Source organism: Diaphorobacter sp. ED-3 (assembly GCF_027625375.1).
GTDB lineage: Bacteria > Pseudomonadota > Gammaproteobacteria > Burkholderiales > Burkholderiaceae_C > Diaphorobacter > Diaphorobacter nitroreducens.
Genome location: NZ_CP115182.1, coordinates 1,564,429 through 1,617,260 on the forward strand (window position 1 = coordinate 1,564,429; position 52,832 = coordinate 1,617,260).

A 52,832-nucleotide genomic window follows, 5' to 3' on the forward strand; every position below is an offset into this window, starting at 1 on the left:
TCTTTTCGAGGCGGGTTTCCAGCGAGGCGATGCGGCGGGCCTCGCGGGTGGTCGGCTCGCGGCGGTGGCGCGGGGCGTTCTGGAACGCCTGCCGTTCCTCGTAGGCCAGATGCGGCACGGCCTCCACCCATGCCCAGCCCTCGGCACGCACGTCCTCGGCCAGCGTTGCCAGCTTGTCGCGCACCAGCGTTTCCAGCACTGCGGTATCGGTGAGGTAGGTTCCGGCATCGCCTTCCGCGAACAGGTCGCGGCGGATGCCGCCGCCTGCCTGCCGGTAGGCGTCCAGCCCGACGAAGCGCACCAGCGCGTGCGTGGCGTCGATTTCGCGCTCGGTCAGGCGCTCGCGCAGCTTGGACGGGCTGCGCTGCCATTCCGGCGCACCATAGAACGCGGCTTCCTGCGCAGCGTGGTCGTCGGTGATGGTCAGGGCCATCAACTGTTCCAGCGTCACGCCACCGGCCCGGTAATCGGCCATCAGGCGCGGCGAGACGTTCGCCAGCTTCAAGCGGCGCTGCACCACCAGCGGGGACACGCCGAAGTCGGCAGCAATGTCTTCGACGGGCCGGCCTTCCTTGACCAGCGCGGCGAAAGCCGCGAACTGGTCGGCGGGGTGCATGTTCTCGCGCTGCACGTTCTCCGCGAGGCTGACGGTGCGGGCGGACGCATCGGCCACCAGCAGGCACGGCACCTCAACGTCGGCGGGGATGCGCTTCTTCTTCGCCAGCAGCTTCAAGGCGGTCAAGCGACGATCACCGGCCACCACTTCGTAAGCCTCGCCATCGGCGGAAAGGATGACGATCAGGTTTTGCAGCAGGCCGATGCGGGCAATGGAGGACGCCAGTTCGGGGATGGACTGGCGCGGGGTCGTGCGGACGTTGCGCTTGGATCGGCGCGGCAGCAACTGCGACAGCGGAACCAAGATCAGGTTCTTGGTCGGGTCGGCCACTTCCAGCGGTGCGGCGGCTTCGATGGCGACGGCTTCGGTTTTGAGTACAGCGTTCATGGTGATTTCTCCTAGCGGTTGGGATGCAGCAGCGAGAGAAGCGGCAAGGGCTGCTGCCTGCCCCTGCCGCGTGGGGATTCAGGCTTTCAACTGGCGCAGGCCATCGGCCAGCAGCCACAGGGCGCGGTTCAGGCGCACGCTTTGGTCGATGCCCTGCACGGGCCGGGTGGTCTGGCGGCGGCCATTCGCGGCGCGGGCGGACAGGCCGCCTTTGGTCAAGTTCTCCTGCGTGCGGTTGAACACGCTCCACAGGTCGCGGCGGTCGTCGTCATGGCGGCGCGGCATCAGGATTTGCGATTCCGTGATGGGTGCGGGCTTGTCCTCGTCGTACTTCAACGCCAGCGCAGCGCGGGCGAACACTTCCGATTCCCCTGCGTCCAGCGTGATGGCGCGCATGGCATCGCGCGATTCCTGCGCCCGGTCGAAGCCGTGCAGGACTTCGTAAGCGCCTTCGATGACCTGCGCCGCCACGTCGCCCTTGTGCGGCACGCGCACGTCGGCCACGGTGTCGCCGCAGACAAGGCCATTGCTGCAAACGAAGCGGAACATCCCGGCCAGCATCTGATAGCTGCTGGTGCCGTCATGGGAGTTCAGCAGGATGATTTCGTTGGCCTCGCGGCCGTTGATCTGGCTGGCGTGGCGCAGCCGGATCATGTGCTTGGTGTAGTCGCGGCGGTCGTCGTGGCGCACGCGGGTTTGCGTCACCATGAAGGGCTCGAAGCCTTCCCCGCGCAGTTCTTGCAGCACGGTCGCGGTGGGGATGTAGCTGTACCGCTCAGAGCGGCTTTCGTGCGGGGCGTCCGCGAAGATGGACGGGGCCACGGCCCGGATTTGGTCATCCGACAAGGGACGTTCCGAACGCAGCACCGGGGAACGGGAAGCGAAGCGGGATGCGAGTTGCATGGCATTTCTCCTGACAAAGAAAAAAAGGTTTGCTGTTCACACCGCACACCGGATTCCTAGATTCGGAGCCCAGCCTTTCGGCTGTTCGGTGCGGTCGGCACGAGGAACCCGGTTGGCCCTGTTGCCACCGTCTTTCCTGAGTTCATCGCCCGCGACGGTCAGGAGCGCGCGGACGGGGGCCGTCAAGGAGACAAGCGCAGGGTTGGTGCGGCCCGCAGGCGCAGCCGAGGACACGGCCCTGCGCGCCTTGACGGCACACGGCCGCGGGCTACAGTCGCGGACAAGGTGATGGAGTCAGGGAAGACGGCTGAACAAGGCAACGGCCTTCCCCACACGCCGACCGCACGGCAAGCGAAGCGCGCAGGCCCGAAGCTGGAAGCCGGGGCGGAGGCGTCAGCGATGCGGAAGGCTGGCAAAGCCAGTCCCGCCAGGGATGAGCGACTAGCGAACCTGGAGCAGCGCGATCCGCGAAGCGGAGACGCAAAAGGACTCTTCGTTTACCATTTGTTTCGCAAGCAAATGCTGCCAAAGCAAGAACACGGAGGTCCTCGAAATGATCGTCTGCATTAACCGTCTCAAACAGTTCGGCATCTTTAACGACTTCAATGGAACGAAGATCCAGAAATTCGGCCGGTACAACCTTGTCTATGGCTGGAATGGAACGGGCAAGTCAACCCTATCGAACCTATTCTCTTGCTTTGAGCTTCGTTCGATGGTTCCTCGCTTTAGTGCGGGCCAGTTTTCAGTCGCTTTGGAGGACGGCTCAACGATCACGGAAGCGACTCTCCATTCATCCCAATTGAATATTCACGTTTTTAATCAACGCTTCGTGCACGAGAATATTGATTGGGACAAATCTGTAAAAAGCATCCTTCTCATTGCGAAAGAGAAGATTGATGACTTGCAGAAGCTGGAGAAGCTAAAAGGCGAGCTTCAGTCGAAAAAGAAAGCTCACGACGACAAGCAAAGCGAGATCAAAAAGCAGCGTGAGGCATTGGAGAAATTTCTGACCAATGCTGCCAAGAAAATGAAGCTAGGACTTCAGGCGATTGATACGAGCGACAGCTACTACTTGAATTACGACCGCCGTAAGCTCGCTAATTTTATTCATAATAACTGCGAAGCGATTGTCAAAGCTGAGTCGGTTCTTCCAGATGAGAAGGTTATCGACCTTACGAATGCCGCCAAGCCAGATCAGCTTCCAAGCATCAATTTCGCCTCAACGGCCATTGAGCCGGATTACTTTAAGAAGGCGGCGGGTCGCATCAGGGACTTGATTGGGACTACAGCGGCCAATCAAGCTGTCCAGCGGCTGACTGACAACCCGGATATCCGCGACTGGGTTCAAACCGGCTTGGAAATCCATAAACACCATGACTCGCAATCCTGCGAGTTCTGCGGCTCTCCGTTCACCCAGCTTCGTGCCGAGGCACTTGCTGCCCACTTCAGTAAAGAGTTCACAGAGTTCCAAAATCGGCTTCAGAACGCCGCAACTTGGATTGAATCTCAAGGCGCGCCAGCCAATCAGTTGCCCGCAGCGGCTGAGTTCTATAAAGAACTATCGGCCGAGGCAGAGAAGCTCCAGAATGAATACGCATCTGCTGCTGAGAAAATCGACCAGCAAATGGAAGGATGGCGGGAAGCTCTGAAAGCCAAAATTACAGACCCCGGAAAGACAGATATTCAGATCACAGATGTGGTTGAACACGATGTCACGAATTTTAATGCGATCCTGAAGTCGATTGTTGCGCTCGTCGGAAAGCACAACAATAAGACTTCAAACTTCAAATCCGAGACCTCAAAAAGCAAGGTAGCACTGGAGCTCCACTTTGCGGCGGCTGAGGTGCAGGAATTTGACTATGCGGGAAGTGAGAAGAAATGCAATGATCTTGAGTCAGAAGCAAAGAATGACTACAAGGAAGTTGAAAAACTTGGTCAAGAGGTGGGAGCCATAGAGGCGCTGCTCTCAAATGAAACGGTTGGGGCGAAGGAGTTCAATGACATCTTGCATCGCTTCATCGGCCGATCTGAGCTTTGCCTGAGCTTTAATCAGAAGAAGAAAGGCTATGAGATCATCAGAAACGGTGTGGGTGAGCATGATGGGAATTTGAGCGAAGGTGAGAAGACCGCCATTGCTTTTGTCTACTTCATCACGAAGCTCAAAGAAAACGGAAACAATATCAAGGACACAATTGTCGTCGTTGATGATCCGGTCTCAAGCTTTGATTCAAATCACCTGTTTCATGCCTATTCGTTTCTGAGAACTCAATGCACTGAAGCCAAACAACTTTTTGTACTGACCCACAACTTCACGTACTTCAAGCTAGTGAGAGACTGGTTCACCGGAACAAATAGGAACCGAGTTGCCAAAGGCAAGGCCGAGAATTGCTTCTTTTATCGCTTGGATGCACCGCCTGGCTCCCCCCGCCACTCCCTACTTGTGGATGCCGATGACTCTCTGAAGAATTACGGTTCAGAGTACCACTATATTTTCAAGAAGCTCTATGAATACAGGGCGCACACGACTCTTAACCGGGACGAAGCATTCTTGACGGCGAACCTCGCACGCAAGCTCGTTGAATCGTTCTTTACCTTCAAATATCCAAAGCGGAGAAGCGACATAAGTCAATTAATGGATGTTGGCCTGAAAGACTGCACCATCACAACACCGGAACTCAAGGAGAAGATCTACCGTTTTATCAACAAGTATTCGCATAGCGATGTAATTGAAATAACCGAGGAGTCGGCAGAAAACTTGGCGGGCGAGAGTCATAGCGTCATCGGGCACATCTTTCAGTGGCTGGAAGAAGTTGACAAGAAACATTACGACGAGATGATTCAGGTTGCGACTGCCTGAGCGCCAGGCCCGTGAGGGCCGGAGTTGTGCCAGCAGGCGCAGCAAAAAGGGGACGAAGCCCCTTGGGCTAGATCAGCCCACGCTCGGCGAATGATGCCGTTGCGTTGCCAGCGACGATGATGTGATCGAGCACGCGCACGTCCACCAGACCCAGCGCTTCCCTGAGCCGCTGGGTCAGCGCCCGGTCAGCCGCGCTTGGCTCGGGGCTTCCGCTCGGATGGTTGTGCGAAACGACGACCGCCGCCGCGTTGAGCCGCAGCGCCTGCTTCACTACTTCGCGCGGATGCACCTCAGCCGAGTCGATCGTGCCGTGGAACATCTCCACGTAGTCGATCAGCCGATGGCGCGTGTCGAGGAACAACACCGCGAAGACTTCGTGCTCGAAGCCGGCCAGCTTGGTGCGCAGGTATTTCTTGACCACCACCGGCGAAGTGAACTCGGCGCCACGCTGCATCTTCTGTTCGATGACCTTGCGCGCGGCTTCCAGAATCTGGTCGGCGTCTGCCGGCCGATACCGCCCACGGCCATCGCGCACCATCAGCGGGGTATCGAGAGAGAGGGTCAGTTGCGACATGATCGTGCTCCGGTTGCTCGGGCGGAATTGCCCGGAACCGGCGCCAGCACGGCGCAGCGCAAGCAGTCAGGGGTTGCAGACGGCCGCGAGGACGCAAGCGCGCAGGGCGCGCGCCGCCCTTGACGGCGAGAACGCCGTGGTACGGTGAAGGGAAACAGCAAGACCGCCCCATGCCATACACGAACCCTGGCAAGCGGAGCGCGCAGGCCCAGCAGGGCCGGAGGCGTCAGCCGAGCGTCGCGAGGGAACGATGGAAGCCCGCAGGGGCGAGACTCGCGCAGCGGGGCTTGATGCGTAGCACGACAGCGCGGCCCGACCGGGGACGCCCGAAATCGGCTATCTTTGAAGGAGATTCCCGCATTGGGTTTCGTAAGGTCAGATAGGCGAGAACACTGAAATCACAAGGAAGAGCATGGCCGTCCTCTATCAACTTGCAGTGCTTGGTTCGCCAACCGACGCCCAGATTTCTGAGCTTGAAGAAATCGTCGGAACTGCCGTAGGCATGTTCAACTTGCGACTAGGACATGAAGTTGGATGGGAGGTGCGCCCGGAAGCGTTTAACCCCGACCAACAGCGCTCATCCGCTGCAGTATTTTTCGGGGGCGACAATCCACCTCTCGCCAACGTGGCGAAGTTGCTGGAGCGAGGCATCCCGCTACTGCCGATAGCATCCGACGTCAATCGAGTTAACGCAGAGATTCCTGAATTACTGCGACCTCTCAACTGCTTAGCCTATGCCGCCAACGGGTCACAGCGTGTCGCGACCGCTTTACTTGAGTGTGCGGGGTTGCTACCTCGCCAGCGTCGAGTGTTCGTAAGTTACCGCCGGGGCGAAGCCCGTGAGGCAGCCTTGCAGCTCTTTGACGCCTTATCTGCTCGGCTATTCGATGTGTTTCTCGATACGCATGGGATTCCACCTGCGGAAGATTTTCAGACGATGCTATGGCATCGCCTTTGCGATTCCGACGTTCTTGTGATGCTTGACACGCCAGGCTACTTTGAAAGCCGCTGGACAAGCGCAGAGTTCGGACGCGCTCTGGCGAAAGGCATAAGCGTCTTACGGGTTGGCTGGCCAGACTGCACGCCATCTGCGCGAACAGCCACCGCCAGTCGCGCAGAATTGTTGCCCGACGAAGTGGATGCGGCCACAGGACGCCTCGCGGACAGCGCTGTGGAGCGAATCTGTCTACAGCTCGAAGAAGTTCGCAGCCAAAGCCATGCGGTCCGTTCCGTCAATCTAGTGAGCAATTTGCGCAACGCTATTCAAACGATTGGCGGTCAACTTGTCGGCGTTGGACCGAACAAGGCGGTCTATATCCGACTGCCGGATGGCCGGAATGTCGTCGTCTACCCAACAGTTGGTGTCCCCACGTCGACCACGTTGCATGACGCATCCACCAATTCGCCAGATCAATCGGTTGCCGTCGTTTACGATCATGTTGGCTTGCATCCCCGGTGGCTGGGGCATTTGGACTGGCTGGGCCAGCATATCCACTCTGCGCGGTGGGTCAAAGCCAGCGAAGCTGGATGGCAATTTGCGGACTGGGAGGCCTGAATCGTGAGCGCAATCTTCCTTTCAGCCAGTGTCCCACTTGTCGGCCGCGGCTCGTATCACGAGACCGCCAATCCATTCCTCATCCAATGCGCTGTGAGGGAACTGGTCATGGCCGTCATTCGTCAGCACAAGATCGTGTGGGGAGGCCATCCCGCTATCACGCCTATGATCTGGAGCATTTGTGAGGATTTGGGTGTCGATTATTCTGGGGCCGTGGTTCTGTATCAGAGCACGTTCTTCAAGGATCGTTACCCGGAAGAAAACGACCGTTTTCACAATGTAGTATTCACCAATGCAGTTGCCGGTGACAGAGAGGCGAGCCTGCTGCTAATGCGGGAAGAAATGCTGTCGCGCGATGATCTCGTTGCCGCTGTTTTCATCGGCGGCATGGAAGGAGTGGAAGCCGAGCATGAACTCTTCAGGCAATTCCACCCCGCCGCCAAAGTTTTGCCCGTACCGTCGCCAGGCGGGGCGGCCTTGAACTTGGCCAAAGATCAAGGTTATTTCGCCGATGCGGATCTTGGTGATGTGGACTTCGCGCAACTCTTTCACACGCACCTCGCATTGAACATTCAAGGTGCAGCGAGTTGAGTCTCCTCTGCAGATTTACATGATCCAACAAAGGACTCGCCATGCCACGGAAAATCTTCTATAGCTTCCACTATCAACGCGACAGTTGGCGCGCCTCCAAGATACGGAATATTGGTGTTGTTGAGGGCAACCAACCAGCAAGCGATAACAAATGGGAAGAAGTGAAGCGAGGCGGCGAGGCCGCAATCAAGCGCTGGATCGACGATCAGCTGCAAGGACGGACATGCACAATTGTTCTGGTCGGAGCCGAAACGGCGAATCGCCCCTGGATTCGATATGAGATTGAGCAGTCATGGAATAGTGGCAAGGGACTCTTAGGGATACGAGTCCATAAGCTGCTGGACCACAACCAGCAACCATCAGTTGCCGGGGCCAATCCATTTGACTCATTTACCTTGAACGACGGTAGAAAGCTATCCACCGTCGTCCGCATGTACGATCCACCAGGGGCCACGAGCAGTGCGGCCTATAACCACATCAGTGACAACCTGTCGGGCTGGATTGAAGCGGCGATCGCTGCGCGCTAAGAAGCCAAGCCTCTCGTCAAAACAACGACCCAGTGCTCATGGGGCGCCCATAGAGCTCCGAGATTTGCCTCTGGAACTGGGTCTGTCCTCCATAGCTAGGATGCCTCACGCAAATCACGGGTACGGAATCCGTGATGCGATGGGCCGCAGCGGCGGCATCGTTGCCGATGGCGACGATGCGAGAGGGACGTAGCAAGACAATGAGCTGTTGGAGCAGTTCTTCGCCGGCTCGCCTCTCACGCGCGTTGTGCTGCCGGTTGGTGAACGGATCTCCTGATTCGTGCGGATGCAGAGGGAAAACGTTCCAGAGGAAGATGCGGGCATCAATATGTTCCAGCATGCCCCATATGACCGCGGCGGTTCGTTCGGCCACAGCACTGCCTATCGTCGGCCGTTCGGCGACCTGGTCGAGATTCCAACGCCTAGCGTGCTGGCTTATGTGAAGGTCGTCGGTCAGGGCTAATCCAGTGCGGCGTCCTCCGCGATATCCGAGGTCTCGTCCAATCCATATCGCGTCTACGGGTTCCTCGGTTGCACGACGCAACATGGCGGACAGTGCAGCAGCACGGCGACGTGGTGCATCGCGTCGATCATGAACTTCACAACGATCCGAATACGGATTGAAGCAGTCTTCGAACTGCAGAGAAGCAACTGCATCAACGAACGGGTGGATCTTCATTTTTCAGACTCAAGTGGCATGTATTTGATGGTGCGTTGTTCTCGGTTTCCAATGATCCAGCCGCCTTGATTTTCCTTGAGCTGGCGAAAGACAGCATAGCCATCCAGGATTGCCTTTTCCCAGAGCTTTAGCGGACATTTCTCCACTTCGTAACCACTCACGAACTCACCAATGGTCTTGAGAACCCCAAGTGAGACCTTTTCCTGATTCTCGAAGAAATTCAGCTCCTTGGCTCTGGAGAAAATCCACGCTGAAAGCCCTTCTTCCACGACGATGGCCCGACCACTGTCCTGCTCTTCATCGTATTTCGGATTGCTCTTTCGCTTGTGCTTGATCAATGCCCGCATCACAGGTGACCAGTGCAGGATTGCTGCATAAGCAAAGTGGAAGACATCATGGAACCGGTAGCCATCGCGATCGGCAATGTTGTCCGTCAGAGGGTCTCCAATGAATACGCCCTTCCATTGGAGGTAACTCTTGCCACTGCCTCGCTGATTGACCCGGATTTTGAAATCCCTGGGTAGCTGTTCCTCAATTCCAAACTCACTGTCGAAATCAAGGCCAGCCAGGTCTTCTGCCTGCGGCTCCAAGAACGCGCCGCGAGCTTTCCGGAGATTTCCGCGAGCCACCTCAGAGAACGCAAGTTCGGCCGCATGAATTGCATCCAGGTAAGCCCGTGCGAAAGCAATCAAGTCTGCGCGTGCAGGCGTACTTCCAAGTAGCGCTGCCGCTGACTGCCCCAAACGCACCAAGGTGGCATCCAACGAAGCAGTCGCGGCGACAGGCACAGCGATATAGGCTAACGCACCTTCGGTGATGTCACTTGCAGCGCCCACATTCTTGAAGTTTCCGTGGTTCGCAGCTTCCGAGAATATCTCTTCGAGAGGAATCTGCAGGCGCCTGCAGATTGCAGCCAAATACCAGAGGGTGTCGCCAAACTCTTCTTCTGCCGCCTTCTTGAAACCCGGGTAAGCCGTTCTCTCTCGAACACTTTTCTTGGCCGTAGCCATTATTCCGCCGACTTCTCCGTATAGACCTTGGAGGACAGGATTGAAGTCATTCGGGTTGAGTACGTCTGTGGCTGCAATTTCCGCAGCGTAATCCGAGAGCAAGAGGGAGCCTTCCTTTTTCATCGGTCACCTGCGAAGAGTCAGCCATTCGAATGGAGCGCCCTGATAACCGCTCACGTCAAAGCTGCGAATCCATTTCTCAAGGTTCGCAATCAGTTGCGCATCGTCAAAGGTGGTTAGACCTATTCCCGTTTTGCATAAGGGCCGATCTTGCTGGTCTTTCAGTTCCTCGGGAAATTCCGGACCCTCGCCCCCGAAGTACACAAAATCATTACTGATCAGGACCCTGTTGACGCCCGTATCACGGGCAACATGGTCCGGGTTGAGCGTGCCATTGGGGCGGGAATGAAATGAGTCTCGCTGCTGCCAAGCGGCTCCAGGCGCGGCCCTGAAGTAGATGTTGTCCCCGCAACTTTGTTTCCGACTCCCATTGCGGTACGGCATCTTGTATTCAAACCGTGGATCTGCGCCATATTCGTCGAATGTCATCGCCTCGGTAACGCGCATCGCGTACACGAGACGCCCGCCACGTCGGACAGTTCTATCATTGCTGCCACTGCCGACCACCCAATCACCGATGTCAGCGGATCGGCGGATATTGGGTTTGCAGGTCGCAAGCGTGCAGTAGCCATAGAAAGGGTTGGGCGCGAAACCACTGTCGTATCGCACCACATAGGAGTGAATGCGAGCCATCAGCAGGGATGCCGCTTGAGTGGAACCGGGTCGCAGGCACCACCGTCTGGCTTTTCCCACGAGTCCTTCCCGTTGATCGCGTCAATGATCGCATCGCCGTTCCACCCAACCAAGGCGTCGGCATATTCTTTCAGGGCCTCTGGAAGGTCGCATTCCTTCTCGCCATGCTCCCAAACACCGACAATGCGCTTGCCCTGTTTGGCCGCATATTCGATTTCCCAGTTCACCCAATCGCTATTCTTGGTCTGGGGCGAAACGTAGCAAATGAACACTCCAGCCCAGTTGATGGCAGGGGCAAGGATCTGCGTCTTTATGTAGTGCTCATCGGTGGCATTGTTGAACTTCCCTGTATGGATGGAGGAATCCCTGACCTCGATCCCTTTTGGAGCTAACAGATCCTTCAGCTTCTGGAGTCCGTGATCGTCCTTATGGACATGGCTGATGAACACGTTCCTTTTCTCTGCCACCTGTCACCTCCATTGTTCTTACATGGTTTGAAGATCGTAACTGTGTTTTCGGCCGCTGTGGCAGGAAATGCTGACCCGTTTGCCTTGATCAAATAATTGCCTGCAAACCCTTGTCGGCGATGACGTTGAGCAGCTTGAGGGCCGGCCCGGTGGGATGGGTTTCGCCTTGCTCCCACTTTCGCACGGTCGACGCGGTGGTGTGCAGGTGAAGTGCGAACACCGGCTGGCTGAACTTCAACCGTTCGCGCAGGTGTTTGATGTCGGCAGCACTGAACTCCCGCACCGGCGGCGGGCAGATCGCGTCGAACTCGCGCATCGTCACCTTGCCGATCGCTCCCGCTTCGTGGAGCGCAGCCAGGTCGCCACGCAGGGATTCAATGATCTTGCTCACAATGCACCTCCAATAACACGCCCGAGTGCAACGCCTTCGACAAAGCCTCGGCGGACAGTTCCAGGAACACCTTGCCGGCGAATTGCAGCGCCTTCTTCTCGTCCTGCGTGATATTCGCCTTGTCGCTCTTGGGGAACCCATGCAGGAATACGTAGCGGCTGCCGATCCGGGCCGACAGCAGCGTGCGGTAGCCGCCGCTCTTGCCGCCGCCGGATCGGGCAACCCGCTTCTTGTAGAGGAAGCCGCCCAAGTCCGCGTCAATCAGACCGCTTTCCATCTCTTGAACCGCCTTGCACAAGGCAGCATCAGGCAGCTTTTCGCCCGCCTGCCACCGTGCAAAGTCCTTCCGCTTGAGGACGTGGGTCATCTTGACCTCCAAACTATACCCGTAACGGGCATACTTTTCCAGTCCCCAGTGCGATGCACAGGCGGGGAGGGCTGCCGAGCCGATTGGCGTAACGGCGACACGGCAATCAGGGCCGACATGCCGAGGCACTGGTCACCGATCATGCGGTCACCTCTTTGGGTTCTTGCCGCGTGCCGACGACCGACTTGCGCCGGCTGGCTACCAACTCGGCTGCCTTACGCACCGGGTCGTCCTCGGTGTGGACGTAGCGCATGAACATCGCCACGGTCTTGTGCGCGGTTAGCGCCATGCCGACCTTGACGGGGATGCCGGAATTGGCAATGTCGGTCGCTGAGCGGTGGCGTATGCCGTGGGTGCCAACCTTCGGCACGCCGGCGCGATCAAGGATTCGGCGCCACGCCTGATAGTAGGAATGGGGGCCGAGCGGCTTGTCATGGTCGAGGATGGCCGGGCATACGTAGGGCGAATTGCCGTAGCGAGGTGCATTCGTCAGCAACCGGCGGGCTTCCTCGCTCAACGGCTTGGACATATCGCCCGTCTTGCTGTCCGGCCAGACAACCCGGCCATTGGGCAAGTCGAGCCAATCCCACTGCAACAGCAGGATCTCCGACATGCGGGCCGCGAACTCGAATTGCAGCCGGACGGCCAGCAGATAGATGGGATGTTCCAGGCCCTCGGCCTCGGCTTTGTCCAAGTAGGCGAACAGGCTGACCATCTGCTCGTCGGTGATAAGGCGGGTCGAGCCTTTCTCCGGGTACTTGGGTACGTGACGGCAAGGATTGGAGCCATCGGGCCGGTAGCCCCACAGTTCGGCCAGGTTGAACATCTTGCGGACGAGCGACAGTACGCGGTTGGCCTGCGTGGGGGACCTCTCCATGCGCTTCATCAGCGCGGTGATGTCGTGGCGCGTGACCTCGTGAACCTTCTTGCTGCCGAAGGCTGGGATGACGAAGTTGTCGATCTGGTACTGGTAGCTGGCCTGGGTGCTGGGCTTGTTGTGCGGCTTGGAGTGGTCATCCATGAACCGGCCGCACAGTTCCTTGACCGTCGGCGCCTTGCGGGCTTCGGCCTTGTCGAGTCCGGGATCGCCCCCGCGCCGGACTTCGGCCAGCCAGTCTTGGGCCAGCGACCGGGCCTGTTCGACCGTCAGCTCGCCGAACTGGCCGAGTGCCGGCTTGCGCCGCACGCCGGAGTTCGTGCGGTACTGAACCATGAAGACCTTGCGGCCCGTTGGTGTTATCTTGCACAAGAAGCCCGGAACGAGCGTATCCCGGAGTTCCACATCGCAGGTTTGCGCCTGCGCCGTGTCAACGACGGACTTGGTGAGTTTGATCTTCGCCATGAGGTGCTCCTGAAAGGCCCCGATTCCAGGGGCCGGCTAGGAGCCAGGCGGAGGGGAACCGGGGCGGTTTGCATCGCGCACCGGGATATGATCGAAGGCACTGGCCTCGGGGAAAACCTGCTACAGCAAGCCTCATCCAAGTCCATCGTTAGCCCGGTGCGGATGCCATGCTCTGGCTTAAAATCCGCCGCTTCCTGAGAAGGGGCGTGCCGGTTCGACCCCGGCTCGGGGCACCATCTGGATTCGCTATGTCACATTACAACGCTCCCTTTGAAATCCACGTCCATGGTCAAGTGCAATTGCGTGCTGATGTGGACTTCAGTCAGCTTCAGGAAGCACTCAAGCCATTGTGGAAGTACGCTGGTGCGCGTTCTCTCGCGGATGGAGCTTCGAGCGCCTATGAGGAGGAGCCGGGCATACAGTTCGATGCCAAGGAGCACATCCTGCAGATGTGCTGGACAGTGCGTGGCGACGAAGACTTCCGCCAGTCTCTGGATGAAATGTGCATGAGTCTCAATGAATTGGCTGAGCAGGGCGCAGCCATCGAGGTGACGTTCTATGATGCCGAGTTCGATGAGGATGAGGCACCCGAGGACGAAGAGGCGCGTGATGATTTCGTGATGCTGTTTGTGGGCCCCACTCCCGCCGCCATCATGCAAGTACAACGTGACCTTCTTGTGCAAGACGTGGTCAATCTGATGGAGCGGCACTTCGACGGCTCGGAGCTCGGTGGCGTTGTCTCAGAGATTGACAAGCTCTTCTCTCAACGTTTTGATGCGCTGGTGAGTTCGCTTGAAATTGGTAAACCGCCACGAGGTCTGGGTGGCAGCGGGCATGGCGGCGGACGCCGGCCGCGTCACCTTCACTAACGTGCTCGACAAATCTCTGTGTCGAGCACCATGGCGTGAGTTGCAGTGCTCCCCTCGCACGGTATAGAAGAGGCTTTCGACGCGTGCCCACAATAGCGTCATGACCACAACCTATTCGGATGAGCTTCTGGCACAGGTGGCGGCGCTGCCACCTTTGCCCGGGGTGTACCGCTACTTCGATGCACAGAATGTCTTGCTATATGTCGGCAAGGCGCGCAACCTGAAAAAGCGGGTCAGCAGCTACTTCAGCAAGCAGCACGGAGGCACGCGCATTGGCCATATGGTGGGCAGAATTGCGCGGCTGGAAACGACGGTGGTGCGCTCCGAGGCCGAGGCGCTCCTGCTGGAAAACAATCTCATCAAGTCCCTGGGCCCGAAGTACAACATTCTTTTTCGGGACGACAAAAGCTACCCTTATCTCAAGATCACCGGTGTCTCGGCAAAGGACGGTACGGGGGATGCTCCGGGACAGTGCTACCCGCGCATGGCGTATTACCGGGGGGCAGTGGATAAACGTCACCGATACTTCGGTCCTTACCCTGGCGCATGGGCCGTCAAAGAAAGCATTCAGCTACTGCAGAAGGTTTTTCGGTTGCGTACTTGTGAAGATACGGTGTTTGCGAATCGCACGCGTCCCTGCTTGCTGTACCAGATCAAACGCTGCTCCGCTCCGTGTGTGGGTTTGATTTCCCCAACGGCCTATGCCGCAGATGTCCGCAGTGCGGAGGCGCTGCTGCTGGGTGAAACCCAGGAACTGCTTCAAACGCTGGAACAGCGCATGCTCGCGTACGCCGAGAAGCTGGAGTTTGAACAGGCGGCCGAGGTCCGCAACCAGATCACGGCACTCGCACGTGTGTTGCACCAACAAGCGGTGGAGACGGCATCGGACAAGGACGTGGACATACTCGCCGTTAAAGTGGCTGGCGGCCGTGCCTGCGTCAACCTGGCGATGGTGCGCGGTGGCCGGCACCTTGGCGACAGGCCTTACTTTCCGGTTCACGTAGAGGAAGCGACAGTTGTCTTCCAAGTGGAAACGCGCGAGGATGCCCCGGATAACCTAATGGTAGAGGAGGCTGGCGGACTCGAGCAGTCGGTGCCGGCGCAGATCCTTGCTGCGTTCATTGCGCAGCACTACCTGGGGGTACCCTTGCCACCGACACTGATTACGAGCGAGCCAGTCGACCCCGCATTGGTTTGGTTGCTGGCACAGCAGACGGGGGTGCGAGCGTCAGTCGTCCACCAGCCGCGCGAACAACGGCGAATCTGGCTGGAAATGGCGGAGCAGAACGCACAGATTCAGTTGGCACGGTTGCTGGCGGAGGAGGGTTCCCAGCGGGCGCGCACGCGTGCCCTGGCGGAAGCGCTGGATCTGGAGGCAGAGAGCTTGGATGACCTCACCATCGAGTGTTTCGACATTTCGCACACTGCAGGGGAGGCGACCCAGGCTTCCTGCGTGGTTTTTCATCACCACAAAATGCAAAGTGGCGAGTACCGCCGTTTCAAAATCGAGGGCATTACCCCGGGCGATGACTATGCAGCTATGCGTCAGGTACTCATGCGTCGCTACAGCAAGGTTGCCGAAGCACAGCTTGAGGCAGGGGGAGCGGAGGTGACAAATGCCCCGCGCTTGCCGGACCTGGTGCTGGTGGACGGTGGCAAGGGGCAAGTAAGCATGGCGCGCGATGTGTTCCAGGAACTGGGCCTGGATATCTCACGCATCGTTGGTGTCGAAAAGGGGGAGGGCCGCAAGGTGGGGCTGGAAGAACTGGTCTTTGCGGATGGACGCGACAAAGTCTATCTGGGGCGAGACTCGGCTGCGCTGATGCTCGTGGCGCAGATCCGTGACGAGGCCCACCGCTTCGCCATCACCGGAATGCGCGCCGCTCGTGCAAAAGTACGCGTAGGCGGCAGCCGATTGGAAGATATACCCGGTGTGGGGCCTAAAAAACGGGCAAGGCTGCTTCAGCGCTTTGGCGGCGTGCGCGGCGTGGCAGATGCCAGCGTGGACGACCTCGCCACGGTCGAGGGCATATCTCACGACTTGGCAGAAGAGATCTATCGCGCGCTGCGCTGACCCGGTTGACGGCCCGGGGCATTGCCGCGCGTGCCACAATTGGCACCCATGTTTTTCACTATTCCCACCATCATGACTTGGACGCGCATTGTCGCGATACCCTTGATCGTGGGAGTGTTCTATGCGCCGCTGGACCCTGCGATGCGCAACCTCATCGCCACGGTGATGTTCATCGTTTTTGCGGCCACCGATTGGCTCGATGGGTTTCTTGCACGCAAGCTCAACCAGACCTCCGCGTTCGGGGCGTTTCTGGATCCCGTGGCTGACAAGTTCTTGGTATGTGCGTCGCTATTGGTACTCGTGCATATGCAACGTGCCGATGTGTTCGTGGCACTCATCATCATCGGCCGCGAAATCGCTATCAGTGCCTTGCGGGAATGGATGGCGCAGATCGGGGCGAGCAAGAGTGTGGCCGTGCACATGATCGGCAAGCTCAAGACCACGGTGCAGATGATTGCCATTCCTTTCCTGTTGTATGACGGGCAGTTGTTTGGCGTCATTGACACGGGTGTGTGGGGTACCTGGCTGATCTGGGGCGCCGCAGTGCTGACGGTGTGGTCCATGGTTTATTACCTGCAAAAAGCACTGCCAGAAATTCGAGCGAGAGTCCGTTAAGTTTCTTGCTACTGCTGGGAGAGCCTTGTGTCAAAAGGGTTCATTGCTATATATGACATAGCAAGGCAATCCGCGCCCACATGGAGACGGCTGGTGGCGGCAACTCGGCACCGCAGGGCGAAAGTGCTTGTCAATACGGAATGCGCCTAGCGCGCAAGGTCGAAACAAAAGCGGTGCTCGAATCCGGGACGGGGATCAAATACGACTAGAATTCGCTCCCATGCTGTCGCCCACGCGGTACGTCTTATTGACACCCTACAGTGCGATGGCTTTAATCTGACACAGCAATTTCTGACGCTGCTTCAGTTCCCTCCGCCTCTGCCTTTCGGACCGCTTCCGTTGCAGGGGGCGCGGAGGCCAGATTTGCATAAAGACATTCATCCACTCTTTTCCCGAGAGGCTTCTTGTGAATAAAACCGAATTGATTGAGCACATCGCCAACAACGCTGATATCTCCAAGGCTGCAGCTGCGCGCGCACTGGAGTCCACGATCGAAGCGGTTAAGAAGACTCTCAAGAAGGGCGGCACGGTGTCGCTCGTCGGTTTCGGCACATTCGCCGTCGGCAAGCGCGCTGCGCGCACTGGTCGTAATCCCCGCACGGGCGCTACGATTAAAATCAAGGCTGCTAAAGTTCCAAAGTTCCGTCCAGGCAAAGCACTGAAAGATGCTTTGAACTGATTGTGAAATATGGGGGGTGCTTAGCTCAGTTGGTAGAGCGGCGCCCTTACAAGGCGTAGGTCAGCGGTTCGACCCCGTTAGCACCCACCACTATCCCCCACAAAAAAGCTAATGAAATCAAGGGCTTGGAGAAATCCAGGCCCTTTTTCTTTGCCCGCGCTGCCAACTCGATAGGACGCCACAAGACGCCTGTGCCAACCACAAAGCGGCGTTTGCCAACCGGCCTATTACCGTTAACGGCATAGAATCGTTGCCTTAAACGGTACGAAACGGGGGCGCCTATGGCAGGCAAGCGAAAGCGTGATTCCGGCTGGGAGTATGTTTTCAAGCGCGCGGGGGTGCTGGATAAGCCCATCTACATGACCTTCGCCGATGAGGCGGAAGGGGATGCCTTCGCCAAGCGCCTGGATGCGCTGCTTGACCGTGGCATCGTTCCAACAGAGCTGCGCGCGAATGAGCGGCCCCTGAACATCCAGCAGCTGGTGAACCAGTACGAGCGTGAGGCCCATCCTTCCAAGAAGGACCGCGGCGCGCTCGGCACTCTGCTGGACCCGCTGGGCGCCACGCCGCTGACGGCCATCACCGCGAACTGGGTGGATGACTGGATCTCGGCCATGAAGCGCCTGGAGAAGCTGGCGCCCGCCACCATTCGCGCGAAAGTGGGCGCGCTGGCCCGGTGTTGCGACTGGGGGATGCGAAAGGGCTTTTTGGTGATGCCTGACCATCCACTGCGCACGCTGCCCGATGGCTATGCGCAGTACACGAAGGCTGACGAGGCCATGGCGGGCGTGAAGCGCGAGGACGTGGAGCGGGATCGCAGGCTGGAGCCGGGTGAGTACGAGGCCATTCTGGCCGTGATTGATGGGGGGGTGTTGGCACGAAAGCAGCGGCCCCTGGTGCTGGAGCACAAGATGGCGCTGAAATGCCTGTTCGTCCTGGCCGTGGAGTCGGCCATGCGCCTGCGCGAGATGTTCACGCTGACGGTGGCGCAGGTGGACATGGCCAGGCGCACGGTGTTCCTGGAAAAGACCAAGAACGGGGACAAGCGGCAGGTGCCGCTGTCATCGGTGGCGCTGGCCGAGTTGCAGACGTTCATGAAGGTGGAGCACGGCGCTGCGCCTGCGCCGGCCACGCGGGTGTTCCCCTGGTGGAGCGGGGAAGCGGGGGATATGGACGCCACCAGCGACTACCTGAGCAAACTGTTCATCGACATTTTTGCGCAGGCTGGCGCGGTGGACTTGAAGTTTCACGACTGCCGGCACGAGGCCACCAGCCGCCTGTTTGATCGAACAACGCTCTCCGAGACGCAGATCATGAAAATCACAGGGCACAAAAGCCACCGGATGCTGATGCGCTACGCAAACCTGCGCGGCTCGGACCTCTCCGCGCAGCTTTGGTAGCTGGCCTGCGCTGGTTCAGGCGGTCGGCCGTCTGCTTCAGGATGATTTTTTCAGCATAGGCCAGCACATCCCTGGTCAGCAGCAGGTAGCTGCGGCCGAGCTTGCCGGCTGGGATGTCGCCGGCGCGGATCATTTTCTCCAGCGTGTGCGGATGCACCTTGAGGGTGTTCGCGGCTTCCTGGAGGTCCATGGTGGGACTGGTCATGCTGGGCTGCCTTCCTGCGCCACAGGCTTCATGAAGACAAGCCAGTGGGTCATGCCGCGGCGCCCGCTGACCTGGCCGAACAGCGGTTTCTCTGGCGTGAGCTCCAGAACCTCGGCAAGCTTCACCTGGGTTTCGTTCCACTTGAACACCAGCACGCCCCCTGGCTCCAGCACCCGGAAGCATTCGGAAAACCCCTGCCGCAGATCCTCGCGCCAATCCTGGCCCAGCTTGCCGTATTTGGCGGCCAGCCACGAGCGCGGGCCGGCGCGGACGACATGAGGCGGATCGAAGGCGATCAGCTTAAAGCTGTCGGTTGGGTATGGAAGCGCGCGGAAGTCCAGCAGGGTGTCCGGTTCAACGCGAAGGGTGCGCGTTCCGTCTTCACGGTGGGAGCGGTCGGTGACGGTGAGCACTTCACGGCGCCGGTCGCCGAAGATCGCGCGAGGGTCGGCTTTGTCCAGCCACATCATGCGGCTGCCGCAGCATGGGTCGAGGACGCTGGGATTCGTTGTGTTCATGGAGTTGTCCTGTCCGGCGTTTCAGCCAGGTGAAATGCGGGGGCATGCCCGCGGCTTGATAGGTTGCCCACAGCTCTGCCCCAACTGGGCAGCGCAGCAGGGCGGGGTTGGTTCCGGCCGCGCGGCACTGCGCACAGCCGGAGTGGTGGTGCTGGTAGGCCTTGTCGGCGGCCTGCCAGTCGGTGGCGGTGGTCATGGGGCGGGGAATCCGTCCCAAGTGCGCCCATCCAGTAGGCGGCCTGCGGCCTTCTTGCCTACTTTCTCAGCCCAGGACATCACGCGCCAGCGATAGTCCACCTTGCCGGGCCTCATAGTTCCTTCCGCGTCCCAGGTGACGTAGTTGGTATCCGTGATCTTCGTGGTGCTGGTGCCCCAGCGACCATCTTGATGGTGAGCCACTCGACGCGGCGATCCATCGCGTTCCTTTACATCCGGGTGTGGCTCGTTCTCTCCGGGCAGCCACTCGCCCCACTGCTTGAACAGGAACGGCACGCCGGCAGCATTGCACTGATCCCGCAGCGAGCGTGCCCAATCGGGATGCATGGGGCGCGCGCCGGGGCCGCTCTCGCCGCCGACGATGACCCAATCTAGGCGACGCAGGCCGTCGAGGTGGTTGGTGCTGCCTGTCGGACTTTGGGCGGTGGCTGGTGCGTTTTCTGGCCAGGCGGACAGCCAGCGCAACGACACCGGCTCCAGTAGCGGCTCCATGCTCAGAAACCGCTTCGCGGCGGGCACGGCCAGCAGCTTCGGAATGTCGCGGTCTGCTTCCTCCTGGTTCACGATGGTGGCGCCGATCCACACGTTGGGCCACGGCCAGGCCGCAAAGGGCACCGAGTAGCCGATATCCATGTTGGCCAGCGCGGTCTGGATCATCGCCGCGGCATTGCCGATGCGCTTGGTCAGCAGCAGCCAGTCAAGATTGGGCGTAGCCCGGATCAGTTCGAACAGGTCGGCGCGCCACTGCGGATCCACCGCGTTGTCAAACACGTCGGCCAGGCTGGCGCAGAACACGCGCTGGCGGCGGCCGTGCACGGCCATGAAGGCCTCAGCGTTGGCGTTCCAGGCCTTGGGCTTGTTCCAGTTGCTGGTGCTGGTGCGGCGGCGCGGTGCGCCGGGGCCCCAGTTCGCCGCCGTGCCACCAGCAAAGCGCGCGTTGCGTGTCTCGGCATAGCAATGGTCGCATCCGGGGCCTACTTTCTGGCACCCTTCCCATGGATTGAATGTGTGATCTGTCCATTCGATTTTGGTGTTTTCAGCCATGATTGTTCCAATAAAAATCACTGCCAGCGCCTGTTGGTAAAGCGCTAGCAGCTATGTTTTGTGTAGCGCTATGCAGCCATGCGCAATGCGCTGTTGGCCGCTTCGGAGTAATTGGCCGCGACGATCAACCGCATAGGCAACGGGCTCACGCTGTTGCCAGCCATGCGCACCTGGGCGGTCTTCGTGAGCGCCTTCCCGCTGGCGGTGCGGTCGATCACGTAGGAGGCCGGGAAGTCCTGGGCGTTGTAGAGCTCGCGCGGCACCAGCATGCGCAGCGTGATGTCCACGATCACCCATGGCTCACCCTTGAGCCACACGGTCACCAGCGCCAGTCGGTCGTGCGTCGTGATGGTGGTCATCGGATCGCGCAGGTCTGCCCACTGGCCGCCGTTGGCGTGGTACCGCATCAGGAACGCCGCGCAGCGCAGCGCCCCTTCCTCATGCTCCTTGCTCAACTGGTACTCGACCAGGGCGTGATGCTCGGCGCCGGCCGTCAGGGTGGGCACTGGCTCATCCATCCCGCGGCCGTTGCAGTTGCGGCGCAGCGTGACCAGGTGGGCAGCGGCAAGCTGCTGCTGACTGCCCGAGGTCGTGACCGTGGACACACCATCCCGCAGGTCGCGCGCGTGCACCGTGTTGTGCCCGCCGTTCGCCTGCACCATGTACGCCGCCGCCAAGCTCTGGCCGCCACCGCTGGCCGTCACCGTGCCCAGCGGCCCGGTGATGTCGTTGGCGCCGTGGCTCCAGCGCTTCCCGCCGCTCTTGCCCTCGCCGTGGCCGGCCTGGACGAGGTAGGCGCCTGCGGCCGCGAACTTCTGCCCGCCGGCGGTGATGGTTCCCAGCGCGGCGCGCGGATCGAGGGCGCGCGGCTGCTGCCCGGGGCGCTCGCCGTAGCCCATCTGCACCAGGTGCGCTGCCATCATCGCCGTCTCGCCGCCCTTGGCGGTCGTGATGGTGCGCAGCGGGTCCGCCACATCGAACGCCGTGTCGCGGGTGTGGGTGACGGGCACCAGGGCCGGCGTCAGCAGCATCTTGTGTCCGCCGGTGAGCACGGGCGGGATCGCCTCGGACACCGGCCGCGGGACGTTGTTCGCCATGTTGTTGACGATGAACGGCTCGGGGCTGTCCAGCACGAACTTGCGCATGCCGTGGGCGATGCGGCGCTTCGTGGCTTCGGCCAGCTCCTTCTTGCGGCCGAAAATGCTGGCGCCCTGGATGCTCCAGTCAATGCAGTCGGCGGCGGGCCGGTGGCGCTGCTGCCCAGCCTTCGGCTTCTTCGCGTGGGTCTGCTTCGGCCAGGTGATCGGCAGGCCGTCGCAGCGGGCCACCATGTAGAGGCGGGTGCGCGTGCTATGCGCGCCCAGGTCCGCATTGCAGATCACGCGCCACTCGACCTTGTAGCCCATGGCGCGCAGGCCATCCACGAACCGGCGCCAGTTGTGGCCCATGCGCTTCTTGCAAGGCACCAGGAACTGGTTGTTCCGCGGTACAACTTCGCCTGGGTCGGCCACGCGATAGGTAACCTTGCCGGTGGCCGGGTCGGTCACTTTGTCCAGCGTGATGACGCGGCCGGTGGCCGGATCGCGCTTCGCCACCAGCGGGGACCACTGCAGCATCTGCTCGACGTTCTCCAGCGTGATGACATCGGGTTTCGTCTTGCCTGCCCAGCGGTGCACCACCCAGGCCAGCGAGCGGATCTCCTGGCTGCGCGGTTGGCCGCCCAGGGCCTGGCTGTGATGCGTGCAGTCCGGCGAGGCGTGCAGCAGGCCGACTTGCATGCCGCGTGTGACCATCAGCGGGTCCACCTCCCACACGTCGGCGCGGTAGTGGCGCGTCTGTGGGTGGTTGATCTCGTGCATGCCGATGGCATCGGCGTCGTGGTTGATCGCCACGTCCACATGCCGGCCAATGGCCTGCTCGATGCCTGTGCTTGCGCCGCCACCGCCGGCAAACAGGTCGATCACCAGCTTGGCTGCCAGTGGAAGGATGAACTGGGGGGTAAGCATTCGGGCTCCAGAAATGAAAAAGCCCCGCGAGTGCGGGGCTGGTTGGTTGGTGTCGGTGGGGCTCAGTCGCGGCCGTGCTCCTGCGCCAGCTTCGCGGCGCGCCGCACCTGCTTGAATAGCGCCGGGATCGCGGAGGCGTTGAAGTGGATGCGGTTGCCCTCCCACTCAATCCACAGTTCGGGGTCTTCTCCTTCGTCGCCTGGCGGGTAGAAGCCGGTGACGAGCGGGCCGCAGAAGCGCTCCCCCGTCTGCAGGCTGGTTTCGATGTGGGCCGTGATGACCTCGACGCGCGGGCTGAACTCGCGCACTTCGGTGGTGTTGATGCTCGCCATCACGCACCTCCTTCCTTGGCCTGGGCAATGGCGTCGGAGATTCGGACACCGGCGTCCCTGACGGCGCTTGCAATAGCGAGCAGGGCGAAGGTGATAGCGATTTCGACCATTACTTTCCTCCTTCCCTGGCCTGGGCGGCAATGGCAACGTAGAAGGCTGGCAGCAGCCTGCGTTGCACCAGGTTGGCAAGGCGCGCGTCGGTGTTGTTGACCAGGGCATCGTCAAGGCCCTCCACGTTTGCCGCGTCGAGGCAGCCGACGATCTCGGTCAGCACACCCCCCTGCGCTACTGGCGCTGGCTGGGGTGCTGCGCAGAGCGGTCGCACATCAGCTTGTAGAGGCTTGGTGTAGTAAAGATCGGTCTGATCGTGTACGCCTTGCCACGCCACAGGCTCCTGCGCTACTGGCGCTGCTTCCTGAGCCTGGGCGGCGAGGGCGGCCTTGGCTGCTTCGATGCGCTCGCGGATGATTTCGACAACGCGGGCTCCGTCCATGGTGTCGAGCTGCAGGCGACCGATGAGGTAAGCCGCATCGGCATGCAGGCTGTCCAGCGGAACACGCACTGTATTGTTCAGCGCATCCCCCTGCGCTACTTGCTCAGGCTGGGTAGTGGGCGCGGCTACAGGCGCATACCCATCCACGCCGTAGGTGCCAACAATCGCAAGCATGTGCCTTCCTTTGGGCAGTTTCCTCAGGGCTTCGTCGGACAAATCCGACCCGAGGTCTAAGTAGCCCCCTGCTCCAATGTCGATGTATGCGACAGCATCGCTCGGCACCGCCACAGCGGCAGGTGCTGCCTGTGCCGCATCACGCTGACGCACCAGCATGGCGATGCGCTCATTCAGGCTCTCAATCTCCAGCCGCGCTGCGTCGTAGCCGGACTGGAGCGTGGCGTTCTCAGCGTGCAGGCGCTCCAGCACATAGGCGGCATCCATGAGTTGCACGCGCGCGAAGAATTGGCACGACGGATCGCTTCCTGTTTCCCTGCAATTGCGCGCCACCAGAAGGGCGGTGTCTGGCTGCAGCGCCTCGGGCACTTGCCCGTGTGGGGTGGTGGTCATGGGCGAATATCCGTGGTGTTTCCGAGCAGCCAGTAGGCGATGCGCTCTCGCAGGGTCATAAAGCGGGACTTGCCGCGAGCGTTGACCATGAGCAGGCCATCTCGCTTGCGGTGGACGCGGATCGAGTGGGCATCAAGCGCATGGCTGGCTTCCAGCAGGGTGTGCTTTGCCTGAGCCTCATGGGCGCTGGCGTTGTAGGAGATGCACCGAGCCACGCCCTGACACTTGGACGCAAGATCGGACGTGTACTGATGGAGGGCGGGGACTTGCCCGTGTGTGGTGGTGTTCGTCATGGGGTGTCCTTGATGATTTCAACGTGGCAGGAGTGATGCAACGTTGTGGGCTTGGCGAACCCTGAGCGCCGCACGACGTATTGCGTTCCGCCCGGCGTGTCGCGCTTGTGGCCCAGCAGCTCGTACCGGTCGCCAGTGCGCTTGAGAATGAAATGCGCGCCGATGGGCAGGTTGCGCACTCGGTCAACCATGCTCCACCCCCTCGGCTGATGTGGGAGGTAGCGGCAGGGGCATCCAGTGCGTTACCGTGGGAGCGCCGCCGTCAGGTAGTTTTTCGCTTTCACCCGGCCAAAGATACGATTCCTTTGGGTAGCACCATCCGGCAGGGTCTGCGGCGTGCCCTGTGTATTGGCCTGTTGACGGCAGCGGGGACTCCGCGAAGCAAATTAAAACTTCTGTGTTCTTTGCGGGCAGCCGCTCCTCCACGCTCACCCACCCTTCCGCTTGTGCTGTAGGTGGGGCGGCGATGCCCATCAGCGGGCCGCTCACCCCGCCTGCGCCGATGGCTTCCAGTTCAGACTCAAGCTCTGCAATGCGCTTGCGCATGGCGCCGATCATGTCGTCCTTGCTGGCGTACTGGCTCATGGTGAACTCGCGCGCTTCTGGTTGTGTGTTGTCTGTCATGGGTAATTCCAGGTAAAACGCCGCCAGCGCTTATTCAGCAAGCGCCAGCAGCTATGTTTTTGATAGTGCTACGCTGCCATTTGCAGCGCAGCGCGCACATGACCCGTGGTCAGCCCATCAGAGGACTGTAAGAGCTGCTCAAGCCGCAATGCGCCCTCGGCCAGCGCCCACTCGGAAAGCTCGGGCATCAGCCGGTCAATCGCGCCAAGCCCTGACTGAATCGCGCCCCGGTGGCGCTCCAGGTCGCCTGGGTGCTCCATCAGGTCGCCAAGGGCACTGGCAGCGCCAAGAAGGATTCGGGCATCAGGGCGGTCGGTTGCGCCCCACTGCCTGCCCACGGCGAACGCGGTGATGTAGATCAGCCGCCCCGTTAGGTTGCACAGCGCAGCGGCATCGGCCCCCATGAAAGCGTGCAGGCCTGCCCCGGTTCGCAGCCTGGCCACGTCTTTGGCAATACGCATCTTGAACACCACGCCCTCGATCAGGCTGCTGGCGCGGCGGCTCTTGTGAACGGTTCGTGGCTTGGTGCGGGCGGCAGCGCGGCGAAGTTCACGCGCAGAAGGCGGGGATGCAAACGGTCCCCTCATGCCCGCCCCCGGTAGCTCAATTCGCGCGGCACGTAGGGCTCACGCTGGGCTGCATTGCAAAACCGCCCGTAATCTGTGGGTAGTTCAATGCGTGTGACGGCGGCCTGGCTGGCGTCCACGGGCGCATCGGCTTTCAGCGTCAACCCCTTTTGCTTGCGGTTGACCATCGACACGCTGGCCGGTTTTGCGGGTGCTGACGACTTGCGTTTCAGCACTACGGTGATGACGCGGTGTACTGTTGACTTGGGCCTTTCCAGCTTTCGGGCGATGGCGCTCATGCCAAGCCCTTGCTCTGCCAGTTCTCTGATTTGCTCGATGACCTCGGGCGGGGTGGCGTGTCCATTTGTCATGGGGTGGGTAATAAAAAAGCCCTCGCGTAGAGGGCTTGGGTTGGGTTGCTGGCCGGTCAGGCTGCCGCTTTCGCCTGCACCCCCTCGATGTGCCGCACCAGCGCGGCCAGCATCAGGGGGAAATCTGCCTCGTGGTACAGGCATGCCCCGCGTTCACGGGCCACGATCTCAAAGCCAAGGCTGCGCAGGCCGTCCGCGCTGATGGTGAGCACACCGCCAAGTCGCTCGTTGATCGTGCCCAGCTTGAGCGTCGGCGTGCCTGTGCGCTCTGCTGGTGCAGCGGTGCGCAGCGGAACCACTGCCGGGCCTGCTGCTGCCGCGCGCTGCGCCGTGCCAATCACCTGCTGGGCATCCAGCCCGGCCACGGCTTCGGCGTGCTTCTCCTGCACCAGCGTCCCCAGGTCTGCCGCCACGGGCGCGGCCAGCATGCCGGTTTGGGCGGCCTGGGCAATCTCGGCCTGGGCGGCGCGCTGCTCGGCTTCCAGCTTCGCCCGTGCTTCGCGGTCTGCGCGTGCTGCTTCTTCCTGGCGGATGCGCTCGCGCTCGGCTTCCAGGCGCTGCTGCTCGGCCGCCTTGCGGGTAGCGATGGTGGCGGCCAGGTCGTCGGGCGCTTTCAGCACCAGGGTGGCAGCATCGGGCACCACCAGGCCACTGGCCTTCAGCGTCTTGACGTTGGCATGGATGCGGGTGGCGATGTTGCTGGCCTCGATCTTGGCTCGGGCCAGCTCGTCGTTCACTGCGCCGCGCAGGCTTTCGACCGTTCGTTTCCCCTTGATTGCCCCGGCGAAGTCGGCGGGCACCTGGGGCATGTACGGTGCGGGCATGGCCGCGTTCAGCTGGGCGATGTGCTCGCGCAGCGCCGCGATGCCACCGGCCACGATTTCGCCCCGAATTTCTTCCTTGCGGGCCTTCACCAGCTTGTCCAGCTCCAGCCGCGTGCGGCGGGCCTCGGCGCTGATGTCGTCAATGGTGCGGAACAGCTCGTCAATGGTGGCCGTTTGACTGAGGGCGTGCTCCTTGGCTGCAGCCAGGCGGCTTTCCACATCGGCGCACCACTTCACTGTGCTCTCAGCCGTCGCAAAGTCCTGGTCGGTGGTCAGGGTGCGGTTGATGCCCTTGAACACCTCCAGCGCGCGGGCCTTGAACTCTGGCAGGTTGCTGGCCGTCACAGCGCCGGTCACCTGGATCAGCAGCGCGGGCAGGTTGTCGGGGGTCTTGCCTACCACGGGCGCGGGCTTGGCCTCGGGAGCAACGTAGGCCGCTACATCCTTGTGGAACTGCTCCCACCCGGCAATGATCTGGGCGCGCAGCTCCAGGTTCGGTGTGTACCAGCAGTGCATTTCTTCGATCAGCTGGTCCTGGTCGTCCCAGTCGCTGGCCATGAAAAGCACCCGCTCACAGCCCGACACGGCGCATTGCTGTTCCATCTGGATCTGGTATTCCATCGGCAGGTCAGCGCCAGTGCAGCCGGGGGTTGACAGGACATCGCGCAACCGGCTGTTCATGCGCTTGTGCTCAAAGGCCACGTCCTCCAACATGGTCAGCCCGTCAAAGCTGGCCGACAAGCGCGATCCTTCCTGCGAACCGGTGCAGGGGTACAAATCCTCACCGATGATTTTTTCGGCCAGCGGGCGGGCCAGGGCCTCAAAGCGGTGGCCACTGTCAAACAGGCGCTGCGTGGCGGCGTCCACATCGGGCACGATGCCCGTGGCGCGCTCGGCAATCAGCTGGTCGCGGGTCTTGTAGCTGCTCACGCCCATCATGGCGGGCGCATCGCTGGCGTTGTCGTGGGCTGCGCGGTAGGCGTGCCACTCGGAAGTCCCTTGGACGAGGTTGTGGGTAATCATGAGAATTCCTTCTAAATTCGCTGCCAGCGCTTTGCCGATAAGCGCGAGCAGCTATTAAATTGATAGTGGTTTAGGCCGATTCCAGCGCGAACTGGCGTTCTTCAAACACGGCCGTGAGTGCTGCGCGCTGCTCTGGGTCGGGCACTTCTCCAATCAGGTCGGCAGCCTCATACAGCGCGTCCAGCGTCGCCGCGGCCTGCAGCTGGTCTCCCACGGTCTTTTCAAGCATCACCTGCGGCTCACCTTTGGGCTGCACATCGGTCACGGCTTCGGCCTGCTGCTGCATGGGTTGCGGTGCTGGCTGCTCGATGGGCGCGCGAATGGCGGCCTCCTGCTCCTGCGTCAGCGTGCCCTTGGTCTTGGCTTTGGCGATCACCGCTTTGGCCGTGGTTTTGCCGGCAGCGATGGCGGCGCGCCAGGATGGCAGCAGCTTGTCAAACTGCTCCTGCGCGTAGGGCGGCAGTTCAGCGGTGCGGACCTCGCCGGTGGTCGGATCGATGTTGCCGGTTGCAGGCGGAACGGCGCGCTTGCCGGCATCAGTCACGGCGCCGTCGCTGTCCACGCTAAAAACGTCGTGCACTTCCTCGGCCGTTGGCAGGCCCATCAGCAACTCAGGGGCGTAGATCCGGCCGAAGAAGGCGGCGCTGCGGTAGCGCATCATCAGGTCCGGCATGCTTTTCCACTTGCTGCCGTTCTTGCCGAACCAACCTTCGTTGACGGCCATTTCCATCGTCACCGGGGCCGACTCCAACCGCTCGCCGGTGGCTTTCTCGATGGCCCAGGCCACGCAGCGCGCGTTCTTGATGCGGACCTTGTGTTTCTTCTCGACCTTCCTGCGGTCTTCCCATTCGAAGGTCGAATAGGTCGCGTCGATTTCATCAAGCCACTGCAGGTCGAAGCGCAGGGGGCTGAACTTGCCGCAGTTGTTGATGGCGGCAATGATGAATTGGCTGGACCAGCTCGGGCGGCCTTCGATGATGTGCAGGTTCTGCATGATCATCAGCGGGTTGGCGTTCATGCGCGTCGCCATGTCCAACGCGATCATGCAGTTGGACAGGGCGGCCGGGTTGGGCTCTACGGTGGCGCGGTCGCCGTAGCCTTTCGTCACCATCGCCTGGTAAGCGGTGGGCACCATCGTGCTGCTGGAAAAGGCTTTGGCGGTGCGCTGCAGGAACTCGAAACTGGCCAGGTCGCCAAAGCCCATAGTGATGGCGACGGCGGTGTTCTCGGTGGTGGTAAGGGCGTGGTTCATGCTCGCTCCAGGTGTGGTGTGTGGTTGGTGTAAAGGGTGCGGATACGGCGCGCCTTGCGCTGCGTTCCGCTGGTTCCGACATGCCAGCCGCCGCAGGCTTCGCAGCGGTAGGCCTGCACGGACTTGTCGCGGTTGCGCAGCCGGCGCGCGGCCTGCAGCGCGTGCTTGCGCTCCAGGGTGGGCTTGAGGCATTCGCCCGGGGCCTGTGTGCGGCGCGTCATGGGTGGTAGATCTGTAGGGCCGCCAGCGCCGTGCACATGGCGATGCAGCCGAACCAGATTGCGATTGCTGCTGCAGTGCGCATGTCAGCCTCCCGAGACGATCCAGGCGTAGCGCGCGGCCGCGAGGCGGCCATGGCACTGGCGGTAGATGCGGTAGAGCTGGAGGAATTCGCGCAGGCGTGTCATTGCCGGCCTCCGGATACATGCGTGGGTTGGTCCAGGGTGCGCAGGCACGTCAGCGTTTTGTCGTCCTCCCACACCGCAGTGCGGTGCGGCCCGCATACCTGCTGGCCCGCCCACTCGCGGCTGGTCATGGCCTCGGCGTCCTGCTGTGCGGCTGTGGCTTCCGCGTCGCTGTGCGCGGCATAAAAAAAGGCCGCGAGGATCACGGCCAGAATGATGAAGGTGTCGGCTTTCAGCATTTGCGCTGGTCCTCTCGTGCTTCGATGAGTGCTTGAATCAGGCCGCCCGCGTTCGCCACGTCGATGCCGCCCCCGTTTTTCAGTTCGATGAACCCCACGCCCTGGTCGTTGAGCCAGCGCAGCAGGTCTGCCAGGGTTGCGTTCTCGTTCTCGCGCCGGATGCGCGCCTGCTGTTGTTCGCTGATGGCGGCGACGTTCATTGCGAGCCTCGCTGGTGCCGCAGTTGCAGATCCAGCGCATGGGCTTCGCGCTGGCGTTCGCGGGCCTCGGCCTCGGCGTACACCCGAGCGCGCTCGGGTGCGTCTGCGTTGCTATCGGGCTGCCGTGCGAGCGCTGGGAAGTGGCTGCACAGCACCCCGGCGATGACGGGGTTGATGTCTTTCATGGAAGCCTCCAGGCATAAAAAAGCCCGCTAGGCGGGCTGTGGGGTTAGGTGGTTGCTGCTGGCTGCTTCGCCTTGTCGTAGGCCTTGATGCCCCACGCGATGGCGTAGCAGTTCCACAGGAAATCGAACTTGAAGACGCGGCAGTCCCACTCCCAGCAGTCCTCCAGGTTGAAACCCGGCACTTCATCACAATGGAAGTCGCGGGCCGCGTCGTAGGCGCGAATCGAACCGTCATCGGCAAGTGCGAGCACCTCATCTTTCAGCGCGGCCCAGAGCGCATCCCGCTGCTCTTCAAACTGGCTGCGGTCGGCATCGGTGGTCCATTCGTCGTCGTCGGGTTGATTGCTCTGTTTCCAACTGTCGAATGCCTCTTGCACATGCTGGCGGAAGCTGTCAGCGCAGAACTCCTGGGCGTCGCGTGGTGCCGGTGCACGCAGCTTCTCGTCCCAGTAGCTGGGGTTGATCGCCAACTTGTCTGCGCGGCCCGTTCTGTCGTAGTGCTCCTGATCTGTGCGGAAGAACACAAACATGTCGTGCAGGCGGCGGAACACGAACGTGCCCATGTCGCCGTCAATGCACAGAGTCCCGGGCCAAGTGATGATGTCGAACCAGTAGGCGCTTGACTCTGGGTTCTTGAACCGAAGATGGCGATTCACCCCTTCATCGCGCAGCACTTCCATCTGGTGCCGTGCCGCGTCTTTGAGGAATCGCTCCTCGGTGCACGATTGATTGCGGGCCATAGGTGCTCCAAAGAAAAAGCCCGCTCACTGGTGGGCCGTAGGTGAAGAAAAACCGCCTGCCTTTCGGGCGTGGAGGGGGAAGGGGAGGAGAGAGGGGAGTTGCGCGCCCCGGCGGCGGTGGAAATCAGTGGAAAGCGTGAGCCCGGATCGCATCCGGCCATGACGTTCCGCGCTCAACGTCATTGGCAACGCGCTCGCGCCCCAGCGCAGTCATGGTCGGGTGGGTGTGCAGGCAGCAGTCGGCCGCATCCTGGTAGCTATCCGCGCCGCCCATGCAAACCGGGCACTGCTTCGGCTGGATCACGGATTTGCCTGTGCAGCACGCCTCGGCATCTTTGAGTGCGCCATACGAGACGCGGCAGACTTGGCATTCGTACTCTGTGTAAATCTCCGTCGGGCAGCAGTTTTCAGCCTTGTAGTGGCTGTCATGCGCGGAGTCACAGATCCCGCAGATATAGACCTTCTTGGGAGGCTCTGCATTTCTCTCTCCAGAGCCTGTTTCCATGTTCGGCCCCATGCAGTTCAAGGCAACGATCCGCGTGAAGAAGTCATGGGTTTGCATCGCTGCTCCTGAAAGAGAAAAGCCCGGCCGAAGCCAGGCGGTGATGAATGGTGGGCTACTGACGATGAGATTTCGCACCCATCCCGAGGTTGGAAAAGGTCGCGTTCGCCCGTATTGGTTGATGGTGCCTGCCGCACTACATGGCCACGCCCGCTGGCATATCGTTGCCGTATCGGTCAGGAGCACTAGGCTCGCTTGAGCAGGAACTCCGTCAGGCTTTCGCCTTCACCATCAAGGGAGCACCCCTACTCAGCCCGCCTTTTCGCCGCTGCAGACGGTTTCCGGCATCGTTTTGGTGCGTGCTCGCTTGATGGCCCCGGCACTGCCGGGGGGTGGGGGTTACTGGGTGGCCCTGGAAAGGTCGGAGCGGCCATTCCTGCGTTGCGCCAGGAACTCTTGCTGCTCTGCGTGGAATTCCTTAGCCTCGTTTTCGCTGCATGGCGATATGCACACCTTGACGGCGACGGGCTCCAGCTTCGCGTTGATGTCAGGGGCCTCATTGCGGATTTCCTTGATCTTCCGTTCAGCGTGGTGGCGAAACGTGTGCAGTTCACTATCGAAAGTGATGGAGCCGCCCTTCAGGCCGACGACCCACCAGATTGATTCTTTGCCGTCAATGCATAGCATCACGAGTCCTTTGCCCCGTGCAGGGCGGTTGGGTTACTGGGTGGCCTTGGCTATTGCGGCGCGGTGTCTCCGGCTGCGTAGGTTGGCCCGTCGCCGTCGAACTCCACGACCAGTGTGTGTGTTGCCATGTCTCTCTCCTGTGTGTGGCAATAGGTCAGCTGAAGCACAGCCGCGAGCGAAGCTCGGACACGCGCACCGCCATCGAGTTCGCCATGGCTGCGTAGGTTTCGAGCATTTCCACGAGCGGTGCCATTGGCGCACTGATCCGCGCCCCCTCAGAAGCTGCGTCAATTCCTGGCGCAGGCTCCAGCGCTGGTGCCAAGTCGCTCTCAAGCGCCTGCAGCTCGTGGTGTAGGCGGCCCAGGCTCTCTGAGAGGCGTGAGGATTCCGCCTCGTAGGAGCGCTCGCGGATCGGGGAGGCGGCTTCCGTGCTGGCCTGACGCGGGTTTATGTAGTGCATTGTCGTTCTCCTGTTGAAAACCACAGCCCTGCACGCAAGGCTCTGGTTTCGGCCCTCTTGCGAAGGCCGGTCGGCATCTGGTAGCCGTGTCGCTGCATCAACATGCAGCACCGTGTATTCGCTCCGTGGTGTCATCCTCCTGCCGTGGCATCTATCAAGAGGGCGGTGTTTCATTTGTTGGCTCGGGCCGGGCTGGCGCCCGCGCTGTCATTGCCTCCCGCCTACGCTACACAATTGATAGCAGCAGTCCCTTCCCTGCCCCGTGTACCGCGCTTTGGCGGACTGGAGACCGCCCGGAGTGGCGGCGCACCTCGGCGGCCCGTGCCCGCTGGTGCTCTTGTGCCCGACGAAGCGCCTCAGGTGGCGCAGCAACATGGGCATGCACGTTGTGAATGAGCCGCCAGGTGCCGCCGATCCGACCCCACCGCGCTGCACTGGTCACTGACCCCATCCCGCCTTTTGCTTCCTGTCTGGCTGGGCCCTGCGTGTCGCTCAGGGTTGGGTGGTGTGCGTTGGTTGCGCGTTGGAGATATTGTTAGCCCAAGCTAATTTTAAGTCAATAGCCTAGGCTAACAAATTTGGCTACACTCCCCCCATGCCCGCCATCACGCAGACAAAAGAAAACCCGCTCATGGCGGGTTGTGGCGCTGTCGAAGAGAACGGCGAGGCGTCAGTCGTCCCGCATTCGCTTGGAAGAGTGCTCGGCCATCACATCCACGATGGCCGCAATCTCTTCAAGCCGGACCTTGATTCGGCTTGGGGTCAGGCGATCTTCGGAAGCAAGCTGGCACAGCAGATTGGCGTGGATAACCCAATGCTCCAGTGGCTGTACCTGTCCTGTGTGCTGCGCCCTCAGCCGCCAACCCTCAAGAGCCATTTGAAGCGCTTGGTCACGCAGGTGGCGGCGGCTGTCGGAGCGCTCTTTCAGCCACACTGCGGCGATCGCAGGGACGGCGCCTGCGATTACGCCGCCAAGGGCAAACAAGCCGTTGATGATGGTGGGGTCAAGGTTCATGGGCATTACGCGCGGCCAGATGCGGACTATGTGATTGTGCGACGCGATCCGGCCAATGAGACGGATGTCATTTGGTAGCGCCACCACCTGCGGGCGAAAAAAAGCCGCCTCATGGGCGGCTGGCTTGAAGTTTCTCTTGACTCAATGGCAGTGGTACCCACCAGTGCGGTGGTCGTTGTGGCAGCCCATGCTGTTGGTTCCGCCGGAGTGGGCAAAGGCACTCAGGCTGGCTACGGTGACGATGATGGCGATGATGGCTTTCATGGTGTCCCTCTCTGGAGTGGCGGCAAGAAGCCAGGCCGCCTGTCTGGAGAACACATGTTGCAACAATTTTGTTTCGCCTGCCTTACGGGTTTGTGCGCAGGCGGCTCAGAACGGTGCGCGGGACACAGTGACCTCGACCGGCCCGATGCCTGAATACACGCACCGGGCGGTGGGCAGCTCAACGACGGCAAACCAGTCCCGGCCGATCTGGTCAATGCGGTAGGCGTCGGCCGGGAGCGGAAGAATGCGCTCCTCAGTCCACCCGAGCCAGCGCGGCATGCGCAGGAGGGTAGGGTGGTCTGGTGGATCGTTGCGCAACATCAGCCGACTTCGCAAGCCCACTCTTGAACGTACCAGGCGCGGTCAACGTACTCCATCCCCATGAACTTGATGACGCCAGCGCAGAGGTAGGTCACCTTTGGGTCGTAGAGGACGTGCTTGGCGTCGCCAAGAACGCGCAGGACTGCAATCGTTCTCTGGCCGTCTGGGAGCGGCTCATGCTTGAGCAACAGTGAGCCATGCATGCGGCGGGCCATGCCAATGGGCACGCGCAACTGGCCTGCTTCGCGGATGACGGTGACTTTGGCGTCCATGACTGTATTTTTGTAAGGGGTATCTATTTAGCTCCAGTGACGTGAGAATAGCTGGATGGAAACCCAGATGCTAACGCCAACTCCTGGAGGGGACTACCCCCGCACCTGGAACGAATTTCTTGACTGGTTTGCCACCGAAGAGGCTTGCCAGGCGTTCCTGGAGAAGCTTCGGTGGCCCCAAGGCTTCGTCTGCCCGCGTTGCGGCAACGCTGGCGATGTGTACCGCGCCAGCCGCACCCGCCTGATGTGCCGCTCATGCCAGTACCAAGGCACAGTGACATCTGGAACCATCTTTGACAAGACGCGCACACCGCTGCGTGTCTGGCTGGCTGCAGCTTGGTACCTGACCAATCAGAAACAAGGCGTGAGCGCCCTGGGGCTGCAGCGCGTATTGGGTTTGGGGAGCTACCAGACCGCCTGGACCATGCTGCACCGGTTTCGACGTGCCATGGTCCGCCCGGGCCGGGACAAGCTCAAGGGGCTTGTGGAGGTGGATGAAACGTACCTGTCCATCACGGATCGCAAGAATCCCGCCACCCCTGCAGGGCGCAAGAGCAGCACCACCAAAGTGTTGATGGTCATGGCGGTGGAGATCGTGGAGCCCAAGGGGTTTGGGCGCATCCGGTTACGCCGCATTGACCGAGACGCCGCCACCCACGTAATCCCCTTTGTGCAGGAGGTGGTCGAGCCTGGAGCCCAGGTACGCACGGATGGTTCGGCGGCATACCGCGCTCTGGGAGAACTGGGTTACACCCACCAGCGCACCGTCATGCTCGGCTCAGGCGTACCTGCCCATGTCTCCATGGCGGGAGTGCACCGGGTCGCCTCACTGGTACAGCGCTGGGTGCTGGGAACACATCATGGCTCTGTACAGCCAGACCACCTGGACGCCTATCTCGATGAATTCGTGTTCCGTTTCAACCGGCGCACATCCAGCTCACGCGGGATGCTGTTTTACCGCTTGCTGCAGCAAGCGGTGGTTACGCCGCCAGTGACGTATGGGGATGTCGTGAGCAAGAACACCGGGGAGAGCCAATCGGATACCATTGCTGGATGAAATCACAGTATCAATGGGGCTGCTGGAGCTAAATAGATACCCCTTATTTTTGTACAGTTATTTTGGCATGGATGCCAGAGCCTGGACGAAAAAAAGCCCGCGCGGGGCGGGCTTTTTGTGTAGCACGGTGAATGCCTCAGGCCGCCTTGCGTAACTCCATTTCTGCGGATTTGTCTGCTTCCGGCGCTTCAATACGTGCGCTAGAGGCCTTCTCGCGAAGCATACTTTTCAGTTCGCAGTCCACCCAGCGTGTCAGCACTTGGCGGATCAGTGGCTGATAGCCAAGACCGTTCAGTTTTGCCAACGCCTTGAGGTTTTCCAGCAGATCCTTTTGCAGACGGATGGAGATTGGTTGCAGGTCTAGCGCGTCATCCAATGCCGCCGACAACTGGGCCGGAGCGACGGCGACATGGGACTCATTGACGCCCACGCTGTCATAGTCGATCTGGCTTTCTTCATTCATTTGATTCTCCTAGGTCAGTAAACTTGAGTACTTGGCATAAACTCGTTCCACATCAGGCGCAGCAGGGTAAGCGCTTTTGATGTCTACGATTTGTGACTGGGGGTCCAAAATGAAGACAACTTTCAGCCTCCTTCCATAGTCGGTCTCAGAGACAAACCACTGGGTTGGCACGGGAGTTTGGTGTTCCGGCCTGCTATCGGTAAGGAATGTTCGATCCCTGTTGGCGAAGCACTGAAGGATTTCTTGCTCGGTAACACTGTGGTCAGGCCTTGCGAGCTTCTGGCGCATCGCTGGTGAGATGAACATTCGCATTTATGCATTGTATATACAGAGTGCTACGCTGTGCGTAAGTTCCGCCCCACACAATGCAAGGGTAATTAAGAGGGGCGAGCAAGCTTCCGCCACTCCCACGGCGCGACCGCCTCTCGATCCGCCCACAGCCCTACGCGCTTGGCCCTGGCCTCCTGTTCCGCGAACTCATACTGCCCTCGCGCCTCAGGCGTCTGATCCCGCGAGTAGGCCCGATACCACCAGGCCATGCCCTGGGCGACCATGGCCAGCCCGGCATCCAGCGTTTGTGGGCCATCGGGCACTGAAGTCGGCGCGACCCACACCGTGCACACCTTGCGCAGGTAACGGTCGGTCTTGGGGCAGTCCAGCTTGGCCTGCTTCTGGAACGTCAGCTCTGCCAGCGCTTGCCGAGCGCGCGTCCCGTAGGGCTGCTTTCTCTCCGGTGCGTCAATGCCGGCCAGGCGCACCTTGACCTGTTCGTACTGGCCAGGCTCGCCGCATCGGGCGGTTAGGGTGTCACCGTCGCTGATGCCGACGACGAGGCAGAGGATGAGAGATGGCAGTCCCACGTTGTTGGGCAGCTATTTAACGCGGAACCTGACGCAGCTTTCGTACCACCCACCAAAGTACAACGCCGTAAATAACAGCGACCGGAGCCATAAACATGTCGCCTTGGAAAACCTGAGGCATCACATTCAACAGCCCAATAACCATCAGCACGGCCAGGAAGGTAAACACAACTTTCCCAGCCGCATGCGTGATTCTGTCCGTCTCATAATTGCGCGCAAGACGTTGTTCTTTCGCTATTTCATCGACCCGCGCTTGAATTGCGGCTTGCTCACGCTGCTGGCTCAGCTTCTGTTCCTGCACCTCTGCCGCTCGGCGAACGCTCTCCTGCAACTCCGCCTCATCTATTAGAGATTGCACCCTGAGTTTGATGTATGCGGCGCGCGCAATTTCCGGTGATCCATGGGCTTGAACTAGAGCTTTTGCCCATAACCCTTCACGCCGGACGCCAGAGGATATTTCCGAAGCGACCTGCTCATAAAGCGCTTCTTCGGTAAGTCGTTTGGCTGCGTCTTTCATCCCTCGCTCCTAAAACTGCTCGCTGCGCCACACCGTCAGCACCTTTCCCAGCACCTCGAAGTGCGGGTTCTTGGGTGACAGGTCGTAAGGCGGGAAGTCCGGGTTCTTGGAAATCACGCGCAAGCGCACGCCAGGTCCATCGAATTCGGGCACGCGCTGTATCAGCTTGATGAACCCCTCATCGCCCACCCGGAAAAAGTAGACCCCCTCGTGGTCCACCACCTTCACTCCGGTGTCCACCAGCAGCGGATCGCCCGGGTTGAACATGGGCTTCATCGATGGGCCGAAGCCAGTAACGATGGCGAGGTTCTTGACCCCCGTGTGCACGGGCACATTCAGGCGTAGCCACTCGTGGGTGACTCGCCAGCTGCGGATGTGGCCAGGCGGGTTGTCGGTGAGGTTGAAGCCATGGCCCATGGAGCCGCCGGTTTCGTCGTACTGGGTAATGACCAGATCGGGCTCGCCGCCTTCAGGAGATGGCGCAGCGTGAGGGGCAGGGGCCGATGTTGTGTCCGTACCTGGGCCGATATCGCTGGGTTGCTTTGGCGGCTTTCCCTCAGCCAGCCACGCCGCAGCAACCTTCAACTTGTAGTGCGCGATCAACTTTTCGGCGTTCTCTCTGCTGATCGTGGCGACCTTCTCAGGATTGCCAAACCAGTTTGACACGCTTGCAGGCTTAACCCCGCAGACCTCTGCGATTTCCGCTTTAAGTCCTCGGTGACGCGGCTCTGGAAAAACCTCGGCAAGTCGGTTCTGCAAGGTAGTCATTAGCCCAGCCTAACAATTAAATAGTTAGCCTGGGCTTGTGTATACGGTTAGCTCAGGCTAAGATTTGGGCGCTATGAATGCCCAAGCCACTCAAATCATTGACGCGCTCGGCGGTACTGCTGCCGTGTCGCGCATGTTCGGCCTTTCCATGCCCAGCGTGAGCAACTGGAAGAAGTCGGGAATTCCGCGGCCTCGAATGATGTATTTGGAGGCCGCGCACGCGGACAAGCTCCAGGGCATCGACACCGTTGCCGCGACGCTCCCATCGGTAGCGGAGCCCGCCAAAACAGCGGAGGCGAGCCATGGCTGATCACCTCCCAAACTTATCTGCCATTGAGGCAGACGCCGCGCACAAGATCCTGGACATCCTCAGCGCATTGGACGATGGGCAGGTCCAGCGCGTGCTCTCCCACGTCCAAGCGAATTTCGATGCTCATGCCAATGAAGCGCCCGCTTTCGCCCGGGGCATCGCTGGTCCTCTCGGAAAGCTCAATTGCGAGATCAAGGCTCGCATTGATGAGCACACCCACACGCTGTTCCTGCAGCAGTGCGCCATGCGGGGCACCGACGCCTCGAGCGCGGTGCGCGACTGTGTTTACGCGCTGGTGCACGGCAAGACCTATCAGCAGATGGTGGTGGAGAAGATCAACCATGACGCCAAGCGTATCGACGTGCTTGGGAAGCTCATAGGCCCGTTTTGTGCCACTGAATTCGGCGGCCACCATGGTTGACCAAATTCGCCCCATCACGCCCGCCGCGGTGCACGCACAGGCACCGAGCGCCGAAGAGCAGGAGGTGTCTTGATGCCGCCCATTCCTTTCATCACGCGCACCCGCATGGCGCGCAAACTTGGCCAGGAGGCAGCGGTACGCGCCGAGGACCGGGCCAACGAAGATGCGCCGGGCTTTTCGGAGCGCGCGCTTGAGCACATCCGCCAGACCATGGTTGCCGCACCCGCGGATGCGCGGCTGCGTGGCGAGGACATCGTGAACTCGGCCAAGATCGCCGGCATTCGCCCGCCCGACGATAGAGCTTTTGGTGCCATCTTCGCGAAGGCCATTCGCGACGGGCTGATTGAGCCAGTGGGGTATGCGCCGCGCACCAAGGGCCACGGCACGGCCGGTGGGCGCGTGTATGCGCGGGGGGTGGGCATCACATGACGCCGGCACCGCTCACGTCCGCGGACTGCGATCTGCAGGACTTTCCTTTCATGCCGCTCGATGTCGCGCGGCTGCGCGATTCAGAGCTCGCGTCGAATGAGACGCCAGAGGCGTGCTGGGCGGCAGTACTGCTGTGGTCTGCGTCCTGGCACCAAGTGCCGGCGGCCTCCATTCCGGACGACGATATGTGGATCGCCAAGCAGGCGGGCTACCAACTGCGCGGGAAGATCGACAAGGCCTGGGCGCAAGTGCGCGCCGGGGCGCTGCGCGGATGGGTGAAGTGCAGCGACGGCCGCCTGTATCACCCCGTTGTTGCCGAGAAGGCGCGCGATGCGTGGCAGGCGAAGCTGGAGCAGCGCTGGCGCACCGAATGCGCCCGCATCAAGAAGCACAACGACCGGCATGAAGGCGCCAACGTCCAGCGCCCCTCATTCGATGAATGGATGGAGGCTGGATGTCCCACGGGACAGCCTCTGTTTGTCCCCAGGGACATACCCACCAACACAAAGGGACAGGCAGGCAGTGTCCCTAGCGAAACACCTTCCAAGAGACAGGGAGAGGGACAGGGACAGGGACAGGGACAGGGACAGGGAGACTCTAGTTCCGTAGCTAACGCTACGGGCGGCGAGCCGCCTGCACCGCCTGCACCGCCTGCACCGCCGGCCAGCGTCCCGGCAGCACCAAAGCCCCCCGCTGACCCGGAGAAGGCCCGCCTGTGGCGCGTCGTCAAAAGCACCCTCGTGGAGCAGAAGACGTGCAAGGACGCAAAGGCCGCCGGGGTGCTGGCCGGCGCCATGGCCGCGAAGTACGGCAGCGATGTTTTCCAGGATGCCGTGCGTGCCATGGAGCGCGCCAACCCCGTGGATGCCCACACCTACCTGATCGGCCTGTGCGAGACAGCTGCAGGCAAGCGCCAACCCCTCAACAAGCAGGAGGCGCTGGAGCAGCGCAACCGCAATGTGGCCGACGAGTGGGCCGCACAAGGAGCCAGCCATGCAGCCGTCTGACCGCGCGCCATTCGCGCAGCTCATCACCGAAGTGCTGGCGTACTACCGCCAGGATGCCAGCCGCTTCGTGCTGGATTTGTGGTGGAACGCCTGTCAGCCGTTCGACCTGGAGCAGGTGCGCGTCGCTGTCCAGCGCCATTGCACCGACCCGGAGCGTGGGCAATTCGCCCCGAAGGTGGCCGACCTCGCTCGCATTCTGCAGGGCACCAGCACTGACCGTGCTGCGCTGGCCTGGGGAAAGGTGCACGAGGCCATGAGCAGCGTGGGCGGCTATGTGGATGTGGTCTTTGATGACCCGGCTATCCATGCCGTGGTGGAAGACCTTGGCGGCTGGCCGAAGGTGTGCCGCACCGAAACGGCCGAGCTGTCCTATCTGCAGCACCGCTTTTGCGAGGCGCACCGCGCGTACACCGGGCGCGGCCAGTTCGACTACCCGCGCCGCCTGATGGGCGACCGCAGCCCTGACCACGAGTACGCAAGCCGCGGCATTCCGCTGCCCCGGCCGCGTCTTGTTGGCGATGCCGAGCGCGCCATGCTGGTGCTGCAGAACGGCAACGTGGCCGGCAAGACCTCGATTACCACCCTCACTAGCCAAGCCATGCGGCTGCTGGCGGGCTCTGGAGTGAAGGAGCAGCACGCATGACCCGCGCCCAAGCCAACCGCCTGCTGGATCTCGTGCGCGCTGGGGGATATGCGCCTGAATCAAAGGTGCTGTTCGCCTTGTGGATCACAGGCGACCTGTCGATGAGCCCCACCCAATGAGCAAGAAGAAAAGCCTAGCCGTCATCAAGCGCCGCGTGCTGAAGGCTGTGGCCGATGGCCCGCAGACCATCACTACCCTGGCCGGCGGTTCCTTGTCCCATAGCGTGCGCAAGCCCATCCGCCAGGCGGTGGATGCGCTGCTGGCCGAAAAGAAGCTCAAGCCCGTAAGTCTGCGTCAAATGCGCGCATTCACTGCGGCCGATTGGGAGCCGTCTGGCGAGTTCCTGCAGGTCTATTTCGCCTCGCTGTGCACGCGCGATGGAAAGCATCTGCTGTGGGATGGTGAAGTTGACCGCTACAGGCGCTGCCTGCTGCACATCAACGGCAAGCGCTACGACATGCGCCGCACGCTCTACGAAATCAAGTTCGGCGTGCAACTGGTGCCGTCTCAGACGCTGCGCTCGCGCTGCAGGAACGAGAACTGCATGGCCCCCGCATGCCAGATGCTGGTTGAGCGCAAGGGCCAGACCGGGAAAAAGCACAACGTCATGACCAAGCAGCGCCTGGCGGATGCCCAGCGCGCGAGATCCAAGTACAGCGTGGAACTGATCGAGTCCGTCAAGACGAGCGACAAGAGCTATGCACAAATCGCCATGGAAACCGGCATGCCCGTGAGCACTGTTGGTGCGATCAAGTCCGGTCGTTTGTGGAAGGACTACAGCAACCCGTTCGCGGCTCTGTGGAGGGAAGCGGCATGAACTGCAAGCCTGGGGATTTGGCGGTAGTGGTGAAAAGCGCCGCCGGGAACGAGGGAAAGATCGTCAGGTGCATCCGGCTGCTAGGGCGGGGTGTAACCGTTGGCCCATTAGGGGACACGTTTGCCGATTGGATTTGGGAAATTGACAGCCAATTGCCTGACTGGAGCGGTGGGATGGGCCGGGATATTCACGACTCCGCACTTCGCCCCATCCGTGAAAACGACGGAGAGGACGAGAGCCCGCAATGGGCGCCAGTTCCGCAAGAGGTGATGGCATGACGGCTACCAGCGAGCAGCACCGCCACCGCTGCGAGGTGCGTTTTCTCATCCGCGCCGCCCGCGAGCGCGGCCGCGAGTGGGTGCGCCAGTGCCTGGATGACCGCCGCGTGGCAGGACGCCAGGCCCAGCTGCCGCCGGTGGCATGGGTAGCCAAGAGCTTCGATATGCCGCTGAGCAGCGCGCACTGGCACACCCAAGCGCTGCAGCGCCACGGGCTTCTGGAGCGGAACGTGGTCGGCAAGATGCGCTTTGCGCGCGGCGGGAAGGCGGTGGCCGCATGACGCTGCACCTGACGCTGCCCTGGCCGCCCAAGGGACTGAGCCCCAACGCCCGCTCGCACTGGGCGCAACTGGCCAAGGCCAAGAAGGCCTACCGTGCCGCCTGCGCCTGGACCGCCAAGGAGCAGGGCGCCCGCCGCATCGAGGCCGCCAAGCTGCACCTGTCGCTGGTGTTCTACCCGCCCAGCCGCCGGGCCTACGACCTGGACAACACCCTGGCGCGCATGAAGTCGGGCCTCGATGGCCTGGCCGATGTGCTGGGGGTGGACGACAAGCACTGGAGCCTGAGTATCGACCGATCGGAGCAGGTCGGCGGGTACGTCAAGGTGCGTGTGGAGGTGATTGAGTGCGCTGCGTGATGTGCAACCGCCCTTTGTTCACTGCCCTGGTGTTCATCGCCGGTATGCCGGTGGGGCCCGTGTGTGCACGGCGCGCCGGGCTGGTGGAGTTGGCGCGCAAGAAGTCCGGCGCGCTGCGCCTAGGGCGTGGCCATGTACCGGCCGCACGCCGGGAGGATTCGCAGACCCTGGATCTGTTCGCGGAGGTGTCCAATGCCTGAGATCGTTTTGGTGCGCCAGGAGGACATAACCGTGACCGAGGCCGACAAGGACGCCGCGCGCAGGGTGTTGTTCGGCACCGTGGACGGACTGGGCGAGCCCAACCGCCGCAAGTGGCGCCGCTTCATGGCCATGCTGTTCCGCATGGAGCCTGGCGAGATGGCCACGATCAAGACCCACAAGGCCCGCTCGGGGCCCTTCCATCGCCGGCACATGGCTCTGGAGCAGCGCGTGTTCGACGCGCAAGAGCGGTTCGAGGACTTCGAGCGCGGATTCCGCGACTGGCTCAAGGTCGGCGCCGGGCATTGCGACTGGCACCCCGGGCCGAAGGGCGGCGTGTTCCCCGTGCCGAAATCCATCAGCTACAGCGAGATGGAGGAGGGCGAGATGCGCGAGTTCCACGACGCCGCGGTGGCCTTCCTGCGCACGGAGCATGCCGGCCGCACGCTTTGGAAGCACCTGGGCCCGGCTCAGCGGACGGAGATGATCGAGTCCGTGCTGTCGGAGTTCGGCGAATGAAGCGCAGCACCCCGATGAAGCGCACCGGTTTCTCCCGCAGCAACCCGCCCCAGCGCCAGAACGAGCTGGCCAGCCTGATGCGCGAGCAGCGCCTGGCCGAGCGCGCCGCCCGCACGATGGCCGAGGTCCGGCCGCGCGCAGCGGTGGTGGTCAATTCCGCCCAGGCCGCGCCTGTGGCCAAGGCCGCGCCCGTGCGCAGCGAGCGTTACCGCCGGCTGGTGGCCAGCCTGCCATGCGCAATCTGCGGGGTGCCAGGCTATTCCCAAGCCGCGCACGCCAACACCGGCAAGGGCATGGGCATGAAGGCCTGCGACCTGACGTGCTTCCCCGCCTGCGGCCCACGCCCAGGCATTCAGGGCTGCCACGCTGCGCTCGACCAGGGCGCGTTGTTCACCAAGGCCGCGCGCCGCGAGCTGGAGCCCGTGTGGGCCGCCGACACCCAGCGCCGCATCCACGCCATGGGCCTATGGCCCAAAGGAGTTCCGTATCCGCATGAAAACCAAGGGAGCAATCGTGACCACTGAAGTCCCAACGAAAGCCATCACCAGCACTCAGCGCATCTACGACGCCGTGTGCGAGCTGCACGCATTGGAGCAGGTTGTCACTCGGGAAACCGTAGCTGAGTTGACGGGCCTGAAGTTGACCGTGGTGGATGACCGCCTCGGCGCCCTGGTGGATGACGAGAAGATCAAGCGCGTGCTTCGCGGTGTCTATGTGCCCGTGGAGCAGCACCCGCCGGCGCGCGCCATCAGCAAATCGGTTCTTCCCGATGGGATGGTGATGATCGAAATCGGGGACGAAGTGCTCCACCTCACGCCACGGGAAGATCGGGCGCTGGCCCTCGTGCAGTCAGGAGCTGCCACCCAGGCCGTGGCCATCGAGTCTTCCCGTCAGACCTCAATCCTGGTCGCTGAGATGGCTGCCGAGTTGCAGCGCATCAAGCGGGAGAACACCGCACTCAAGGCCCACAAGGAAGACGCCCGGCAGCTTGGCCTGGGCGTTTGAACGCGCTCATGCGGAGAGCGCTACCCCTTCCGCTGCTGTCGGCGCTTCTACTCGTGGATCCCGTCGCGGCATCAGCAGAGAGATGGCACACTCGCCCAAAAAATAGGGAGAGTGCTTGTGAGAAAACTCATTGCTCGTCTGGATCGGCTCGCCGACCATATGATCGATACAGACGCAATAATGCCCGAAGGCGGGAGAGCCAGGCCACCACACCTCAAGGAGATTTTTGACAATCTCCGTTATTACCCTGTGCTGGGTTTTCTGTGGATCGGCGTTCGTGTTCTTTATGCAGACGGAACCACAATCTCATACATAGCGTCCGCGCTACTTGGGGTTGTTGTCCTCGTGCTTTTGTTTCTTGTCGCCTTGCAGACTTGGGCAATCGCACTGGTTGCCCTCATCGGATTCATCGGAGCACTTTTGCCCCCACGCTGGGCTGTACGCCTCAGAAGGCGCATAAAGGCAAAGGGCTTCTTGGCATGGACAGCAGCCCTCATCTTGTTGTCGCCGCTCCTGTTTGCCGCCTGGACAGTTGCGGCAGCTCTTTTCTCCGCATTGGCACGGGCGAATCTCATTTGAGCGGATGACGAGTATCGGCTTTCATTCTGCGGCCAGTATCCAAGAGCCTTCCCCCGTATAGGGTTCGACGCCAAAGCCATAGGCCGGAACACTCCCGGCCATGGCAACTCCCCCCAAGGGCAAGAAGCCCGCGCCCCGCAAGACGCCCATACCCAAGCCTGCCGCCTCTGAGAAGGCTGCAGGTGCTTCCGTTCCTGCGCCGGCTAAAGCTGCGGCAGATTGGGAGCGCATTGAGCTGGATTACCGGGCCGGCATCAAGACGCTGCGCCAGATTGCCGACGAGAACGGCATCACCCACGGCGCCATCAACAAGCGCGCCAAGCGTGACGGATGGGAGCGTGACCTTTCCGAGAAGATCCACGTCAAGGCCGATGTGCTGGTATCCAAGGCTGCGGTATCCAGCCAGGTATCCAAAGAAGCCAGGATTGCGGAAAAGCAGGTGGTGGACGCCAACGCGCAGGCGGTGGCCGATGTCCGGCTCGCGCACCGCCGAGACATTCACCGTGCTCGCAAGCTGACGAATTCCCTTCTGGACGAACTGGAGAAGCAGACCGACCCCGACACGCTTGTGATGCTGGCCGAGCTGGGCGACCTGCTGCGCGCCCCCGACGAAAACGGCATGGACAAGCTGAACGACCTATACCAGAAGGTCATCAGCCTGCCCGAGCGCTCCAAGACCATGAAGACGCTGGCCGAGAGCCTGCAGAAGCTGGTGGACATGGAGCGCGTGGCATTTGGAATGGATGCCAAAGACGCAGACAAGCCACAGCCAGGAACCCCTGGCCATGTGCCTGCGGCGGTCGCGATCTACCATGTTTCGCCACCGCCGCGCCCCGTTGACGACGAGGACTGAGCGGTGTTGCTGCAACCTCAAGACCTAGACGCTCTCCCTCGCCTGGCTCTACCGCAGGCGCTGGAGGCCATTTGGCAACCCCGCCGCTACAAGGTAATGCATGGCGGCCGCGGCGGCGGAAAGTCATGGTCAGTGGCCGGTGTGCTGCTGGTCATGGCCGCCCAGCGTCCCATGCGCATCCTGTGCGCGCGCGAGATCCAGAAGTCCATCAAGCAATCGGTGCACCAGCTGCTGCAGGACCAAATTGCACGGCTGGGCCTGAGCGCCTTTTTTGAGGTGCTTGAAACCGAGATCCGGGGCATCAATGGCAGCCTGTTCCTGTTCTCGGGTCTGCAGAGCCACACGGTGGACACCATCAAGTCTTTCGAGGGCTGCGACATCGTCTGGGTGGAAGAAGCCCACGGCGTCAGCAAGAAGTCCTGGGATGTGTTGATCCCGACCATTCGCAAAGAGGGGTCGGAAATTTGGCTGACGCTCAACCCTGACATGGAGACGGATGAGACCTACCAGCGCTTCATCGCCTCGCCATCTCCTGACACCTGGGTGTGCGAGATCAACTGGCGCGACAACCCATGGTTTCCGCGCGTGCTGGACGAGGAGCGCAAGAAGGCCAAACGCTCAATGCTGGCCGACGATTACGCCCATATCTGGGAAGGCAAGGCCCGGCGCGTGGCCGCTGGCGCCATCTATCGTCACGAGATGGAGGCGCTGTACCTGGATGGCCGCGCCCGCGATGTGCCCTATGACCCGACGCTGCCTGTGCACACGATATGGGATCTGGGCTGGAACGATTCGATGACGATCTCCATGGTGCAGCGCGGCCCGCACGACGTGCGCATCATCGACTACATCGAGGACAACCATCGCACGCTGGACTGGTATGTCGCACAGATGGAGAAGCGACCATACCGATGGGGCACGGACTTCCTACCGCACGACGGCAGGACCAAGAATTTCCAGACAGGCAAGAGCACGGAGCAGTTGCTGCGGGAGATGGGACGCAAGTCCGTGAGGGTTCAGCAGCGCGCCACGGATGTGGAGGAGGGCATTAAGAGTGCCCGCATGCTCTTCCCCCGCACCTACATCGACCAGACGAAGTGCGCCCGGCTGCTGGAGTGCTTGCGGCGTTACCAGCGGCGCATCCACTCCGTCACAAACGAGCCCATGGAGCCACTGCATGACGAGTACAGCCATGGCGCGGACAACTACCGGTACATCGCGCTGTGGGTGCCCGAGATGGCTGGCAGCACTGCAGTCCAGGACTACCAAGAACCCGAGGCGCCCGACTGGCGCATGTGACAGAGGCCGACCATGAAATACCTCAAACCCCCAGCGACCGCAGACCTTGGCCAGACCCTGACCCTGCGCGAGTATGCAGACATCATCGACCAAGCCATCGACCAGCCGCCATGGCGCGGCCAGGCCGACATTGAAGCGGATTACGTGGATGGCAACCAACTGGACTCCAAGCTGCTTCAGCGCCTGAAGGCCATCGGCATCCCGCCGGCCAAGGAGAACATCATCGGCCCGGCCATCGCGGCGGTGTGTGGCTACGAGGCCAAGACGCGCACCGACTGGCGCGTGACGCCGGACGGCGATCCTGGTGGCCAGGACGTGGCGGACGCCCTGAACTACCGAATCAACCAGGCCGAGCGGCTCAGCAAGGCTGATGATGCCATGAGCGAAGCCTTCCGGCCCCAGGCCAGCGTGGGGCTTGGCTGGGTGGAGGTCGCGCGCTCCAGCGATCCCTTTGCGCACCCGTACCGCTGCCGCGCAGTGCACCGCAACGAGATCTTTTGGGACATGCGCGCCCGTGAAAAGGACCTGAGTGATGCAGCATGGCTGCTGCGCGAGCGCTTCATCAAGAAGCAGCAGGTAGCGGCGGCATTCCCGACGCACAAAGATCTGATCGCTCAGGCCGATGCCGCCAGCGGCATGGGCGGCTACGGCGGTTACGTGGTGGAGGGTGGTGTATCGACCGGGCTGCAAGCCGGCATGGACACCAGCCGGGCGTGGACGACACGGGAGCAAGCTTGGTACCGGAAGGAATCGGACGAGGTGTGCCTGGTTGAGCTCTGGTATCGGCGTTGGGTCAGCACGGTGGTGCTCAAGATGCGCGGCGGCCGGGTGGTGGAGTTCGACATGGCGAACCCGAACCACCAGGCGGCAGTGGCAGGAGGCCACGGCATTCTGGAGCGTGCAACCGTGGCGCGCGTGCGCCGCAGCTACTGGATGGGCCCGCACTGCCTGTACGACAGCGGGAGCCCGTACCCGCACAGACATTTCCCTTACGTGCCGTTCTGGGGCTACCGCGAGGATATGACCGGCATTCCGTTCGGGCTGGTGCGGGACATGATTTTCCCCCAGGACAACCTGAATTCGACCATCGCCAAGCTGCGCTGGGGCATGGCGGCCACGCGCACGGAGCGCACAAAGGGTGCAGTGGCCATGTCTGATGAACAGTTCCGCCGGCAGATCGCGCGGCCCGATGCGGACATCATCCTCGACGCCGATCACTTTCGCGGCAACCAGGGGGCGCGCTTCGAGGTCAAACGCGACTTCCAGCTCAACAACCAGCAATTCCAGCTGATGGCAGATAGCCGCGCGGCGCTGGAACGTGTTTCTGGCGTCACCGCTGCGATGCAGGGCCGGCAGGGGACGGCACGTTCTGGCCTGCAGGAGCAGACGCAGCTGGAGCAGTCTCAAGTATCTATTGCTGACTTGATGGACAACTTCAAGGAGGCGCGCACGCAGGTCGGTGAACTGCTGATGGCCCTCATCATCGAGGACATGGGAAGCGATGAGCAGACCATCGTGATCGAGGGCGATACGCTCAACCCGCCGCGCACCGTGTTGATCAACCATCCCGAGGTCGACCCGGAAACCGGCATGCCCTACCTGAGCAACGACGTGCAGCGCACGCGCCTCATGGTGGCGTTGGAGGATGTGCCCACGTCCAGCAGCTTCCGCGCGCAGCAACTCAATGCGCTGTCGGAATCCGCCAAGGCCATGCCGCCAGACTTGCAGAAGGTGGTACTCCCGTTCCTGATTGACCTCATGGACCTGCCGCGCAAGAAGCAGGTGGTGGAGGCCATTCGAATGGCCCAGGCTGGAGGGCAGGCCGATCCAGAAGCCATCCGTGAGCAGGTGAAGCACGAACTGATGCACGACCTCAAGGAGCGCGAGCTGGCGGTGAAGGAGCGCGTCGGTGACGCGCAGATCGAAAAGATGGTCCGTGAGGCAGTGCAAGTAGGGGTGCAGTCTGCGTTCTCAGCCATGCAGGCTGCGGCTCAGGTTGCGCAAATGCCCATGATCGCTCCGGTGGCCGACACCATCATGCAGAGGGCCGGCTACCAGAAGCCCAGCTCCGGCGGAGATGACCCAAATTTCCCCACAGCCGAGCAGACCGCGGCCATGAATATCAAGAGCCCTTACATCCAGGGAGCAGGCCCGGAGGTTGCGGGGCCCGCCGCGGCAGAAGTTCACGAGAACACCAGCCCGACTTTCCCGCCTGTGCCCCAGGAGCCCAGCACTGGACAGCACGGCATCGAAACCCCAGCAACCGGGGACAACTTGCCCGCCTGAATGCGCTGCCCGGTATAGGGCTGAGTGTTTTCAGGTGCTGCAGCAACACTGTGCTCACCTGCTCGTGAGAGCCGGTCCCTCCCACCGCTGGAGAGTGTGAAGGCCGGGGCTTCGGCCCTGGCCCGATCCTCGAAACGGTGTGCCAACCAACCGCCAGATGGATGTCTGGCATATGGAGCACAAGTGACAACCGAAGCACAGCAACTGCTGGATGCGGCCTTCGCCGGCAAGCTGGACCTGGATGCGGATGCAAGCCAGGCCACTGCCACGACCGCCGAGGACAGCAAGGCAGGTCAACCGACCGAGACCACCCAGCCCGCCGATGCACAGGCATCGGGCGCCGCAGCTCAGGAAGACGAGCACGCAGGCGCTCCGATTGCCAGCAAGTCCGGGGCCTACACGATCCCCTATGAAAAGCTCACCGAGGCACGCCAGCAGCGCGACACCTTGAAGGCCGAAAACGAAGCCTTGAAGAGCCAGGTTGAGCAGTTGACCGCTGCGCAGCAGCAGAACCTCGCCGCGGCCCAGGCTCAGGCGCAGGCCCGTGCGGACGCCGGGCAGGCACCGACTCAGGCAGACGCCAATCTCGCAGCCGCTCAGGCAGCCGTCGAGCGAGGCGAGGATGCGTCCCTGTTTGGGGACTTTTCCGAGGAAGCGCTGGCCAAGGGCATAGCGCAGATGGTTGAGCAGCGCGCCGCGGCGATGGTGGACGCAAAGCTGAAGGAGGCGCTGGGCCCGATTCAGCAGCGGGAAGCCAAGACCGCGGTCGAAGCCCATCAACAGGCCATCTTCGCAGCCCACCCGGACGCGGCAGAGATTCACGAATCCGCCGAGTTCAAGACGTGGGTCGGTGGTCAGCCGGGCTATGCCCGTGCCGCCATCGAGCATGCGCTGAGCAATGGAACGACAGAGCAGGTGATCGAGGTGTTCTCGACGTTTAAGGCCACGTCCGGTAAAGGCAATCCCGCCGAAACCGTGACGAAGGCTTTGGCCAAGGCGCAGCAGCAGCCTCCGACGAGCCTGTCGGACCTGCCAGGCGCCGCGGCATCGGGCGCTGGTGATGCGGAGCGGGTCGCCGCTCTGGCCGGCGATCCTGCGGCATTGCTGGACTTCATGGCCGGTTTGAGCCCTGAGAAGCAGAACCGGCTGATGAATAGCGTGGTGTGACAGCCGCGCGTGATTAAGTAACCGGGCCACCTCGTGATGAGGCAGCCCCATCCCATCGAAGGAGGACGATCATGTCCAAGACCAATGTGGGCACGGGTTCCCCGAATGCCCAGTTTGTGCAAGCCGCAGGCCTGTTCGCGCAGTCCATGCAGCGCAATTCGACGCTCAACCGCATGGTCGGCAAGATGCCTTCCAGCGAGGGCGAGGTGAACCAGGTGCTGCGCAAGCAGACCAGCACCGACATGCCCATCGTGCGCACGGTGGATCTGTCGCGCGGAAAGGGTGACGAGGTGGAATTCCACTTCGTGCAGCCCGTGGGCGCCTACCCGATCATGGGTGGCCGCCAGGCCGAGGGCAAAGGCACTGGCGTGTCGCTGGACAAGGCACGGGTACGCGTGAACCAGGCGCGTTTCCCCGTGGACGTGGGTGACACCATGACCGACCTGCGTTCGCCCGTGGACTTTCGCAAGATCGGTCGCCCGATTGCCCAGTCTTTGATGGATTCCTACCAGGACCAGTCCATGCTGGTGCACCTGGCTGGCGCCCGCGGCTACCACGACAACATTGAGTGGCGCCTGCCCACGGCCGATCACGCCGATTTTGCGGAGATGGCCATCAACGAGGTGAAGGCGCCTACCAAGAACCGGCACTTCGTCGCTGACGCCACGGCCATCAAGCCATTCGCCGTGAATGCCGGTGAGGTGGACCTGGCCACGACCGACCTGCTGGACATGGATGTGGTGGACAGCGTCCGCACGGTGATCGAGTCCATTGCGCTGCCCCCGCCGGCGATCAAGATCCCGGGCGACAAGGTGGCCGAGGACTCGCCACTGCGCTGCCTGCTGGTGTCGCCGGCCCAGTACCACAGCTTCGCGCAAGACACGAATTTCCGCCAATTCCAGGCCAACGCCATCGCGCGCGCCTCGAAGGCGGAGAACCATCCCCTGTTCCTGGGCGAAGTGGGCCTTTGGAATGGCGTGCTGATCTGCAAGATGCCCAAGCCGATCCGTTTCTACGCTGGCGACACGATCCGCTACTGCGCGTCGAACACCAGCGAGACGGAATCCACCTGCGTGGTGCCCGCCGGCTTCGGAACGACACACGCCGTGGACCGTGCCCTCCTGCTGGGCGGCCAGGCGCTGGCGCAGGCCTTCGCATCGAGCCGTCACGGCGGCATGCCCTTCTTCTGGAAGGAGAAGAGCTTCGACCACGACGACAAGATGGAACTGCTGATCGGCGCCATCCAGGGCCTGGCCAAGGTTCGCTGGCTGGTGGACCAGGGCGGTGGCACCAAGCACTTCACCGACCACGGCGTCATCGCCATCGACACGGCCGTGCCGATCATCGGCGCCCGCCAATAAGCCGTGAGACCCGGGCCGCCCCGCGCGGCCTAGTCTCATCCCAACGTCTCAATTTTGATTACGGAGGCTGACATGGCCACGATCACCAAGAAAAGCAATCCCCGCATCAACGTGGGTGCGACTCCCTGGGGTAATGCCCATGGCCTGCAGTACACGCTGCAGACCGCGTCCAACGGCGGCGCATTCGGCGCCGACACGGGCGCAGCCATCGCTTCGGGCGACAAGGTGCGCCTGGGTGTCATCCCTGCAGGGTCCACGCTGCTGGACAGCCAGACCATCGTTTCCACAGCCATGACGGCGGCTGTGGTGGGCGACCTCGGCTTTGAGTACGTGGACGGTGTGGACAGCACGGCAGTGCCGCAAGACGCTGACTACTTCGGAGCCGCGCTGGTGCTGAACGCCACGGGCCGCCTGCGCAACGCGACCACCAACCCGCCCGTCACGCTGCCCAAGGATGCCTGGCTCGTACTCACCACTGGCGGCGCGGCAAACGCCAAGGCCTCCCGCGTGGACGTGGTTCTGACGGTGGCGTCCGAAGGCACCGCATAACCGGCGCCGTGCGCTCATGAGACAAGCCGGCCCGCCCGGCTTGTTTCGCATGAACTCTCTACAGGACCATTGCTATGAACCTCACCCGCATCGCCTACCACGGCCGCAAGACCTACCGCGACAAGATCATGCGCATCACCTGGGAGCCGGGCGACTCCAACCTGGTGACGCCCGAGACAGCCAAGAAGCTGCTGCGTTTTGCTGAGTTCACGCCTGCCGAGCAGGAGGCCGAGCCCGCCAAGAAAGCCGCGCCGGCCAAGGAGTCCAAGGGCAAGAAGGCCAACGCCGAGCCCGCCAAGGATCTCCAGGAACCCATCGACCCTGAGGTGGAAGCCGCGCGGCTGCGCGAGCAGGAGACAGCACGCGCCCAGGACCAAGAGCGCCAGCAACTCGAGGCCATGCTGCTGACCGTGGAGTCCATGGACAAGGGCGCGCTGGAGGAATACGCGCGCAAGTACGAGGTGGAGCTGGACAAGCGCCTGAGCGTAGTCAAGCTGCGCGCCGAGGTGTCCACGCTCATCGAGCAGTTC

General features: G+C 61.7%; 70 protein-coding genes and 1 tRNA gene (2 of these 71 only partly in view). 33 read left to right on the plus strand and 38 right to left on the minus strand.

The genetic code is table 11. The features are described from left to right. Positions 1–1,003 carry the start of a ParB/RepB/Spo0J family partition protein gene (locus PCQ86_RS07680; protein ID WP_011805832.1) on the minus strand. Its footprint begins 1,070 nt before the window's first position, so only the first 1,003 of its 2,073 coding nucleotides appear in the window; its start codon is at positions 1,001–1,003; the stop codon falls past the left edge of the window. 78 nt (positions 1,004–1,081) lie between these two features. Continuing rightward, positions 1,082–1,906: a DUF932 domain-containing protein gene (locus tag PCQ86_RS07685; RefSeq protein WP_011805831.1), complete on the minus strand. Its 825-nt coding sequence runs from the start codon at positions 1,904–1,906 to the stop codon at positions 1,082–1,084. 553 nt (positions 1,907–2,459) lie between these two features. Between PCQ86_RS07685 and PCQ86_RS07690 the strand changes: the two genes are divergently transcribed. After that, positions 2,460–4,763 (plus strand): ATP-binding protein, encoded by a 2,304-nt coding sequence (locus PCQ86_RS07690; RefSeq protein WP_011805829.1) that lies wholly within the window; start codon positions 2,460–2,462, stop codon positions 4,761–4,763. Between the two features lie 67 nt (positions 4,764–4,830). Here PCQ86_RS07690 and radC read toward each other — a convergent pair whose 3' ends face one another. Further along, positions 4,831–5,337: a RadC family protein gene (gene radC / locus PCQ86_RS07695; RefSeq protein ID WP_011805828.1), complete on the minus strand. Its 507-nt coding sequence runs from the start codon at positions 5,335–5,337 to the stop codon at positions 4,831–4,833. A gap of 412 nt (positions 5,338–5,749) precedes the next feature. On the opposite strand from radC, the gene PCQ86_RS07700 reads away from it, so the two are divergent. Genes PCQ86_RS07700 through PCQ86_RS07710 form a run of 3 tightly spaced genes read left to right on the plus strand, consistent with a single transcriptional unit; the run spans position 5,750 to position 8,010 of the window. Then, positions 5,750–6,892: a toll/interleukin-1 receptor domain-containing protein gene (locus PCQ86_RS07700; RefSeq protein WP_011805827.1), complete on the plus strand. Its 1,143-nt coding sequence runs from the start codon at positions 5,750–5,752 to the stop codon at positions 6,890–6,892. Positions 6,893–6,895: 3 nt separating this feature from the next. Beyond that, entirely contained in the window at positions 6,896–7,483 is a 588-nt protein-coding gene (locus PCQ86_RS07705) for an SLOG domain-containing protein (RefSeq protein ID WP_013721786.1), read from the plus strand. A gap of 41 nt (positions 7,484–7,524) precedes the next feature. Next, positions 7,525–8,010 carry a TIR domain-containing protein gene (locus tag PCQ86_RS07710; RefSeq protein WP_011805825.1) on the plus strand — a complete coding sequence of 162 codons (486 nt, stop codon included), beginning with the start codon at positions 7,525–7,527 and terminating at the stop codon, positions 8,008–8,010. Between the two features lie 16 nt (positions 8,011–8,026). Here PCQ86_RS07710 and PCQ86_RS07715 read toward each other — a convergent pair whose 3' ends face one another. The 7 genes from PCQ86_RS07715 to PCQ86_RS07745 form a co-directional block, all read right to left on the minus strand. Further along, positions 8,027–8,689, minus strand: a complete 663-nt coding sequence (locus PCQ86_RS07715; RefSeq protein WP_011805824.1) for a uracil-DNA glycosylase — start codon at positions 8,687–8,689, stop codon at positions 8,027–8,029. Further along, positions 8,686–9,822 (minus strand): nucleoside triphosphate pyrophosphohydrolase family protein, encoded by a 1,137-nt coding sequence (locus tag PCQ86_RS07720; RefSeq protein ID WP_011805823.1) that lies wholly within the window; start codon positions 9,820–9,822, stop codon positions 8,686–8,688. The genes PCQ86_RS07715 and PCQ86_RS07720 overlap by 4 nt, the downstream gene beginning before the upstream one ends. 3 nt (positions 9,823–9,825) lie before the next feature. Beyond that, positions 9,826–10,452 (minus strand): hypothetical protein, encoded by a 627-nt coding sequence (locus PCQ86_RS07725; protein WP_011805822.1) that lies wholly within the window; start codon positions 10,450–10,452, stop codon positions 9,826–9,828. Further along, entirely contained in the window at positions 10,452–10,919 is a 468-nt protein-coding gene (locus PCQ86_RS07730) for a TIR domain-containing protein (protein WP_013721787.1), read from the minus strand. The genes PCQ86_RS07725 and PCQ86_RS07730 overlap by 1 nt, the downstream gene beginning before the upstream one ends. An 88-nt stretch (positions 10,920–11,007) precedes the next feature. After that, entirely contained in the window at positions 11,008–11,310 is a 303-nt protein-coding gene (locus PCQ86_RS07735) for a helix-turn-helix domain-containing protein (RefSeq protein WP_011805820.1), read from the minus strand. Beyond that, the gene (locus PCQ86_RS07740) at positions 11,294–11,677 is read right to left on the minus strand and encodes a type II toxin-antitoxin system RelE/ParE family toxin (RefSeq protein WP_011805819.1); all 384 of its coding nucleotides are present in this window, start codon (positions 11,675–11,677) and stop codon (positions 11,294–11,296) included. The genes PCQ86_RS07735 and PCQ86_RS07740 overlap by 17 nt, the downstream gene beginning before the upstream one ends. Before the next feature lie 139 nt (positions 11,678–11,816). Continuing rightward, positions 11,817–13,019, minus strand: a complete 1,203-nt coding sequence (locus PCQ86_RS07745; protein WP_011805818.1) for a tyrosine-type recombinase/integrase — start codon at positions 13,017–13,019, stop codon at positions 11,817–11,819. 248 nt (positions 13,020–13,267) lie between these two features. On the opposite strand from PCQ86_RS07745, the gene PCQ86_RS07750 reads away from it, so the two are divergent. The 6 genes from PCQ86_RS07750 (at position 13,268) to PCQ86_RS07775 (ending at position 18,656) form a co-directional block, all read left to right on the plus strand. Continuing rightward, positions 13,268–13,888: a DUF6806 family protein gene (locus PCQ86_RS07750; RefSeq protein WP_041836029.1), complete on the plus strand. Its 621-nt coding sequence runs from the start codon at positions 13,268–13,270 to the stop codon at positions 13,886–13,888. Positions 13,889–13,988: 100 nt separating this feature from the next. Next, complete coding sequence (uvrC, locus tag PCQ86_RS07755) at positions 13,989–15,962, plus strand: excinuclease ABC subunit UvrC (protein ID WP_270175154.1); 1,974 nt, start codon at positions 13,989–13,991, stop codon at positions 15,960–15,962. Positions 15,963–16,010: 48 nt separating this feature from the next. After that, positions 16,011–16,577, plus strand: a complete 567-nt coding sequence (gene pgsA, locus PCQ86_RS07760) for a CDP-diacylglycerol--glycerol-3-phosphate 3-phosphatidyltransferase (protein ID WP_041836028.1) — start codon at positions 16,011–16,013, stop codon at positions 16,575–16,577. A 406-nt stretch (positions 16,578–16,983) separates the two neighbouring features. Further along, a complete protein-coding gene (locus tag PCQ86_RS07765; protein WP_011805814.1) occupies positions 16,984–17,256 on the plus strand; it encodes an HU family DNA-binding protein in 273 nt (90 codons plus the stop codon). A gap of 14 nt (positions 17,257–17,270) precedes the next feature. Further along, positions 17,271–17,346 (plus strand) — tRNA-Val (locus tag PCQ86_RS07770). Between the two features lie 269 nt (positions 17,347–17,615). Next, positions 17,616–18,656, plus strand: coding sequence for a site-specific integrase (locus tag PCQ86_RS07775; RefSeq protein WP_270175155.1), 1,041 nt, complete (start codon positions 17,616–17,618; stop codon positions 18,654–18,656). Here the strand turns inward: PCQ86_RS07775 and PCQ86_RS07780 are convergent. The 21 genes from PCQ86_RS07780 to PCQ86_RS07880 form a co-directional block, all read right to left on the minus strand. Then, positions 18,577–18,861 (minus strand): helix-turn-helix domain-containing protein, encoded by a 285-nt coding sequence (locus PCQ86_RS07780; protein WP_270175156.1) that lies wholly within the window; start codon positions 18,859–18,861, stop codon positions 18,577–18,579. The genes PCQ86_RS07775 and PCQ86_RS07780 overlap by 80 nt on opposite strands. Beyond that, on the minus strand, positions 18,858–19,379 hold the full coding sequence (locus PCQ86_RS07785) for a class I SAM-dependent methyltransferase (RefSeq protein WP_270175157.1): 522 nt from the start codon (positions 19,377–19,379) through the stop codon (positions 18,858–18,860). Before PCQ86_RS07785 ends, PCQ86_RS07780 begins: the two co-directional genes overlap by 4 nt. A 192-nt stretch (positions 19,380–19,571) precedes the next feature. Continuing rightward, complete coding sequence (locus PCQ86_RS07790; RefSeq protein WP_270175158.1) at positions 19,572–20,639, minus strand: phage Gp37/Gp68 family protein; 1,068 nt, start codon at positions 20,637–20,639, stop codon at positions 19,572–19,574. 68 nt (positions 20,640–20,707) lie between these two features. Further along, positions 20,708–22,645, minus strand: coding sequence for a DNA cytosine methyltransferase (locus PCQ86_RS07795; RefSeq protein ID WP_270175159.1), 1,938 nt, complete (start codon positions 22,643–22,645; stop codon positions 20,708–20,710). Positions 22,646–22,707: 62 nt separating this feature from the next. Further along, positions 22,708–22,977, minus strand: a complete 270-nt coding sequence (locus PCQ86_RS07800) for a hypothetical protein (RefSeq protein WP_270175160.1) — start codon at positions 22,975–22,977, stop codon at positions 22,708–22,710. A 109-nt stretch (positions 22,978–23,086) separates the two neighbouring features. Next, a complete protein-coding gene (locus tag PCQ86_RS07805; RefSeq protein ID WP_270175161.1) occupies positions 23,087–24,037 on the minus strand; it encodes a hypothetical protein in 951 nt (316 codons plus the stop codon). Then, the gene (locus PCQ86_RS07810) at positions 24,034–24,330 is read right to left on the minus strand and encodes a hypothetical protein (RefSeq protein WP_270175162.1); all 297 of its coding nucleotides are present in this window, start codon (positions 24,328–24,330) and stop codon (positions 24,034–24,036) included. Before PCQ86_RS07810 ends, PCQ86_RS07805 begins: the two co-directional genes overlap by 4 nt. After that, positions 24,327–24,509: a hypothetical protein gene (locus PCQ86_RS07815; protein WP_270175163.1), complete on the minus strand. Its 183-nt coding sequence runs from the start codon at positions 24,507–24,509 to the stop codon at positions 24,327–24,329. Before PCQ86_RS07815 ends, PCQ86_RS07810 begins: the two co-directional genes overlap by 4 nt. A 4-nt stretch (positions 24,510–24,513) precedes the next feature. Beyond that, positions 24,514–24,954, minus strand: coding sequence for a DUF551 domain-containing protein (locus PCQ86_RS07820; protein WP_270175164.1), 441 nt, complete (start codon positions 24,952–24,954; stop codon positions 24,514–24,516). A 68-nt stretch (positions 24,955–25,022) separates the two neighbouring features. Beyond that, complete coding sequence (locus PCQ86_RS07825; protein ID WP_270175165.1) at positions 25,023–25,427, minus strand: hypothetical protein; 405 nt, start codon at positions 25,425–25,427, stop codon at positions 25,023–25,025. A 110-nt stretch (positions 25,428–25,537) separates the two neighbouring features. Then, positions 25,538–25,891 carry a helix-turn-helix domain-containing protein gene (locus tag PCQ86_RS07830; protein ID WP_270175166.1) on the minus strand — a complete coding sequence of 118 codons (354 nt, stop codon included), beginning with the start codon at positions 25,889–25,891 and terminating at the stop codon, positions 25,538–25,540. Between the two features lie 56 nt (positions 25,892–25,947). Next, on the minus strand, positions 25,948–27,738 hold the full coding sequence (locus PCQ86_RS07835; protein WP_270175167.1) for a YqaJ viral recombinase family protein: 1,791 nt from the start codon (positions 27,736–27,738) through the stop codon (positions 25,948–25,950). A gap of 70 nt (positions 27,739–27,808) precedes the next feature. Continuing rightward, positions 27,809–28,990, minus strand: a complete 1,182-nt coding sequence (locus tag PCQ86_RS07840; protein WP_270175168.1) for a hypothetical protein — start codon at positions 28,988–28,990, stop codon at positions 27,809–27,811. Beyond that, positions 28,987–29,211 (minus strand): hypothetical protein, encoded by a 225-nt coding sequence (locus PCQ86_RS07845; protein WP_270175169.1) that lies wholly within the window; start codon positions 29,209–29,211, stop codon positions 28,987–28,989. Before PCQ86_RS07845 ends, PCQ86_RS07840 begins: the two co-directional genes overlap by 4 nt. A 182-nt stretch (positions 29,212–29,393) precedes the next feature. Beyond that, positions 29,394–29,633 carry a hypothetical protein gene (locus PCQ86_RS07850; protein ID WP_270175170.1) on the minus strand — a complete coding sequence of 80 codons (240 nt, stop codon included), beginning with the start codon at positions 29,631–29,633 and terminating at the stop codon, positions 29,394–29,396. Then, the gene (locus tag PCQ86_RS07855) at positions 29,627–29,833 is read right to left on the minus strand and encodes a hypothetical protein (RefSeq protein ID WP_270175171.1); all 207 of its coding nucleotides are present in this window, start codon (positions 29,831–29,833) and stop codon (positions 29,627–29,629) included. Before PCQ86_RS07855 ends, PCQ86_RS07850 begins: the two co-directional genes overlap by 7 nt. Then, positions 29,830–30,018 carry a hypothetical protein gene (locus PCQ86_RS07860; protein WP_270175172.1) on the minus strand — a complete coding sequence of 63 codons (189 nt, stop codon included), beginning with the start codon at positions 30,016–30,018 and terminating at the stop codon, positions 29,830–29,832. The genes PCQ86_RS07855 and PCQ86_RS07860 overlap by 4 nt, the downstream gene beginning before the upstream one ends. A gap of 44 nt (positions 30,019–30,062) precedes the next feature. Continuing rightward, the gene (locus PCQ86_RS07865) at positions 30,063–30,758 is read right to left on the minus strand and encodes a hypothetical protein (RefSeq protein WP_270175173.1); all 696 of its coding nucleotides are present in this window, start codon (positions 30,756–30,758) and stop codon (positions 30,063–30,065) included. Between the two features lie 124 nt (positions 30,759–30,882). Next, positions 30,883–31,320 carry a hypothetical protein gene (locus PCQ86_RS07870; RefSeq protein WP_270175174.1) on the minus strand — a complete coding sequence of 146 codons (438 nt, stop codon included), beginning with the start codon at positions 31,318–31,320 and terminating at the stop codon, positions 30,883–30,885. 339 nt (positions 31,321–31,659) lie between these two features. Further along, positions 31,660–31,947: a hypothetical protein gene (locus tag PCQ86_RS07875; RefSeq protein ID WP_270175175.1), complete on the minus strand. Its 288-nt coding sequence runs from the start codon at positions 31,945–31,947 to the stop codon at positions 31,660–31,662. A gap of 154 nt (positions 31,948–32,101) precedes the next feature. Then, complete coding sequence (locus PCQ86_RS07880) at positions 32,102–32,407, minus strand: hypothetical protein (protein ID WP_270175176.1); 306 nt, start codon at positions 32,405–32,407, stop codon at positions 32,102–32,104. A 595-nt stretch (positions 32,408–33,002) separates the two neighbouring features. Here PCQ86_RS07880 and PCQ86_RS07885 point away from each other — a divergent pair. Then, the gene (locus PCQ86_RS07885) at positions 33,003–33,500 is read left to right on the plus strand and encodes a hypothetical protein (RefSeq protein ID WP_270175177.1); all 498 of its coding nucleotides are present in this window, start codon (positions 33,003–33,005) and stop codon (positions 33,498–33,500) included. Between the two features lie 63 nt (positions 33,501–33,563). Here PCQ86_RS07885 and PCQ86_RS07890 read toward each other — a convergent pair whose 3' ends face one another. From PCQ86_RS07890 to PCQ86_RS07900, 3 genes are all read right to left on the minus strand, one after another. Beyond that, positions 33,564–33,686 (minus strand): YHYH domain-containing protein, encoded by a 123-nt coding sequence (locus PCQ86_RS07890; protein ID WP_270175178.1) that lies wholly within the window; start codon positions 33,684–33,686, stop codon positions 33,564–33,566. 105 nt (positions 33,687–33,791) lie between these two features. Next, positions 33,792–34,007 (minus strand): hypothetical protein, encoded by a 216-nt coding sequence (locus PCQ86_RS07895; RefSeq protein ID WP_270175179.1) that lies wholly within the window; start codon positions 34,005–34,007, stop codon positions 33,792–33,794. Then, entirely contained in the window at positions 34,007–34,279 is a 273-nt protein-coding gene (locus tag PCQ86_RS07900) for a hypothetical protein (protein ID WP_270175180.1), read from the minus strand. Before PCQ86_RS07900 ends, PCQ86_RS07895 begins: the two co-directional genes overlap by 1 nt. Positions 34,280–34,334: 55 nt before the next feature. Here PCQ86_RS07900 and PCQ86_RS07905 point away from each other — a divergent pair, with 55 nt between their 5' ends. Continuing rightward, positions 34,335–35,336, plus strand: a complete 1,002-nt coding sequence (locus tag PCQ86_RS07905; protein WP_011805635.1) for an IS1595-like element ISCsp2 family transposase — start codon at positions 34,335–34,337, stop codon at positions 35,334–35,336. Positions 35,337–35,472: 136 nt separating this feature from the next. On the opposite strand, the gene PCQ86_RS07910 is transcribed toward PCQ86_RS07905, so the two are convergent. From PCQ86_RS07910 to PCQ86_RS07925, 4 genes are all read right to left on the minus strand, one after another. Then, positions 35,473–35,799, minus strand: a complete 327-nt coding sequence (locus PCQ86_RS07910) for a hypothetical protein (protein WP_270175181.1) — start codon at positions 35,797–35,799, stop codon at positions 35,473–35,475. Positions 35,800–36,176: 377 nt separating this feature from the next. Beyond that, the gene (locus tag PCQ86_RS07915) at positions 36,177–36,659 is read right to left on the minus strand and encodes a thermonuclease family protein (protein ID WP_270175182.1); all 483 of its coding nucleotides are present in this window, start codon (positions 36,657–36,659) and stop codon (positions 36,177–36,179) included. Positions 36,660–36,675: 16 nt separating this feature from the next. After that, the gene (locus PCQ86_RS07920) at positions 36,676–37,176 is read right to left on the minus strand and encodes a hypothetical protein (RefSeq protein WP_270175183.1); all 501 of its coding nucleotides are present in this window, start codon (positions 37,174–37,176) and stop codon (positions 36,676–36,678) included. 9 nt (positions 37,177–37,185) lie between these two features. Continuing rightward, a complete protein-coding gene (locus PCQ86_RS07925; protein ID WP_270175184.1) occupies positions 37,186–37,944 on the minus strand; it encodes a S24 family peptidase in 759 nt (252 codons plus the stop codon). A 73-nt stretch (positions 37,945–38,017) separates the two neighbouring features. Here PCQ86_RS07925 and PCQ86_RS07930 point away from each other — a divergent pair, with 73 nt between their 5' ends. The 21 genes from PCQ86_RS07930 to PCQ86_RS08030 form a co-directional block, all read left to right on the plus strand. Then, positions 38,018–38,254, plus strand: a complete 237-nt coding sequence (locus tag PCQ86_RS07930) for a hypothetical protein (RefSeq protein WP_270175185.1) — start codon at positions 38,018–38,020, stop codon at positions 38,252–38,254. Continuing rightward, the gene (locus PCQ86_RS07935; RefSeq protein ID WP_270175186.1) at positions 38,247–38,675 is read left to right on the plus strand and encodes a hypothetical protein; all 429 of its coding nucleotides are present in this window, start codon (positions 38,247–38,249) and stop codon (positions 38,673–38,675) included. The genes PCQ86_RS07930 and PCQ86_RS07935 overlap by 8 nt, the downstream gene beginning before the upstream one ends. Before the next feature lie 72 nt (positions 38,676–38,747). After that, entirely contained in the window at positions 38,748–39,104 is a 357-nt protein-coding gene (locus tag PCQ86_RS07940; protein ID WP_270175187.1) for a hypothetical protein, read from the plus strand. Next, entirely contained in the window at positions 39,101–40,111 is a 1,011-nt protein-coding gene (locus PCQ86_RS07945; protein ID WP_270175188.1) for a DUF1376 domain-containing protein, read from the plus strand. The genes PCQ86_RS07940 and PCQ86_RS07945 overlap by 4 nt, the downstream gene beginning before the upstream one ends. Continuing rightward, positions 40,098–40,754, plus strand: coding sequence for a DUF6475 domain-containing protein (locus PCQ86_RS07950; RefSeq protein WP_270175189.1), 657 nt, complete (start codon positions 40,098–40,100; stop codon positions 40,752–40,754). The genes PCQ86_RS07945 and PCQ86_RS07950 overlap by 14 nt, the downstream gene beginning before the upstream one ends. Continuing rightward, positions 40,751–40,873, plus strand: a complete 123-nt coding sequence (locus PCQ86_RS07955) for a hypothetical protein (RefSeq protein WP_270175190.1) — start codon at positions 40,751–40,753, stop codon at positions 40,871–40,873. Before PCQ86_RS07950 ends, PCQ86_RS07955 begins: the two co-directional genes overlap by 4 nt. After that, entirely contained in the window at positions 40,870–41,571 is a 702-nt protein-coding gene (locus PCQ86_RS07960; RefSeq protein WP_270175191.1) for a hypothetical protein, read from the plus strand. Before PCQ86_RS07955 ends, PCQ86_RS07960 begins: the two co-directional genes overlap by 4 nt. A 274-nt stretch (positions 41,572–41,845) precedes the next feature. Next, positions 41,846–42,130, plus strand: coding sequence for a helix-turn-helix domain-containing protein (locus tag PCQ86_RS07965; protein ID WP_270175192.1), 285 nt, complete (start codon positions 41,846–41,848; stop codon positions 42,128–42,130). Then, on the plus strand, positions 42,127–42,486 hold the full coding sequence (locus PCQ86_RS07970; protein WP_270175193.1) for an endonuclease: 360 nt from the start codon (positions 42,127–42,129) through the stop codon (positions 42,484–42,486). The genes PCQ86_RS07965 and PCQ86_RS07970 overlap by 4 nt, the downstream gene beginning before the upstream one ends. Next, positions 42,486–42,686 (plus strand): hypothetical protein, encoded by a 201-nt coding sequence (locus tag PCQ86_RS07975; protein WP_270175194.1) that lies wholly within the window; start codon positions 42,486–42,488, stop codon positions 42,684–42,686. Before PCQ86_RS07970 ends, PCQ86_RS07975 begins: the two co-directional genes overlap by 1 nt. Further along, positions 42,679–43,203 (plus strand): DUF1367 family protein, encoded by a 525-nt coding sequence (locus tag PCQ86_RS07980; protein ID WP_270175195.1) that lies wholly within the window; start codon positions 42,679–42,681, stop codon positions 43,201–43,203. The genes PCQ86_RS07975 and PCQ86_RS07980 overlap by 8 nt, the downstream gene beginning before the upstream one ends. Further along, on the plus strand, positions 43,200–43,727 hold the full coding sequence (locus tag PCQ86_RS07985; protein WP_270175196.1) for a hypothetical protein: 528 nt from the start codon (positions 43,200–43,202) through the stop codon (positions 43,725–43,727). The genes PCQ86_RS07980 and PCQ86_RS07985 overlap by 4 nt, the downstream gene beginning before the upstream one ends. Continuing rightward, the gene (locus PCQ86_RS07990) at positions 43,717–44,208 is read left to right on the plus strand and encodes a hypothetical protein (RefSeq protein ID WP_270175197.1); all 492 of its coding nucleotides are present in this window, start codon (positions 43,717–43,719) and stop codon (positions 44,206–44,208) included. Before PCQ86_RS07985 ends, PCQ86_RS07990 begins: the two co-directional genes overlap by 11 nt. Positions 44,209–44,325: 117 nt before the next feature. Next, entirely contained in the window at positions 44,326–44,787 is a 462-nt protein-coding gene (locus PCQ86_RS07995; RefSeq protein ID WP_270175198.1) for a hypothetical protein, read from the plus strand. A gap of 100 nt (positions 44,788–44,887) precedes the next feature. Further along, complete coding sequence (locus PCQ86_RS08000; RefSeq protein ID WP_270175199.1) at positions 44,888–45,640, plus strand: hypothetical protein; 753 nt, start codon at positions 44,888–44,890, stop codon at positions 45,638–45,640. Between the two features lie 3 nt (positions 45,641–45,643). Further along, positions 45,644–46,939: a PBSX family phage terminase large subunit gene (locus tag PCQ86_RS08005; protein ID WP_270175200.1), complete on the plus strand. Its 1,296-nt coding sequence runs from the start codon at positions 45,644–45,646 to the stop codon at positions 46,937–46,939. 12 nt (positions 46,940–46,951) lie between these two features. Continuing rightward, on the plus strand, positions 46,952–49,225 hold the full coding sequence (locus PCQ86_RS08010) for a portal protein (protein WP_270175201.1): 2,274 nt from the start codon (positions 46,952–46,954) through the stop codon (positions 49,223–49,225). 183 nt (positions 49,226–49,408) lie between these two features. Continuing rightward, on the plus strand, positions 49,409–50,392 hold the full coding sequence (locus PCQ86_RS08015) for a hypothetical protein (RefSeq protein WP_270175202.1): 984 nt from the start codon (positions 49,409–49,411) through the stop codon (positions 50,390–50,392). 71 nt (positions 50,393–50,463) lie between these two features. Continuing rightward, positions 50,464–51,753 (plus strand): phage capsid family protein, encoded by a 1,290-nt coding sequence (locus tag PCQ86_RS08020; RefSeq protein ID WP_270175203.1) that lies wholly within the window; start codon positions 50,464–50,466, stop codon positions 51,751–51,753. 72 nt (positions 51,754–51,825) lie between these two features. Next, positions 51,826–52,302, plus strand: coding sequence for a hypothetical protein (locus tag PCQ86_RS08025; protein WP_270175204.1), 477 nt, complete (start codon positions 51,826–51,828; stop codon positions 52,300–52,302). A gap of 74 nt (positions 52,303–52,376) precedes the next feature. Next, positions 52,377–52,832: the 5' portion of a hypothetical protein gene (locus PCQ86_RS08030; protein ID WP_270175205.1), read on the plus strand. The gene runs 12 nt beyond the window's last position; only the first 456 of its 468 coding nucleotides appear in the window; it begins with the start codon at positions 52,377–52,379; its stop codon lies beyond the right edge, outside the window.

Bases quoted from the DNA above. Each gene is read 5' to 3' on its own strand.
- PCQ86_RS07685 (WP_011805831.1), bottom strand. From the start codon at position 1,906: ATGCAACTCGCATCCCGCTTCGCTTCCCGTTCCCCGGTGCTGCGTTCG.
- PCQ86_RS07690 (WP_011805829.1), top strand. From the start codon at position 2,460: ATGATCGTCTGCATTAACCGTCTCAAACAGTTCGGCATCTTTAACGAC.
- radC (WP_011805828.1), bottom strand. From the start codon at position 5,337: ATGTCGCAACTGACCCTCTCTCTCGATACCCCGCTGATGGTGCGCGAT.
- PCQ86_RS07700 (WP_011805827.1), top strand. From the start codon at position 5,750: ATGGCCGTCCTCTATCAACTTGCAGTGCTTGGTTCGCCAACCGACGCC.
- PCQ86_RS07710 (WP_011805825.1), top strand. From the start codon at position 7,525: ATGCCACGGAAAATCTTCTATAGCTTCCACTATCAACGCGACAGTTGG.
- PCQ86_RS07715 (WP_011805824.1), bottom strand. From the start codon at position 8,689: ATGAAGATCCACCCGTTCGTTGATGCAGTTGCTTCTCTGCAGTTCGAA.
- PCQ86_RS07720 (WP_011805823.1), bottom strand. From the start codon at position 9,822: ATGAAAAAGGAAGGCTCCCTCTTGCTCTCGGATTACGCTGCGGAAATT.
- PCQ86_RS07725 (WP_011805822.1), bottom strand. From the start codon at position 10,452: ATGGCTCGCATTCACTCCTATGTGGTGCGATACGACAGTGGTTTCGCG.
- PCQ86_RS07740 (WP_011805819.1), bottom strand. From the start codon at position 11,677: ATGACCCACGTCCTCAAGCGGAAGGACTTTGCACGGTGGCAGGCGGGC.
- PCQ86_RS07745 (WP_011805818.1), bottom strand. From the start codon at position 13,019: ATGGCGAAGATCAAACTCACCAAGTCCGTCGTTGACACGGCGCAGGCG.
- PCQ86_RS07750 (WP_041836029.1), top strand. From the start codon at position 13,268: ATGTCACATTACAACGCTCCCTTTGAAATCCACGTCCATGGTCAAGTG.
- uvrC (WP_270175154.1), top strand. From the start codon at position 13,989: ATGACCACAACCTATTCGGATGAGCTTCTGGCACAGGTGGCGGCGCTG.
- pgsA (WP_041836028.1), top strand. From the start codon at position 16,011: ATGTTTTTCACTATTCCCACCATCATGACTTGGACGCGCATTGTCGCG.
- PCQ86_RS07775 (WP_270175155.1), top strand. From the start codon at position 17,616: ATGACCTTCGCCGATGAGGCGGAAGGGGATGCCTTCGCCAAGCGCCTG.
- PCQ86_RS07780 (WP_270175156.1), bottom strand. From the start codon at position 18,861: ATGACCAGTCCCACCATGGACCTCCAGGAAGCCGCGAACACCCTCAAG.
- PCQ86_RS07785 (WP_270175157.1), bottom strand. From the start codon at position 19,379: ATGAACACAACGAATCCCAGCGTCCTCGACCCATGCTGCGGCAGCCGC.
- PCQ86_RS07790 (WP_270175158.1), bottom strand. From the start codon at position 20,639: ATGGCTGAAAACACCAAAATCGAATGGACAGATCACACATTCAATCCA.
- PCQ86_RS07795 (WP_270175159.1), bottom strand. From the start codon at position 22,645: ATGCTTACCCCCCAGTTCATCCTTCCACTGGCAGCCAAGCTGGTGATC.
- PCQ86_RS07800 (WP_270175160.1), bottom strand. From the start codon at position 22,977: ATGGCGAGCATCAACACCACCGAAGTGCGCGAGTTCAGCCCGCGCGTC.
- PCQ86_RS07805 (WP_270175161.1), bottom strand. From the start codon at position 24,037: ATGACCACCACCCCACACGGGCAAGTGCCCGAGGCGCTGCAGCCAGAC.
- PCQ86_RS07810 (WP_270175162.1), bottom strand. From the start codon at position 24,330: ATGACGAACACCACCACACACGGGCAAGTCCCCGCCCTCCATCAGTAC.
- PCQ86_RS07820 (WP_270175164.1), bottom strand. From the start codon at position 24,954: ATGACAGACAACACACAACCAGAAGCGCGCGAGTTCACCATGAGCCAG.
- PCQ86_RS07830 (WP_270175166.1), bottom strand. From the start codon at position 25,891: ATGACAAATGGACACGCCACCCCGCCCGAGGTCATCGAGCAAATCAGA.
- PCQ86_RS07835 (WP_270175167.1), bottom strand. From the start codon at position 27,738: ATGATTACCCACAACCTCGTCCAAGGGACTTCCGAGTGGCACGCCTAC.
- PCQ86_RS07840 (WP_270175168.1), bottom strand. From the start codon at position 28,990: ATGAACCACGCCCTTACCACCACCGAGAACACCGCCGTCGCCATCACT.
- PCQ86_RS07845 (WP_270175169.1), bottom strand. From the start codon at position 29,211: ATGACGCGCCGCACACAGGCCCCGGGCGAATGCCTCAAGCCCACCCTG.
- PCQ86_RS07850 (WP_270175170.1), bottom strand. From the start codon at position 29,633: ATGCTGAAAGCCGACACCTTCATCATTCTGGCCGTGATCCTCGCGGCC.
- PCQ86_RS07855 (WP_270175171.1), bottom strand. From the start codon at position 29,833: ATGAACGTCGCCGCCATCAGCGAACAACAGCAGGCGCGCATCCGGCGC.
- PCQ86_RS07860 (WP_270175172.1), bottom strand. From the start codon at position 30,018: ATGAAAGACATCAACCCCGTCATCGCCGGGGTGCTGTGCAGCCACTTC.
- PCQ86_RS07865 (WP_270175173.1), bottom strand. From the start codon at position 30,758: ATGGCCCGCAATCAATCGTGCACCGAGGAGCGATTCCTCAAAGACGCG.
- PCQ86_RS07870 (WP_270175174.1), bottom strand. From the start codon at position 31,320: ATGCAAACCCATGACTTCTTCACGCGGATCGTTGCCTTGAACTGCATG.
- PCQ86_RS07875 (WP_270175175.1), bottom strand. From the start codon at position 31,947: ATGCTATGCATTGACGGCAAAGAATCAATCTGGTGGGTCGTCGGCCTG.
- PCQ86_RS07880 (WP_270175176.1), bottom strand. From the start codon at position 32,407: ATGCACTACATAAACCCGCGTCAGGCCAGCACGGAAGCCGCCTCCCCG.
- PCQ86_RS07885 (WP_270175177.1), top strand. From the start codon at position 33,003: ATGCCCGCCATCACGCAGACAAAAGAAAACCCGCTCATGGCGGGTTGT.
- PCQ86_RS07890 (WP_270175178.1), bottom strand. From the start codon at position 33,686: ATGAAAGCCATCATCGCCATCATCGTCACCGTAGCCAGCCTGAGTGCC.
- PCQ86_RS07895 (WP_270175179.1), bottom strand. From the start codon at position 34,007: ATGTTGCGCAACGATCCACCAGACCACCCTACCCTCCTGCGCATGCCG.
- PCQ86_RS07900 (WP_270175180.1), bottom strand. From the start codon at position 34,279: ATGGACGCCAAAGTCACCGTCATCCGCGAAGCAGGCCAGTTGCGCGTG.
- PCQ86_RS07905 (WP_011805635.1), top strand. From the start codon at position 34,335: ATGGAAACCCAGATGCTAACGCCAACTCCTGGAGGGGACTACCCCCGC.
- PCQ86_RS07910 (WP_270175181.1), bottom strand. From the start codon at position 35,799: ATGAATGAAGAAAGCCAGATCGACTATGACAGCGTGGGCGTCAATGAG.
- PCQ86_RS07920 (WP_270175183.1), bottom strand. From the start codon at position 37,176: ATGAAAGACGCAGCCAAACGACTTACCGAAGAAGCGCTTTATGAGCAG.
- PCQ86_RS07925 (WP_270175184.1), bottom strand. From the start codon at position 37,944: ATGACTACCTTGCAGAACCGACTTGCCGAGGTTTTTCCAGAGCCGCGT.
- PCQ86_RS07930 (WP_270175185.1), top strand. From the start codon at position 38,018: ATGAATGCCCAAGCCACTCAAATCATTGACGCGCTCGGCGGTACTGCT.
- PCQ86_RS07935 (WP_270175186.1), top strand. From the start codon at position 38,247: ATGGCTGATCACCTCCCAAACTTATCTGCCATTGAGGCAGACGCCGCG.
- PCQ86_RS07940 (WP_270175187.1), top strand. From the start codon at position 38,748: ATGCCGCCCATTCCTTTCATCACGCGCACCCGCATGGCGCGCAAACTT.
- PCQ86_RS07945 (WP_270175188.1), top strand. From the start codon at position 39,101: ATGACGCCGGCACCGCTCACGTCCGCGGACTGCGATCTGCAGGACTTT.
- PCQ86_RS07950 (WP_270175189.1), top strand. From the start codon at position 40,098: ATGCAGCCGTCTGACCGCGCGCCATTCGCGCAGCTCATCACCGAAGTG.
- PCQ86_RS07955 (WP_270175190.1), top strand. From the start codon at position 40,751: ATGACCCGCGCCCAAGCCAACCGCCTGCTGGATCTCGTGCGCGCTGGG.
- PCQ86_RS07960 (WP_270175191.1), top strand. From the start codon at position 40,870: ATGAGCAAGAAGAAAAGCCTAGCCGTCATCAAGCGCCGCGTGCTGAAG.
- PCQ86_RS07965 (WP_270175192.1), top strand. From the start codon at position 41,846: ATGACGGCTACCAGCGAGCAGCACCGCCACCGCTGCGAGGTGCGTTTT.
- PCQ86_RS07970 (WP_270175193.1), top strand. From the start codon at position 42,127: ATGACGCTGCACCTGACGCTGCCCTGGCCGCCCAAGGGACTGAGCCCC.
- PCQ86_RS07975 (WP_270175194.1), top strand. From the start codon at position 42,486: ATGTGCAACCGCCCTTTGTTCACTGCCCTGGTGTTCATCGCCGGTATG.
- PCQ86_RS07980 (WP_270175195.1), top strand. From the start codon at position 42,679: ATGCCTGAGATCGTTTTGGTGCGCCAGGAGGACATAACCGTGACCGAG.
- PCQ86_RS07985 (WP_270175196.1), top strand. From the start codon at position 43,200: ATGAAGCGCAGCACCCCGATGAAGCGCACCGGTTTCTCCCGCAGCAAC.
- PCQ86_RS08000 (WP_270175199.1), top strand. From the start codon at position 44,888: ATGGCAACTCCCCCCAAGGGCAAGAAGCCCGCGCCCCGCAAGACGCCC.
- PCQ86_RS08010 (WP_270175201.1), top strand. From the start codon at position 46,952: ATGAAATACCTCAAACCCCCAGCGACCGCAGACCTTGGCCAGACCCTG.
- PCQ86_RS08020 (WP_270175203.1), top strand. From the start codon at position 50,464: ATGTCCAAGACCAATGTGGGCACGGGTTCCCCGAATGCCCAGTTTGTG.
- PCQ86_RS08025 (WP_270175204.1), top strand. From the start codon at position 51,826: ATGGCCACGATCACCAAGAAAAGCAATCCCCGCATCAACGTGGGTGCG.